This window comes from Bifidobacterium favimelis (assembly GCF_037963085.1).
Taxonomy (GTDB): Bacteria; Actinomycetota; Actinomycetes; order Actinomycetales; family Bifidobacteriaceae; genus Bombiscardovia; species Bombiscardovia favimelis.
Window position 1 is genome coordinate 591,431 of the sequence record NZ_JBANDZ010000001.1, and the last position, 44,390, is coordinate 635,820.

Annotated in this window: 37 protein-coding genes; 28 read left to right on the forward strand and 9 right to left on the reverse strand. The window is 64.2% G+C overall.

The features are described from left to right. Positions 1–123: 123 nt before the first annotated feature. Positions 124–993 carry an exodeoxyribonuclease III gene (locus tag V6584_RS02370; protein ID WP_340468826.1) on the reverse strand — a complete coding sequence of 290 codons (870 nt, stop codon included), beginning with the start codon at positions 991–993 and terminating at the stop codon, positions 124–126. Between the two features lie 319 nt (positions 994–1,312). On the opposite strand from V6584_RS02370, the gene V6584_RS02375 reads away from it, so the two are divergent. Continuing rightward, positions 1,313–1,879 (forward strand): single-stranded DNA-binding protein, encoded by a 567-nt coding sequence (locus V6584_RS02375; protein WP_340468827.1) that lies wholly within the window; start codon positions 1,313–1,315, stop codon positions 1,877–1,879. A gap of 89 nt (positions 1,880–1,968) precedes the next feature. On the opposite strand, the gene V6584_RS02380 is transcribed toward V6584_RS02375, so the two are convergent. Further along, positions 1,969–4,062, reverse strand: coding sequence for a M13 family metallopeptidase (locus V6584_RS02380; RefSeq protein WP_340468828.1), 2,094 nt, complete (start codon positions 4,060–4,062; stop codon positions 1,969–1,971). A 299-nt stretch (positions 4,063–4,361) separates the two neighbouring features. On the opposite strand from V6584_RS02380, the gene V6584_RS02385 reads away from it, so the two are divergent. The 14 genes from V6584_RS02385 to V6584_RS02450 all read left to right on the forward strand — a co-directional run bounded on the left by V6584_RS02385 (position 4,362) and on the right by V6584_RS02450 (position 20,926). Continuing rightward, the gene (locus V6584_RS02385; RefSeq protein WP_340468829.1) at positions 4,362–5,075 is read left to right on the forward strand and encodes an HdeD family acid-resistance protein; all 714 of its coding nucleotides are present in this window, start codon (positions 4,362–4,364) and stop codon (positions 5,073–5,075) included. Positions 5,076–5,257: 182 nt separating this feature from the next. Beyond that, complete coding sequence (gene map, locus V6584_RS02390; protein ID WP_340468830.1) at positions 5,258–6,037, forward strand: type I methionyl aminopeptidase; 780 nt, start codon at positions 5,258–5,260, stop codon at positions 6,035–6,037. A gap of 337 nt (positions 6,038–6,374) precedes the next feature. Continuing rightward, positions 6,375–6,506 carry a hypothetical protein gene (locus tag V6584_RS02395; RefSeq protein WP_340468831.1) on the forward strand — a complete coding sequence of 44 codons (132 nt, stop codon included), beginning with the start codon at positions 6,375–6,377 and terminating at the stop codon, positions 6,504–6,506. 231 nt (positions 6,507–6,737) lie between these two features. Further along, positions 6,738–7,877, forward strand: a complete 1,140-nt coding sequence (gene prfB, locus V6584_RS02400) for a peptide chain release factor 2 (RefSeq protein ID WP_340469702.1) — start codon at positions 6,738–6,740, stop codon at positions 7,875–7,877. A gap of 123 nt (positions 7,878–8,000) precedes the next feature. After that, a complete protein-coding gene (gene ftsE / locus V6584_RS02405; protein ID WP_340468832.1) occupies positions 8,001–9,569 on the forward strand; it encodes a cell division ATP-binding protein FtsE in 1,569 nt (522 codons plus the stop codon). After that, positions 9,566–10,489: a permease-like cell division protein FtsX gene (gene ftsX / locus V6584_RS02410; protein WP_340468833.1), complete on the forward strand. Its 924-nt coding sequence runs from the start codon at positions 9,566–9,568 to the stop codon at positions 10,487–10,489. Before ftsE ends, ftsX begins: the two co-directional genes overlap by 4 nt. A gap of 80 nt (positions 10,490–10,569) precedes the next feature. Then, entirely contained in the window at positions 10,570–12,003 is a 1,434-nt protein-coding gene (locus V6584_RS02415) for a CHAP domain-containing protein (protein ID WP_422678583.1), read from the forward strand. Between the two features lie 135 nt (positions 12,004–12,138). Then, positions 12,139–12,615 carry an SsrA-binding protein SmpB gene (smpB, locus tag V6584_RS02420; protein WP_340468834.1) on the forward strand — a complete coding sequence of 159 codons (477 nt, stop codon included), beginning with the start codon at positions 12,139–12,141 and terminating at the stop codon, positions 12,613–12,615. A 304-nt stretch (positions 12,616–12,919) separates the two neighbouring features. Continuing rightward, on the forward strand, positions 12,920–13,855 hold the full coding sequence (locus V6584_RS02425) for an ABC transporter substrate-binding protein (RefSeq protein WP_340469704.1): 936 nt from the start codon (positions 12,920–12,922) through the stop codon (positions 13,853–13,855). A gap of 6 nt (positions 13,856–13,861) precedes the next feature. After that, positions 13,862–14,839, forward strand: a complete 978-nt coding sequence (locus tag V6584_RS02430) for an amino acid ABC transporter permease (RefSeq protein WP_340468835.1) — start codon at positions 13,862–13,864, stop codon at positions 14,837–14,839. Positions 14,840–14,910: 71 nt separating this feature from the next. Further along, entirely contained in the window at positions 14,911–15,735 is an 825-nt protein-coding gene (locus V6584_RS02435) for an amino acid ABC transporter ATP-binding protein (RefSeq protein ID WP_340468836.1), read from the forward strand. 202 nt (positions 15,736–15,937) lie between these two features. Next, the gene (gene glmS / locus V6584_RS02440; RefSeq protein ID WP_340468837.1) at positions 15,938–17,830 is read left to right on the forward strand and encodes a glutamine--fructose-6-phosphate transaminase (isomerizing); all 1,893 of its coding nucleotides are present in this window, start codon (positions 15,938–15,940) and stop codon (positions 17,828–17,830) included. A 64-nt stretch (positions 17,831–17,894) separates the two neighbouring features. After that, positions 17,895–18,659: a pseudouridine synthase gene (locus tag V6584_RS02445; RefSeq protein WP_340469706.1), complete on the forward strand. Its 765-nt coding sequence runs from the start codon at positions 17,895–17,897 to the stop codon at positions 18,657–18,659. A gap of 122 nt (positions 18,660–18,781) precedes the next feature. Continuing rightward, on the forward strand, positions 18,782–20,926 hold the full coding sequence (locus V6584_RS02450) for a beta-galactosidase (RefSeq protein WP_340468838.1): 2,145 nt from the start codon (positions 18,782–18,784) through the stop codon (positions 20,924–20,926). Positions 20,927–20,933: 7 nt separating this feature from the next. Here the strand turns inward: V6584_RS02450 and V6584_RS02455 are convergent, their stop codons facing one another. Next, entirely contained in the window at positions 20,934–21,728 is a 795-nt protein-coding gene (locus tag V6584_RS02455; RefSeq protein WP_340468839.1) for a type III pantothenate kinase, read from the reverse strand. 321 nt (positions 21,729–22,049) lie between these two features. Between V6584_RS02455 and V6584_RS02460 the strand changes: the two genes are divergently transcribed. The 7 genes from V6584_RS02460 (at position 22,050) to V6584_RS02490 (ending at position 30,254) form a co-directional block, all read left to right on the forward strand. Continuing rightward, positions 22,050–23,663, forward strand: a complete 1,614-nt coding sequence (locus V6584_RS02460; protein WP_340468840.1) for an ABC transporter substrate-binding protein — start codon at positions 22,050–22,052, stop codon at positions 23,661–23,663. Positions 23,664–23,668: 5 nt separating this feature from the next. Next, positions 23,669–24,643 carry an ABC transporter permease gene (locus tag V6584_RS02465; RefSeq protein WP_340468841.1) on the forward strand — a complete coding sequence of 325 codons (975 nt, stop codon included), beginning with the start codon at positions 23,669–23,671 and terminating at the stop codon, positions 24,641–24,643. A 173-nt stretch (positions 24,644–24,816) separates the two neighbouring features. Next, positions 24,817–25,821 carry an ABC transporter permease gene (locus tag V6584_RS02470; RefSeq protein WP_340469707.1) on the forward strand — a complete coding sequence of 335 codons (1,005 nt, stop codon included), beginning with the start codon at positions 24,817–24,819 and terminating at the stop codon, positions 25,819–25,821. After that, entirely contained in the window at positions 25,821–26,606 is a 786-nt protein-coding gene (locus tag V6584_RS02475; protein WP_340468842.1) for an ABC transporter ATP-binding protein, read from the forward strand. The genes V6584_RS02470 and V6584_RS02475 overlap by 1 nt, the downstream gene beginning before the upstream one ends. 47 nt (positions 26,607–26,653) lie before the next feature. Then, positions 26,654–27,469, forward strand: coding sequence for an ABC transporter ATP-binding protein (locus V6584_RS02480; RefSeq protein WP_404802619.1), 816 nt, complete (start codon positions 26,654–26,656; stop codon positions 27,467–27,469). A gap of 70 nt (positions 27,470–27,539) precedes the next feature. Next, on the forward strand, positions 27,540–29,648 hold the full coding sequence (locus V6584_RS02485) for a RecQ family ATP-dependent DNA helicase (protein ID WP_340468843.1): 2,109 nt from the start codon (positions 27,540–27,542) through the stop codon (positions 29,646–29,648). A gap of 123 nt (positions 29,649–29,771) precedes the next feature. Further along, a complete protein-coding gene (locus V6584_RS02490) occupies positions 29,772–30,254 on the forward strand; it encodes an S-ribosylhomocysteine lyase (protein ID WP_340468844.1) in 483 nt (160 codons plus the stop codon). 126 nt (positions 30,255–30,380) lie between these two features. Here the strand turns inward: V6584_RS02490 and V6584_RS02495 are convergent, their stop codons facing one another. From V6584_RS02495 to V6584_RS02510, 4 genes are all read right to left on the reverse strand, one after another. Further along, entirely contained in the window at positions 30,381–31,277 is an 897-nt protein-coding gene (locus V6584_RS02495) for a dihydrodipicolinate synthase family protein (RefSeq protein WP_340468845.1), read from the reverse strand. Between the two features lie 188 nt (positions 31,278–31,465). Continuing rightward, entirely contained in the window at positions 31,466–32,239 is a 774-nt protein-coding gene (locus tag V6584_RS02500) for an amidohydrolase family protein (protein ID WP_340468846.1), read from the reverse strand. A 9-nt stretch (positions 32,240–32,248) separates the two neighbouring features. Further along, the gene (locus V6584_RS02505; RefSeq protein ID WP_340468847.1) at positions 32,249–33,040 is read right to left on the reverse strand and encodes an SDR family oxidoreductase; all 792 of its coding nucleotides are present in this window, start codon (positions 33,038–33,040) and stop codon (positions 32,249–32,251) included. Between the two features lie 104 nt (positions 33,041–33,144). Next, complete coding sequence (locus V6584_RS02510) at positions 33,145–34,428, reverse strand: enolase C-terminal domain-like protein (RefSeq protein ID WP_340468848.1); 1,284 nt, start codon at positions 34,426–34,428, stop codon at positions 33,145–33,147. 207 nt (positions 34,429–34,635) lie between these two features. Here V6584_RS02510 and V6584_RS02515 point away from each other — a divergent pair, with 207 nt between their 5' ends. The 4 genes from V6584_RS02515 (at position 34,636) to V6584_RS02530 (ending at position 38,955) form a co-directional block, all read left to right on the forward strand. Beyond that, a complete protein-coding gene (locus V6584_RS02515) occupies positions 34,636–35,295 on the forward strand; it encodes an N-acetyltransferase (RefSeq protein WP_340468849.1) in 660 nt (219 codons plus the stop codon). Positions 35,296–35,421: 126 nt separating this feature from the next. Further along, on the forward strand, positions 35,422–36,780 hold the full coding sequence (alr, locus tag V6584_RS02520; protein ID WP_340468850.1) for an alanine racemase: 1,359 nt from the start codon (positions 35,422–35,424) through the stop codon (positions 36,778–36,780). Between the two features lie 238 nt (positions 36,781–37,018). Beyond that, positions 37,019–37,477 carry an Ohr family peroxiredoxin gene (locus tag V6584_RS02525; RefSeq protein ID WP_340468851.1) on the forward strand — a complete coding sequence of 153 codons (459 nt, stop codon included), beginning with the start codon at positions 37,019–37,021 and terminating at the stop codon, positions 37,475–37,477. 197 nt (positions 37,478–37,674) lie between these two features. Beyond that, a complete protein-coding gene (locus tag V6584_RS02530) occupies positions 37,675–38,955 on the forward strand; it encodes a deoxyguanosinetriphosphate triphosphohydrolase (RefSeq protein WP_340468852.1) in 1,281 nt (426 codons plus the stop codon). 38 nt (positions 38,956–38,993) lie between these two features. On the opposite strand, the gene V6584_RS02535 is transcribed toward V6584_RS02530, so the two are convergent. Next, the gene (locus V6584_RS02535) at positions 38,994–40,502 is read right to left on the reverse strand and encodes an MDR family MFS transporter (protein ID WP_340468853.1); all 1,509 of its coding nucleotides are present in this window, start codon (positions 40,500–40,502) and stop codon (positions 38,994–38,996) included. A gap of 161 nt (positions 40,503–40,663) precedes the next feature. After that, positions 40,664–41,167: a MarR family winged helix-turn-helix transcriptional regulator gene (locus tag V6584_RS02540; protein WP_340486162.1), complete on the reverse strand. Its 504-nt coding sequence runs from the start codon at positions 41,165–41,167 to the stop codon at positions 40,664–40,666. Between the two features lie 201 nt (positions 41,168–41,368). Here V6584_RS02540 and dnaG point away from each other — a divergent pair, with 201 nt between their 5' ends. Together dnaG and V6584_RS02550 are read left to right on the forward strand one after the other, a co-directional pair. Further along, the gene (gene dnaG / locus V6584_RS02545) at positions 41,369–43,474 is read left to right on the forward strand and encodes a DNA primase (RefSeq protein WP_340468855.1); all 2,106 of its coding nucleotides are present in this window, start codon (positions 41,369–41,371) and stop codon (positions 43,472–43,474) included. 59 nt (positions 43,475–43,533) lie between these two features. After that, a complete protein-coding gene (locus V6584_RS02550) occupies positions 43,534–44,271 on the forward strand; it encodes an HAD family hydrolase (protein WP_340468856.1) in 738 nt (245 codons plus the stop codon). Positions 44,272–44,390: the final 119 nt, after the last annotated feature.

Consider the following 44,390-nt stretch of genomic DNA (forward strand, 5'->3'; position numbering starts at 1 on the left):
CGGCTTACCGGCTTACCGGCTTACCGGCTTACCGGCTTACCGGCTTACCGGCTTGTCGCCGGTAAATGAAACATGGTGTGAGAGCGGTTCCGGGGATCCGGTCGTGTCCCCTCCGGAGCCCAATCAGTCCCGGAGTCGCAGGAGGATGGGGAGATGGTCGCGGCGGGCGCCGGTGTCGATGGTGACTGATTCCGTGACCTTTTCCGCCAGACGGTTCGAGGCCAGCCAGTAGTCGATCCTCCAGCCCGAGTTGTTGGCCTTGCTGGTGGGGGCCCGCTGGGCGAACCAGGTGTAGATGCTCTTGCGCCCCTGTGGGCCCTCGTAGAATCCGGCCGCATCCCCGTGGAGGTGGCGGAAGGTGTCCGTGAACCCGGCCTGGAGGAGGAGGGTGAACTTCTCTCGCTCCTGGTCGGTGAAGCCGGCCGAGTGGTGGTTGCTCTGGGGGTTGGCTATGTCTATCTCCTCGTGGGCCACGTTGTAGTCACCGCAGGCCAGGACGGGCTTGCAGGCATCCAACCCCTTGAGGTAATCCCTGTACCTGTCGTCCCACTGGCCGCGCGCTTCCAACCGGTTCAGGCCGTCACCGGAGTTGGGGGTGTAGACGGTGGTGACGTAGCAGTCGGGGAATTCTAGGGTGATCAGGCGGCCCTCCTCGTCCATGGTGTCGGGCGCCCCCAGGTCGGGGTAGGTGACCTTTGGGGCAGGTAGGCTCCTGCGGTAGAGGATCATCGTACCGGCGTATCCACGGTGGGCCGGGGGCTCGGAGACCCGGTTGACCTGCTGGTGGTCCGGGAAGAAGGAGGCGAGGGCCTCGAGGATCTTGGCGTTCTTCTTGTCGTCATCGGAGAGTTTGGTCTCCTGAATGGCGAAGATGTCCGGATCGATGCCGGCTATGGTGCGGATGACCTCCCTGGACTGGGCCCCGCGGGCGCTGCCGCCCAGGAGGGCGGCGTTGAGCGAATCGATGTTCCAACTGACCAATGTGCGGACCATGCCCGACCATCCTTATCGACGACCATCTGTATGCTCCCGCCAGTCTAACCGCGCATTCCGATATGGCAGGCGATATGGGCCTGGCCTATCCACATCTTCGTGTCCTTCCCTGCATTCGACCACATGCCGGCAGGATCGAGCTTTTGCTGTCTGACAGAAGGAAGATGGACCTACCGCCCGGCAGGAAAGGCGGATGGCGGTGGGGCCGTCGACTTCCCCCGCTCACCGGTCTCCCGCAGAAGCCGGATCCTGCCGGGCGGTTTTTCTGAAAGGGCTGTTCCGTTTGATGGATATGCGGAATATGACGAAAGGAGACATCATGGCTGTCAATGAAACACGCGTGACCATGTTCGGATATGCCGGCAAGGACCCCGTTCCGATCGGCCTGTCGGGTAACACCCCGATCTGCAGTTTCCGTCTGGGTTCCACCCCGGCCTATTATGATCCCTCCAAGCAGGCATGGAAGAACAGGCACACCACCTGGGTGACGGTCAAGGCCTTCCGGGCGCTGGCTGAACACGTCCTGCGCTCCGTACATAAAGGTGACCCGGTCCTTGTCACCGGCCAGCTGATCACGGAGACTTGGATCAAGGACGGGGAGGAGCACTCCGCCCTGACACTGCAGGCCGACGGCGTTGGACATGACCTGAACCAGGGGGTTGATGTCTTCAGCAGGATCAGGAGGACCGGCGATAGGTCAGACCTGCATCCGGCCGTCGTCGGCGGGCCGGGACCGGATGCGGAAGGTGACCGGGACGCCCTCAGCCCGTGTCAGGGCGGCCCCCTCCTCCCTGTTGAAGGGGACGCCGGGGCTGCCGCAAGTGGTCAGGTCAGAGATGGCCCGGGAAAGGAGAACGCATCCGCGATGATGGCGGATGCGTTCTGAGGGCTGGGGGAGCGGGTGGATCCGCCCTTCCCCAGCCGATCACCATAAGGGTGCGGCCTGTACTTCCCTGGTCGGAAGTGGACTCCGCCTCACCAGATGTGGACCCTGTCCTCGGGCTCCATCCACATGTCGTCTTCGGGCTTCACGTCAAAGGCCTCGTAGAAGCGGTCGGAATTGCGGACGATCCCATTGGTGCGGAACTCCGCGGGCGAGTGGGGGTCGATCTGGAGGAGCTGTTCGGCAAGCTCATCACGCACCTTTTCCCTCCATATTGAGGCGTAGGAGAGGAAGAACCTCTGCAGGCCCGTGTACCCATCGATGCGGGGGGCCTGATTCAGGGCTCTGCCGATCCCGTCCGGTGTGGGGTCGATATCCTGGCCGGCAGCCTCCTGCATGGCGAAGGCATATGCCTTGAGCGAGATGTCGACTCCGCCCAAATCGCCGATGTTCTCTCCGATGGTCAAAGCTCCGTTGACATGGGGGGCCTTGGACGGGTCATCCGCGTACTTCTCCGACAGCTGTTGGGGCACGAACCGGTTATATTGGCTGATCAGGGCTGTCGTCCTGGCCTCGAAGTTGGTCCGGTCCTGTTCGGTCCACCAATCGGTCAACCGGCCGTCGCCGTCGAACTTGCTTCCCTGGTCGTCAAACCCGTGACCGATTTCATGTCCGATCACGGCGCCTATGCCGCCGTAGTTGACTGCATCGTCCGCTTCTGGGTCGAAGAAGGGGGGTTGGAGTATGGCCGCCGGGAAGACGATCACGTTCAGTGTCGGTTCGTAGTAGGCGTTGACCGTCTGGGGGTTCATCAACCATTCTTCCCTGTCCACGGGGTTGCCGGCCTTGGCCATGGAGAACCGGCTTTCGAACATGTTGGCTTCGCGCATGTTCTCCACCAGACCCTTGTCGCCCGATATGTAGAGGGTGCCGTAGTCGCGCCACTTGTTGGTATAACCGACCATGGGCTTGAACTTCGCCAGCTTGTCAAGGGCCTTCTTCTTGGTGTCCTCGCCCAGCCAGTCGCTGGAGGTGATTGAGGCCCTGTATGCGGCGATCAGGTTGGAGACCAGGGCTTCGACCTTGGCCTTGCTGGACTCGGGGAAGTGACGCTTGACATATTCACGGCCGATTTCTTCCCCGCTGACCCCGTTGACCAGGCTGACGGCCCTCTTCCACCGGTCCCTCATCTTGGTGGTCCCGGTCAGGGTCCTGCCATAGAAGTCGAACCTGGCCTGTTCGAAGTCGGCGGGCAGATAGGTGGACCAGTTGATCAGGAGGTGGACCCGTGCCCACAGCTTCAGGTCGTCAAGGTCGGCGCTCTGCCAGAAGGCATCCAACCCGGTGAAGAAGGAGGGCTCGCCCACGATCACGTGGGCGAAGGCGCGACGGATGTCGATGCGGTTCTCCGTCTGGGCGGGTGAGCGATCGAAGGCCTCCTGCATGGAGTCGAGCCAGGAACCGAAGTCGAAGTGTGACAAGGTGCCGGACAGCTGGTCCAGATCGGTCGGGTTGTAGGTCTTGTCGGCGTCACGGGTGGCCACGTTGTCCCAGTGGAAGGCGGCGATCCTGGTCTCGGTGTCCAAAAGTCGGAGGGCCTGGGCGTCGGCGTCCTCACGGTTGTCCGCATAGCCTGCCAGGTTCAGCAGGCGGGAGACCATGGAAAGGTAAGACTGACGGATCTGCTCATACCGTGGTTCACGGTAGTAGGCCTCATCCGGCAGGCCCAGGCCGCCCTGGCCGATGTGGATGATGTCGTTCTTCGGGTCTCCCTCGTCGCCGTAGATTTCGAACGCGAAGAGGTCGGGGCCTCCGGTGGGTTCCATCGACCCCAGTATCCGGGTCAGTCCTGCCTTGTCGTCGACCGCGTCGATGTCGGAGAGGTCTTGGCGGATGGGATCGAGACCGGCCTTTTCTATGGCTTCGGTATCGAGAAAGCTGCGGTAGATGACAGTGGACTTGCGGGCGGGATTGCCCTCCTCCTCGAGGATGTCCCTGACCTGGCTTTCGGCATTCTCCATCAGCTTGTCGAAGGAGCCGCTCCTCGGACGGTCTTCAGGCAGGGTGTATGTGTCGAGCCAGGGGCCGTTCACAAAACGGAAGAGGTTGTCCTGGGGCCTGATCACAGAGGAAAAGGATGCGATGTCCAAACCGGACTCGGATGATGTATTGGCTGTTTGTTCCATACTTTTCAACAATATGCCAAGCCATACCGGGAGACAAGCCGGACCGTCCGCCCAGTGATTATCCGGCCGGTATAGGCGGCATCCGCGGGGATTCCCCTCTCGCGGTATCGGTCCGTGGTTTTTCATGGTTCCTTGTGGTTCCTTGTCGCTCCTTGCGACCTCCCGGGACCCTCCCCGATCCCGGCCGGTGTGAGGAGACCTGTTCGGTTTCCCCTTCCGCCTTCCGTGCATGATGCCATGCCAGAGCCAATCCCTGCTTAAAATGGTCAGGAAGGTCAGCATCAGACGAAAGGGGAAACATGTCCGATCCAACGCAGGGCCAGGGTGGCGGAGACTACCGGGGCCAGGGAAACGGATACAACGGCGCACAGGGAAACGGCAATTCGAACGGCTACGGCTACGGGTATGGGTATGGCGGCCAGAACGGGGGTCCTGTACCCCCACTGGACCCATTCAGGCTGGTGGTCGAGAACCTGAGTCTGCGCACCCGCAACACCATAAGGATCGTCCTTGCCGTCATGGGGGTCATCGAGGCCATCCTGGGCCTGGCCCTCCTCCTGGTGCCGGGCAAGACCTTGATTCTGCTGACGGTCATCCTGGGCATCTACTTCATCATCTCCGGCGCCGTCCGCCTGGTCAGTTCCATCGTCTCCCAGGGCATGCCCGGCGGCTGGAGGGCCCTGGGTATCCTCTTCGGACTCCTCATCGCCATCGGCGGCATCGTCATCGTCAGGAACACGGCCCTTTCGGCCTCGGCCCTGACCATCCTGGTCACTGTCATCGTCGGCGTCTCCTGGATCATGGAGGGGGTCATGTCCCTGGTGGAATCCTGGGGGCTGCCGCACTCCGGCTGGGCCATCTTCAGCGGGGTCATCTCCATCCTGGCCGGGATCCTTGTCATGTTCAACCCCCTGGGATCCATGCTCTTCCTGGTGATCTTCAGCGGTTGCGCCCTTCTCATCCTCGGAATCGTCGCCATCATCCGTTCCTTCACCTTCGGCAAGGGGCGGTGACGGGGCGATGTGCATAAGGTCCCTCCCGTCCTGCCCGACCGCCTGGCCGGCCACGGGAGGGACCCGTGTCCACGAGAGGCTGTTATCTGGAAGGATCGTCCCCGCGGCGGGAAGGTCTGCCGGTGTGGCCCTGACCATGCATGCGGGGTCGTGCAAGGGCCGAATGAAAGGATGCTGAGACAGTGATCGAGCTGAAAACCAAGCAGGAGATAGAGGAAATGAAACCGGCCGGCCGTTTCGTCGGCAGCATCCTCAAGCAGTTGAAGGCCATGAGCAAGCCCGGGGTCAACCTGTTGGACCTTGACAATTATGTGAAGGAGCGGATCGAATCGCGCAAGGGGGCCACCTCCTGCTATGTCGATTACGCCCCGGACTTCGGCACCGGTCCCTTCGCCCATTACATCTGCCTGTCGGTCAACGACGCCGTCCTGCACGGCGTTCCCTACGATTACGACCTCAAGGAGGGGGACCTGCTCTCCTTGGACCTGGCCATCAATGTGGACGGGTGGGTCGGTGATTCCGCCATCAGCTTCGTCGTCGGCGACCATGCCGACCCCGAAGATCTGCGCCTGATCAAGGCCACAGAGGATGCCCTGGCCGCCGGAATCGCCCAGGCACGGTCCGGCAACCGTCTGGGTGACATCTCTGCCGCCATCGGCCAGGTGGCCCACGAGAACGGCTACAGCGTCAATCTTGAATTCGGCGGCCACGGCGTCGGCAGGATCATGCACGGGGACCCCCATGTGCCCAATGACGGCACCCCCCATCATGGCTACAAGCTCAGGCCCGGCCTGGTCATCGCCATCGAGCCCTGGTTCATGGCCACGACCGACGAAATCTATCAGGATCCCAAGGACGGTTGGACACTGCGCTCGCAGGACGGTTCCCGAGGGGCCCACAGTGAGCACACCATAGCCATCACGGAGGGGGATCCGATCATCCTGACCACACGGGACGAGTGAACCGTGTCGGTTTTCTTGTAGGGGGCTGGTCCAATTCGGGGCCGGCCTCCTTTCATGTGTGCCCTCTGTGGGATGGTCATCGATTCAGGCACAGGCATTGACATCGATGCGGAAGCCGGGATGGATGCACAAGGGCTTGTCGATATACGCCCGCTTCTTCCAATGCCGTCTGCATCCCATTGTCCGGCAACCCGCGCATTCGGTTCCTGTCATGCTCCCTTGCACCCTCTGCGATTCGCCGTATTCGTCGTTTGCGCAGTCCCGTCCCCCGGTGCGGCAGGTCTGAGCGTTCACGGCCGATAGGGATTGGGGTGAGCGTCGGGTAGGATTCATGGTTATGAGCAACTACAGCGATGAATGCGAGCGCAAGGAGCGCAGGCGCCGGATCACGGCGCGGACCGTATGCGTGGTCATCGCCGTGGCCTTCCTGGCTGCCCTGGTCATCCCGGCCGTCTTCAGCGGTCTTTGACCATGCGGGCCGGCCGGTGTCTGCAACCGCCTGACCGGTCCTTGTCCCAGCGGTGAACGGGGCATGGACGTGGGGGGCTTGCAGGCTCCGGCCGAAGGGCTGCGCCCTGCCGAGTGGCAGTGGGCAGGCGGGGAGAGGTTGAGAATGCGGATGTTGTTCCGGCCGATGGTCGTCAGACCTTGGACGGGCCGGGGAAGACCGCGAATGAATGATTGAAGCACGGTGATGATGATGGCGGATTTGGATTTTTCACAGAAGCTGGACCAGGCCAGGTCCAAGTATGAGATGATCGCGAAGGCCCTGGATCCGGAGGGCATGAAGACGAGGATAGCCGACCTGGAACGGGAGGCCAGCGCCCCCGACCTCTGGAACGATCAGGAGAACGCGCAGAAGGTGACCAGCAGGCTGTCGGTACTTCAATCCCAACTGAAGAAGCTGGAGGCGGCTTCCTCCCGCCTGGACGATGTCGAGGCCCTGGAGGATCTGGGGAGGGAAGAGGACGACCATGACACGATGGTCGAGGCCGAACGGGAGGTCGAAGCCCTCAATCAGGACCTGGCCGACATGGAGATCCAGACCCTCCTCGACGGCGAGTACGACGAGCGGGCTGCGGTCGTGACCATACGTTCCGGTGCGGGCGGAGTCGATGCCGCCGACTGGGCGCAGATGCTCATGCGCATGTATATGCGGTGGGCCGAGCGTCACGGATACAAGACCAAGGTGATGGACACCTCTTACGCGGAAGAGGCGGGGATCAAGTCGGCCACCTTCCAGGTGGATGCCGAATATGCCTATGGACGGCTCTCCGTGGAGGGCGGCACCCACCGCCTGGTGCGTATATCCCCCTTCGACAACCAGGGCCGTCGGCAGACCTCCTTCGCGGCCGTCGAAGTCATCCCCCTGGTCGAACCCACCGACCACATAGACATACCCGATTCGGACATCCGCGTGGACACCTACTGCTCCTCGGGCCCCGGCGGGCAGGGTGTGAACACGACCTACTCGGCCGTCCGCGTCACCCACCTGCCGACCAACATCGTGGTGACCATGCAGGACGAACGCAGCCAGATACAGAACCGGGCCGCGGCCATGGCGGTCCTTCAGTCCCGCCTCCTGGTCATGCGCCATGAGGAGGAGGCCAAGAAGAAGAAGGAACTGGCCGGCGACATCAAGGCCAGCTGGGGGGATCAGATGCGTTCCTATGTCCTCCACCCCTATCAGATGGTCAAGGACCTGCGCACAGGGTACGAGACCTCGGATACCCAGGGGGTCTTCGACGGCGATATCGACGCCTTCATCGATGCCGGCATCCGCTGGCGTCACCAGCAACGGCGTGAGGCCCGCGCCGCCGAAGCCGAGGCCGGAGAATGATTCCGGGCCGGCCCGGTCTGTCAGCCGGTGACCTGGCTTAATGCGGGCGCGTCGCCGTCGGCATGACTAGGGTCATACGTGAAGGTCTCCCGAGCAGTTGGGGGCCGGGAAAGGGGAATGATCATGGCTCTGATAACACTCAAGGACGTGACCAAAATCTACCCGAAAGGGTCCCGTCCCGCCCTGGATGGGATCAACCTGAACATCGAACGCGGTGATTTCGTCTTCCTGGTCGGTGCCTCAGGATCGGGCAAGACCACCCTCCTGCGTCTCCTCCTGCGTGAAGAGGAGGCCACTGAAGGGGAGATCCGCGTGGCCGGCAATGACCTGCGTCGTCTGCGTAACAGGCAGATTCCCGGCTATCGACGGTCGATCGGCTTCGTGTTCCAGGATTACAAGCTCTTGACCAACAAAACGGTCTGGCAGAACGTCGCCTTCACCCTTGAAGTCATAGGGGCCAGGCATTCGACCATCAAGACCCTGGTGCCCCAGGTCCTCAAGACCGTGGGGCTGACGGGCAAGGAGAACAATTACCCCCATGAGCTCTCCGGCGGCGAGGCCCAACGTGTGGCCCTGGCCCGGGCCTATGTGAACCATCCCCAGATCCTCCTGGCGGACGAGCCGACGGGCAACCTGGATCCGACCACCTCCCTGGGGATCATGGAGGTGCTTGACGCGATCAGCCATACCGGGACCACCATCGTCATGGCCACCCACAACGAGGAGATAGTCAATTCCATGCGCAAGCGGGTGGTGGAGCTTCACACCGGCAAGATCGTGCGTGACGAGGCCCATGGCTCCTACGATTCCTCCAGGTACTTCCCGGATGCCGACGTGGCCGCCAAGTCGCACCGGGCCATCAGCAACCCCGCCGACGGCGATGCCCTGGACCATGCGGCGCAGGCGGGTGTGGACACCGGCATCCCTGCCGTCGACCAGTCCAGGTTCCGGCCGCAGGCGGATGCCGCCTCCCCCGCTTCAGCGGAAAAGGACAAAGCAGAGACAGTTGCGCCCGGCGGCGGATCCAACCAGGTCATCCAGGCCGTCGAGGCCGTCTCCCAGGCGGTCAGTGATTCGCAGTACGGGGATGACGGCATAGCCCGTCTGGCCAGTTCGGTCCACTCCGGAAGGACCGGGCGGTATGGGGAGGTCTTCACGCCGGTGGAGACGACGTTGACATGGGGCAAGGGGATCAAGGCCTTGTCGCAGGAGGAGACGGATCGGAATACGACGGCGGAGGCCTCCGACGGGGAGGACCAGGCCGGGACGGTGCCCACCAAGGGAGAGCCCGCCAAGGAGGAGATTGGCGGAGGGGGGCCGACCCGGACCGGGGAGCAGGCAGAAAAAGCCGACGGCAATCCGCAGCCCGGCGGGCCCGTCTCCTCCCATGACGGGGCTGCTGCGGGCGGGCAGGCCGCAGGGCGACCCCTTCCGCAGACAAGCGTGCCCGGCGGACATACGTCAGGCGGGTCCGCGACCGGGCAGTTCGCTTCCCCAAGGTCTTCGGCTGGTCACCCGCAGGTCGGACAACCTGCATCACAGGGTTCTGCATCACAGGGGTCCGCAAGATTCAAATCGGCCCCGGTGGCCCCGGGGCCGGTTCCTCCGCCTCCGGAACCACCGGCCCCTCCTCGGTCCGGCCGGAAGGGGCGGACCGGGAATGACACCGACAGAGGGGGGAACGGGCGATGAGGTTCAGATTCATACTTTCCAGCACCTGGGACAACCTCAGGCGGAACGGGTCCATGATTCTGTCGGTCATGCTGGTCACCTTCATCTCCTTCCTCTTCATCGGCGTCTCCGGCCTGATGCAGATGCAGATCGTCAAGGCCAAGGGTGATTGGTACAGCCAGGTGGAGGTCGTCGTCTGGCTCTGTCCGGACGGGACCAGCCAGGCGGCCAACTGCTCATCTGGCAAGGCCCCCACCAAGGATGAGATAGTCAAGCTTGAGTCGACCATCCAGGAGGAGCTGCACGACTCGGTGGCCAACATCAGCTATGAGAGCAGGGATGACTTCTACAAGAACACCTTCCTCAAGCAGTACCCGGACGGGGTTTACAACGGTCGCACCCTGACCGCGGCCGACATGCAGGACTCCCTCCGGCTCAAGCTCAAAGACCCGACCAAGTACCAGGTGGTCTCGGAAGTCCTGGGCGGACGCGAAGGGGTGGAGGAGGTGTCCGACCAGCGCCAGATATTCGACCCTGTCTTCGCCATACTGAACCGGGCCACCGCAGTCACCATCGTCCTGGCCGCCGTCATGGTCCTCGTGGCCATCCTCCTGACGGGGACCACCATCAGGATGAGTGCGGCCTCCCGCAAGAACGAGACCGAAATCATGCGTCTGGTCGGCGCGTCGAATTGGACGATCAGACTCCCCTTCATACTGGAGGGGATGGTGGCCTCCTTCCTGGGATCGCTCCTGGCCGTAGGTGCCCTGAGCGCCATGGTCAAACTCTTCATCACCGACTGGCTGGCCAAGTCCGTGCAGTGGATGCCCTATGTCAACCAGTTCTCCGTCCTCCTTCTTGCACCGGCCCTGATCGTCGGAGCCATGCTCCTGTCGGCCTGCGCCTCCTCCATATCCCTCAGCCGTTATCTCAAGGCGTGAGGGTCCGGCAGATGACGCCGGGGGAGTGGAGACGGCGGGAGGATTGCCCCCGGGCCCTGCGCACGATTACAATGGAAAAAATGAGACGAAAGTTGGCGATCATGAAGCATAGGCAGTTGGCGAGCACCCTACTCGGCGCCATGCTGGCCGTGATGACCCTCACATCCATCTCACTGGTCGGTGCCGTCGGCGTGCCGAGGGCCGAAGCCGTACCCTCGATGAGCGATGTACGGCGGAAAATGCAGAACAACGAGAGGCTCAAGCAACAGCTGGCTGGGGTCAACAGCGACCTGGCCGACCAGATACTGGCCCTGAACGACCTGAACGACAATCAGATCCCCGCGGCCCAGAAATCCTATCAGGAAGCGCAGCAGAGCGCTGAGCAGGCCAGCAGTGTTGCCCAGTCCACGGCGGACCGGCTCGAGGCCGCCCGGAAGGACAAGGCCGAGCTGGAGGAAAAAATCAAACAGTCCGGTGAGGACTATGACGACGCCAAAGCCGGTGTGGCTGAGATGGCACGTAAGGGCTTCCACGGGTCAGATGCCTCAATGGTCATGGAGGTGGTGACCAAGTCCACCAGCACCAAGGATTTCGTGGACAAGATGCAGGCCGATGCCGCGGTCAGCCGCAGCGAGGCCAACGCCGCGAACGACGCGGCGGGTGACCTGAATTCATCCATGAACCGCAAGGAGCGACTGGCCGCCATAGAGGACCAGATCGACAGGCTCAAGACCCAGGCGGACCAGGATGCCGCCACGGCGCTCTCCGCCGCCAAGCAGGCCCAGGGGAAGCAGAAGAACCTGGAAGACCTGCGCGACAAGGGCACGGCCCAGCGCGCGAAACTCGAAAGGCAGAAGAACTCCCTGACCTCTCAGACAGCCAGGGAGGCCGCCGAGATCATCATCATGGAATCCCAGATCGATGCCCTCGCCCAGGAGCAGAAGGTCCAGCAGGCCGCCCACGCCAACCCCGTGACCGGCGACCGTCAGCAGATAGGGACCCCGACCCCGCCGCCGACCTCGGGCGGGGGCAACGGGGGGTCGGGCCCTGTTCCTCCTCCGAACGGCGGAAACGGGGTCTCCGGCATGAACTATGGGGTTCCCGGCAACTGCCCGGAAGGGTCGGGATACTGCTATGGGCACCCCACCGGCAATTCGGTCGGCGGATCGGCTTACCCCGCCAGGCAGTGCACACTCTGGGCCTACATACGACGTTCGCAGCTGAGCCTGCCTGTCGGTTCCTATATGGGCAATGGGGCTGACTGGGCAGGTACGGCGCGCAGCCTCGGCTATCTGGTCAACAACACCCCACATGTGGGGGCCGTCATGGTCTTCGCCCGCGGGCAGCGGGTCGGCTCTTGGAACGCCAGTCCCGCATACGGGCATGTCGCCGTAGTGGAAAGGGTCAACTCGGACGGGTCCGTCCTGATCTCCGAGGGGGGGACGGGCTTCGCCACCTTCCCGGCCTGGGAAACGGTCTACAACGCAGGGGCCTATCAGTATGTGCATTACTGACAGGTGAGCTGCAGGAGGACGTGACCCAACCTCTGTGGTCCCTCCTGTGCTATCCTCGATGGGCACGGCAGGAACCGGACCGGGGCAGGGGATTGCTGCAAGGGAACTTGTATCTGTGAATCAGGAGGATGTGACGTGGCCAAGGAAGTGGGGACCCAGTTGGTGGCCCAGAACCGCAGGGCCCGCCATGATTATGAAATCGAGGACAGGTATGAGGCCGGCATCGCCCTGACCGGCACCGAGGTCAAGTCCCTGCGGGAGGGCAGGGCCTCCCTGGTGGAGGCCTTCGTCAGCATCGACCGCAACCATGAGGTCTGGTTGGAGAACGCCAACATACCGGAGTACCTGAACGGTACCTGGAACAACCATGCCCCCAAACGCAAGCGCAAGCTCCTCCTTCATGCCCGCCAGATCGACAGGTTGGAACGGCAGATACAGGCCAAGGGCTACACCATCGTCCCCCTGAGCATCTATTTCAAGGACGGCAGGGTCAAGGTGGAGATCGCCCTGGCCAGGGGGAAGCGGGAGTACGACAAGCGGCAGTCCCTCCGCGAGGAGCAGGACAAGCGCGAGGCGCTGAGGGCCATGCGTTACAAGAACATGCACCGCTGAACCGCCCGTCTGCATGCCGGCGTCAAGGTCGATGTCGGCGGATTTCAATCGGCCCGTCAGCCAAAGAAAAGAATCAAGACACGCCGATGTGCATGAATATCCAGATGTGTCCAGAAGAGACATTTGACAACCCGGAGTAAGAGTTTCTCGTCATTTATACCAGCATTGCAGGAAGGAAACCCCCCGCCTGTTGTGCATAAACATGCAAAAGGGTGCATAATGGTGTATACGGATTTGCCGGTGGTTTTAAGCCGGCCCCGGGACGTAGCGACCACTTGCGGAAGAGGAGCGGGATATGACGAAGATGGGGAAGATCAAGACCCTGGCGGCTGCGGCCCTGAGCCTGGCACTCATGGCCACGGCAGGGGGCTGCGGGACGAGCGATGAGCCGCAGTCGGCCGGCAAGGGGGGACAGGCGGCAAGTTCACACCCCGCCCCCTTCAATGTGGACGGAATCAAGAAGGACGACGCCATCGCGGCCAAGGTCCCTTCGTCCGTTTCGTCCGACGGCAAGCTGAGCGTGGGGATGGAGACCACCTATGCGCCCGGCGAGTTCATGGATGAGGACGGCAAGACCCCGATCGGGTTCGATGTGGACCTCTCCCGCGCCATCGCCAAGGTGATGGGGCTTGAGGCCGAACCGGTAAGCGCCGCCTTCGACGCCATCATCCCCGCCATCGGGTCCAAGTACGACATCGGCCTTTCCAGCTTCACCATCACCAAGGACCGCGAGAAGAGCGTGGACTTCGTCACCACCTTCAAGGCCGGCACGGCCTATGCCGTCAAAAAGGGCAACGCCGGCAAGTTCAAGACCGACGACCTGTGCGGGACCAAGATAGGCGCACAGACGGGGACCATCGAGGAGCAGGAGGCCGACAAGATGGCTGCGGCCTGCAAGGCCAAGGGGGGCAAGGCCCTGGAGGTCCAGTCCTACAAGCTGCAGTCCGATGCCGCGACCGCCGTCATCACAGGGAAGATCGACATCTTCTACGCGGACTCCCAGGTGACCGGCTATGCCATCAAGCAGAGCGAGGGCAAGTTGGAACAGCTGGGCGAGGTCACCGACATGGTCCTGCAGGGGGCGGCCCTGAAGAAGGGGGATACGGCGATGACCGAGGCCACGCGCCAGGCCCTGCAGAAGCTGATCGACGATGGCACCTACATGAAGATCATGAAGCACTGGGGTGTCGAAAGCGGGGCCGTCGACAAGGCGGAGATCAACCCGGAAGTGGAGGACTGAGCCGGCATGGGGACGCGCAGCAGGGGGATGGAAACGGAGATCCCGGGGAGGATCAAGGCCCGGCCGGTCAGGAAGCCCGGTTCCCTGGTCGCGGGGGTCATCGTGGCCATCCTGGCCGCCATGCTGGTCCATGGTATGGTGACCAACCCGAATTACGACTGGCCGACCGTATGGAAATACCTCTTCAACGAGCATGTGCTGGACGGAATCAAGTGGACCCTCCTCCTGACCGTCTATTCCATGGTCCTGGCGACCATCCTGGCGGTCATCCTGGCTGTCATGCGCAAATCCGGCAACCCGGTCCTGCGGGGGGTTAGCTGGTTCTTCATCTGGTTCTTCCGGGGAACCCCCGTTTACACCCAGCTGGTCTTCTGGGGCCTGCTGGCCGTCCTCATACCGAAGGTGGCCATCGGAATCCCCTTCGGACCTGAGTTCTGGTCTTTCGACACCAAATCCATCCTCAACGCCACGGTGGCCACCGTGCTGGGCCTGGCCCTCAATGAGGCGGCCTACCTGTCCGAGATAGTCAGGGCCGGCATCGAGGCCGTCGACCCCGGGCAGGCCGAGGCGGCCAAGGCCTTGGGGATGAGGCCCTCCCTGGTCATGCGGCGGATCATCCTCCCCCAGGCAATGAGGATCATCGTCCCCCCGACCGGCAATGAGGCCATCGGCATGCTCAAAACCACATCCCTGGCCCTGGCGGTCCCCTTCACCATGGAGCTCCAGTTCGCCACCAACGCCATCGCCAACAGAATCTACAAGACGATCCCCCTCCTGATCGTGGCCTGCATCTGGTATCTGGTCATCACCTCCATTCTCATGGTGATACAGGCCCAGCTGGAGAGGCACTTCGGCAAGGGGTTCGACTCCCGCCGACCGGTTGCATCCGGAAGCGGGCAGGATGGGCAGGAGGCCGATGTCCCACCTGTCGATGATGAGGCCGACAGGCTGAACCGGGTCAAGATGGCCGGTCTGAACGCATGAGGATGGCCGGGTCCCGTGAAGGCCTGGCGGCCGGTCTCAGGGACGCAGGGACACACGAAGGAGTAATTGGCATGGACGAAGCACAGGGACAGGGCCTTTCAGCCGCCGGTCAGGCCGGTGGGGAGGACGGGCCGGCCATCATCATCAGGCAGGTCCACAAGGTCTTCGGTGACCTGCATGTCCTCAAGGGGGTCGACCTGGAGGTCATGCCCGGCACTGTGACGGCCATTCTGGGACCTTCCGGGTCGGGCAAGTCCACACTCCTGCGCCTGATCAACCAGCTGGAGACCAGGACGGCCGGTGAGATCTACGTGGATGGGGAGCTGACCGGCTACAAGTACGTGCAGACCAGGCGGGGACGGGTCCTGCAGACCCTGGATGAGAAGGCCATAGCCCGCCAGCGGTCAAAGATCGGCATGGTCTTCCAGCGGTTCAATCTCTTCCCCCACATGACGGCCCTCGAGAATGTCATGGAGGCTCCGGTCCACGTGGCCGCAGTGCCAAAGGCCCAGGCCCGTGAGGAGGCCCTGGCCCAGCTGGACAGGGTGGGTCTGGCCGACAGGGTGGACTACTACCCCTCCCAGCTGTCGGGCGGCCAACAGCAAAGGGTGGCCATCGCCCGGGCCCTGGCCATGCACCCTGACATCATGCTCTTCGATGAACCCACCAGCGCCTTGGACCCGGAGCTGGTCGGCGAGGTCCTGGGTGTCATGCGGCAGGTGGCAGGTGAGGGAATGACCATGGTCGTGGTCACCCACGAGATGGGATTTGCACGTGAGGTGGCCGAACAGGTGGTCTTCATGGACGGTGGCGTCGTGGTGGAGCAGGGGGGACCGGAAATCATCGACAACCCCGCCACCGGCCGCTTCAAGGGATTCCTGGCCACGGTCCTGTAGGGGAGGACCGGTTCTGATTGCGTGACGGGCCTGATAGAGATGGGTTTGATTGCGACGGGCCTGATCGAGAGCGAACAAGCCGGGACCTGTCAGTCCCCTGGCAGGGACGGGCAGGGCGGAGGGGCCTGTCGTATGTAGACATTCGGGCAAGAAGGGCCACAGGCTCCGGGAAGCGGCCGCGGGCCGCATAAACTGGAAAACCATGTGTGGAATCGTAGGATATGCAGGATCGCTCTCTGCCGTCTGCCACAGGCCCCTGGAGGTCTGCCTGCAGGGGTTGGGAAGGTTGGAATACCGCGGGTACGACTCTGCCGGTGTGGCCTTGGTGGCACCCGGAATGGAGCAGGTGGCAGTGCGCAAGAAGGCCGGCCGCCTGGACAACCTGATGGCGGAGATAGACGCCAGGCCCATGCCCGAGGCCACGGCCGGAATAGGCCATACCCGCTGGGCGACCAACGGGGAGCCCAGTGATGTCAATGCCCACCCTCACAGGAGCGGGGACGGGCGGATCGCCCTGATCCACAACGGCATCATCGAGAACGCATCCCGCCTCAAGTTCGACCTGGAGGCGGAGGGCTACGTCTTCGACTCCTCCACGGATTCCGAAGTGGCGGCCAAGCTCCTCGGGAAGATAGCCGACCAGGTGATCCGGGAGAACGGCGCCCCCGACCTCTTCCTGGCCGTGCGGCGCCTGGCCCTCATGTTGGAGGGTGCCTTCACGATACTGGCAGTGGACTGCCGACAGCCAGGCATCGTGGTGGGTGCCCGTCACGATTCCCCCCTGGTCGTTGGGCTCGGGGATGGCGAGAACTTCCTCGGGTCGGACGTGGCCGCCTTCGTGGCGCATACCAAGAGGGCCATGGAGCTGGGGCAGGACCAGGTGGTCTGCATCAGTGCCGGAGGGGTCGAGGTCACGGACTTCCACGGCAACCAGGTGCAGGCCAGGAACACCTTCACCGTTGACTGGGACGCTTCCCAGGCGGAGAAGGGAGGGTGGGACTCCTTCATGGACAAGGAGATCCACGAGGATCCCGCAGCCGTGGCCGACACCCTCCGGGGGCGTTACGACGTGAACGGCGACCTGGACCTGGACGAGGTCCACATCAGCCCCGATGTGTTCAGGCAGATAGACAAGATCATCGTGATCGCCTGCGGGACCGCCTCTTACGCCGGCCTGGTGGCCAAGTACGCCATCGAACACTGGGTGCGCATACCGGTGGAGGTGGAGCTTGCCCACGAGTTCCGCTACCGGGACCCCATTCTCACGCCAAGGACCCTGGTGGTGGCCATCTCTCAATCCGGGGAGACCATGGACACCCTCATGGCCCTCCGTCATGCCCGAGAGCAGGGGTCACGGGTCCTGGCCATCTGCAACACCAGGGGGTCCTCCATCCCCCGCGAGTCGGATGCCGTCCTATACACCCATGCCGGTCCGGAAATCGCCGTCGCTTCCACCAAGGCCTTCGTGGCCCAGATCGTGGCCACCTACCTGCTGGGACTCTACCTGGCCCAGGTGAAAGGGACCATGTACCGCGACGAGATCCACCAGATGGTCGACAGCCTCAAGGCCATGCCGCCCAAGATCCAGCAGGTCCTGGACACCCAGTCCGAGACGGTCAGGAGGACGGCGGCCAGGATGCTTGAGGCCAGGTCCTTCCTCTTCCTGGGCAGGCATGTGGGCTACCCCGTGGCCCTGGAGGGTGCGCTCAAGCTCAAGGAAATCGCCTACACCTTCACCGAGGGTTTCGCCGCCGGAGAGCTCAAGCACGGGCCGATCGCCCTGGTGGAGCCCGGGGAGCCGGTCGTGATCATCGTTCCCAGCTCCCGCGGCCGCGACATCCTGCACAACAAGGTGATTTCGGCAATCGAGGAGGTCAAGGCCAGGGGGGCTTACACCATAGCCGTGGCCGAGGAGGGCGATCCGGATGTGGGCAGGTATGCCGACGTCGTCTTCTGGCGTCCCCAGTGCCCCACCCTGCTCAGTCCCCTTGTGGATGTGGTCCCCCTCCAGCTCTTCGCCCTGGACATGGCCGAGCTCAAGGGGCTTGACGTGGACAAGCCGCGCAACCTGGCCAAGTCCGTCACCGTTGAATAGGACGGGCTCAGTGGGCGGGCGGCCGGGTGAGGCAGCCGGGCCCTTCCCCGTCCCGTCCGGCGGCCTGTCAGGTGGCACAGGTCCGGCCGGCCGGCACCGGTGGGTCCTCGACGAGCCGGAAATCCCCTTCGACCTGCCGGTGATATACGAGGACGAGCGGCTGATCGTCGTGGACAAGCCCCACTTCCTCGCCACCACACCCAGGGGGATGTGGTACCGGAGCACGGTCCTCATCCGGGTGAGGCAGGCCTTCGGGGATCCGGGCATCGTTCCCGCCCATCGGCTGGACCGGGCCACGGCCGGCATCCTGGTCCTGGTCCGTGACCCGTCGGCCAGAAGGGCCTACCAGACCCTCTTCCAGGAACGCCGCGTGCACAAGGTCTATGAGTGCCTGGCACCGGCCCGCCCCCTGGTCCGCCCGCGTACTGGGACCGTGACCGGCCTGGACCGGCCCGCCCCCTTCCCCCTGGTCAGGCGGTCCCGGATAGTCAAACGGAGGGGGGTGCTCCAGGCCTATGAGGAGACGGGCGAGGTCAATGCCGAGACCTTGATCTGCCTGCCGGGGGAGGACGGCCGGGTCAATCCAGGACCTGGCCTGCGTCGATATGTCCTCATCCCCCGCAACGGCAAGACCCATCAGTTGCGGGTCCACATGAACTCCCTGGGACTGCCCATCCTGGGCGACGACCTCTACCCGCAGGTGAAGGACCGTCCATACGACGACTTCAGCAGCCCCCTTCAGCTGGTGGCCAGGCTGCTGGAATTCACGGACCCCTATACCGGCGACAGGATGCGGTTCCTATCCCGGACACCCCTGGAAGGGGGCTGAGGGCAGCCGAGCCGATCCGGACCGGTTGGGAGGAAAGGTCGGCGACCCGCCTTCGGTCGGCTCGACGGACGATAATGGGTCTGGTGACCGGGTCGGACAGGAAACAAGGAGGTTCTCAGCTCATGAGCAAGTCAAAACGCAGACCCTACCGTTGGCCGCGCCCACTCAAGGGGGACAGGCCGGGGATCTGGTATGGATGCGACTACAACCCCGATCAGTGGCCCGAGGAGGTCTGGGATGAGGATGTCCGCCTGATGGGGCAGGCCGGGGTCAACGTGGTCACCCTGGGCGTCTTTTCCTGGTCGGCCATCGAGCCCCGCGAGGGCGAATACGACTTCGGCTGGCTGGATCGGATCATCGACAAGTTGGGCCGTGCCGGGATAGGTGTGGACCTGGCCTCCGCCAGCGCCTCCCCGCCCATGTGGCTGACCCAGGCCCACCCCGAGGTCCTCTGGAAGGACGAGCGGGGTGATGTCGTCTGGCCGGGCGCCCGCCAGCACTGGAGGCCCACCTCGCCCGTCTTCCGCAGGTACGCCCTCGACCTCTGCCGGGCCCTGGCCGGACATTACAAGGACAACCCCTACATCGTGGCCTGGCATGCGGGCAACGAGTACGGCTGCCACAACCGTTTCGACTATTCCGACGACGCCATGCGTTCCTTCCAGCAGTGGTGCAGGAAGAAGTACGGGACCATAGAAGCCGTCAACAGCGCCTGGGGGACCTCCTTCTGGTCCCAGCGGCTGAACGACTTCAGCCAGATCATCCCTCCCCGCTACATCGGCAGGGGGAACTTCCAGAACCCGGGCCGCCTGCTCGACTTCAAGCGCTTCAGTTCGGACGCCCTCAAGGCCTTCTACCAGGCGGAACGGGACGTCCTTTCCGAAATCACCCCGGACATCCCTGTGACCACCAACTTCATGGTCAGCGCCGGAGGGTCCAACCTGGATTATGACGACTGGGGGGAATCGGTGGACTTCGTCTCCAACGACCACTACTTCGAGCCCGGTCGCCGTCACCTGGACGAGCTGGCCTTCTCCTCCTCCCTGGTGGATGGCATATCCCGCCGGAGGCCCTGGTGGCTCATGGAGCATTCCACCTCGGCCGTCAACTGGAGGCCGGTCAACTTCCGCAAGGAGCCCGGTCAGCTGGTCAGGGATGCCCTGGCCCATCTGGCATTGGGCGCCGATGCCATCTGCTACTTCCAGTGGAGGCAGTCCCAGGCCGGGGCCGAGAAGTTCCATTCCGCCATGGTCCCCCATGCCGGGCAGGACACACAGATATTCAGGGACGTGTGCGAACTGGGCGCCGACCTGAAGGGTCTTTCCTCGCAGGGGCTGGCCGGGACCACCCTGGCCAGGTCACAGGTGGCGATAGTCTTCGACTATGAGAGCCAGTGGGCCACAGAACCCACGGCCACCCCCACCTGCAGGCTCAGCCATGCTGATGAAGCCATGCCCTGGTTCCAGGCCTTCCTGGACCGCGGAATAACCCCTGACCTGGTCCCCGTCCGTTCTGACTGGGATTCCTACCCCCTCGTGGTCCTGCCCTCCGTCTACCTCCTGGATGAGAAGGACTCCCGCAGGCTTCGGGACTACGTAAAGGGCGGCGGTCATCTGATCGTGACCTACGCCACCGGAATCAGCGACAGGAATGACCGGGTCTGGCTGGGGGGTTACCCAGGGTCGATAAGGGACGTGGTCGGCATAGGGGTGGAGGAGTTCTCCCCCATGGCCGAGGGCGACGGGACCCTGGACCATCTGGACCTGGACAACGGGGCCCTGGCCCACGACTGGGCGGATGTCATCACATCCCTGGACGAGGGGACCGAGGTCCTCGTTTCGTACAAGGCTCAGCCCTGGACGGGCATGGACGGGTCGCCGGCGGTGACCGTCCACGGCCTGGGCGGCGGCCGAGCGGCCTATGTGGGCTGTCGGCTGGGCCGTGACGGCATCGGACTGACCCTGCCGACGATCCTGGAAGGCCTGGGCGTGGAAGGCCTGGGCGCCGGAGGCCGGAACACCGCCGGGGCAGCCGAAGGGGACGGCTCGGTCGGAACTGCGGGGGAGTCCGGGAAGCCCGGTGACATCATGCGGGTGGAGCGGGTGACGGATGACGGGTCCCGCCGCTTCGTCTTCCTCTTCAACCGGACCCACCATGCGGTGGGCGCACAGCTGGAAGGTGACTGCCTGGCGGCTTCTCTGGCCAGGGTCGAAGAAGGAGGCCGCGGAATCGTGGAACCGAACGGGGTCCTGGTCCTGAGGGTCTGAGCCGTCCTCAGGCGGTCCGAAGACCGCCTGGACGGTCCTCCCGGTTGCGCTCGCGGATCAGGGCCATCCCCTTGAACATGAGGTCGGGGTCGTAGATGTCGATCCGGTCCGTTTCGTCCGAGAAGATGGACCCCAGGCCGCCGGTCGCCACGACCTTGAAGTCCCCGCCGATTTCCTTGCGGAACTGGTCCACGATCCGTTCCAGGCCGCCCAGGAAGTTGTAGTAGAGGCCGGCCTGCATGGCCGTTCTGGTCCCGGTGGCCAGGATGGTGCCCGGCTTGGTGATCTCAACCTGGGGGAGCTGGGCGGTCTTGCCCGCTAGAACGGCCGCCCCGGACCTGATTCCCACGGTGATCAGGCCTGAACGGATGCCGGCCTGCCCATCCACGTAATTGAAGGTGGTGGCGGTGCCGAAGTCGGCCACCAGGACCGGCCCTCCGTACACGAAGTATGCCCCCACGCAGTCACACAGGCAGTCGGCCCCCAAGGATCTGGGGTCGTCCAGGCGTATGTTCATGCCGGTCTTGATGCCGGGGCCTACGACCATGGGCTCGATGTCAAGGAAGCGGACCAGGCTGGCCCGGAAGGAGTGCATGACCTCGGGGACGACGGAGGCCACGACCACGTCCTCGACATCCTGCCTGCCATAACCGCTCAGGGAGAGGAGCTGGGTGATCAGGATGCCGTATTCATCGGCCGTCCTGTCCTGTTGGGTGGTCAGGCGGTAGGTCCCGGTGATATGGCCCCCCTCCAGGAAACCGATGGCGATGTTCGTGTTGCCGATATCGACGGCCATCAGCATGGCTGCCTCCCTTGCAGGAAAACGGGTTCATCCGCGTACGATTATGTCCGGTCCAATCCTAGCCCTGCGACGGGTCCGCCCCACACTGCCCGGCCTGGGCGGGGAGGCGGGGGAGGACAAAGGCCTGGTCTATGCTGGGAGACGGTGACCGACCCCAGTCGGCGGTCAACCGTTGAGTTCCTGCCCGGCAGGCATCTACAGAGGAATGACCAAATGAAGCGTAGGAATGACGGCGTGCATGTGTTTCACAGCGCGACCGGGGCGGATCCGGACAAGGCCCCGCATGGTGCAGGGGGCCGAGGCCAGGAGGGGACCTGGCCGATGGGTCCTGTGACGGCCCACGGCGCGGGCGACGTCCTGCCGGGTCCCGGCACGGACGAAGAGCTCAACGGGCGATACAGGCCCATGAGGTCCGGGGGAGGGGCCGGTCCCTGGAAGGTCCTCTCCCTGCTTCTGGCCCTGGCCCTCGTGGCGTCCTTGGCCACAGGCCACTGGTCCCGTCAGGGGGGAGGGGGCGACGGTCCGCTGGCCGACACGATCGGCATAGGGCTGAAACTGCCCCCGGCCAATCTGGACATCCGCAATCAGTCGGGCACGGCCCTGGATCAGCTCCTCATCGGCAACGTCTACCAGGGGCTGGTGGCCCGTGACCAGGCCAACCGCGTCATCCCCTCCCTGGCCACCTCCTGGGACCTGTCGGAGGAGGGGCGGGTGTATGTCTTCCACCTGGAGAGGGGGGTCAGATTCTCCAATGGGCATCCCCTGGAGGCCGACGACGTGGTCTGGTCCCTGAAGGACCTCATGGACAACCACTACCAGGGCAGCGACATGCTCAAGGGGTACCGGTCCGTCCAGGCCGTGGACCCACATACGGTCAGGCTCACCCTCGACAGGCCCTACCGCAACCTCCTCTGGGAGCTTTCCGGAAGAGCCGGTCTGGTCTTCGACCGCCAGGCCCACTATGACAGGAAGACCCAGGCGGTCGGCTCCGGCCCCTACCTGGTAGAGGGTTTCCGCCCCAACGACTCGGTCGTGCTCAAGGCGGACCCCCACTATTGGGGGAGGGAAAAGGCGCGGACGGCCACAATCCATATCAAGTACTTCGCAGACGACAACGCCGCCGTCAACGCCTTGCGCGGAGGGGACGTGCAGGTGCTGGCCCCCATCACCGAGAACCTTGCCGGGCCCTTCCGCTCGGACCCCGACTTCACCGTCAGGGCCGGGGAGGACACGGACAAGTACGTCCTGGCCTTCAACGGGAAGGGGAAGGCCACGTCCGACAGGCGGGTCAGGCAGGCTATCCGCCATGCCATCGACCACGATCAGCTCATAGCCTCCCGAGGTGGTTCCGACCGGGCCCTGGGCGGACCCATCCCGCCCCTGGACCCCGGCTACGAGGACCTGACCGGCCTCTACCCCCATGATCCCGCCAGGGCCCGGCGGCTCCTGGAGGAGGCCGGGTACGGGAGCGGGCATCCCCTCCGGCTCCGGCTGACCTATGCCAACACGTATGGGAGCGAGCTGGGGGACCAACTGCGTTCCCAGCTCAGGCAGGTGGGCATCCAGCTCGATGTGAGGGTGGTCGAATTCCCGGTCTGGCTCCAGGATGTCCACGCCAACAAACAGTATGACATTTCTTTGGTGGACCACGGCGAGAGCCACGATTTCTATCAGTGGGCCGACCCCGACTACTACTACAACTACGACAACGCAGAGGTCAGAAGCCTGTATGACCAGGCCATGCAGGCCCTGGATGATGGCCGTTCGGACCGCCTCCTGGCCAAGGCGGCCCGGAAGGTGAGCGAGGATGCCGCCGCCGACTGGCTCTTCAACTACCGGGTGACCACGGCCTGGAGGCGGGGGTTGGAAGGATTCCCCGTCAATTTGAACCAGAGCCTCCTGCCCCTGTGGTCCCTGACCTACCGGAGGGGTTGAGAGGCATGTTCAGGTTCCTCGTCAAGCGTCTGGCGCTTTTCGCCATCGCCCTGGCCGTCGTTTCCGTCGTCATCTTCGCGGCTCTGCGCATCCTGCCGGGGGACGTGGCCTCAGTCATGGCCGGTGTGAATGCGCCCCCCGGCCGTGTTCAGGAGCTGCGCTCACAACTCGGTCTGGACAGGAGCTACCCCCGGCAGTATCTGGACTGGGTGGGTGGCGTCGTGAAAGGGGACCTGGGCACATCCATCCTGACGGGCCGGTCCATCACCGATCTGGTCGGGCTCAGGGCCCAGGTCACCCTTCCCCTCATCCTGTGCGGCCTGGCCGTGGCCCTGGCCATCGGTCTTCCTCTGGGGTGCGCAGCCGCCCTGGCCGTCAGACCGGCCCTTCGCTCCCTGGCCCACATGGCGGCCATCGTCGCAGGGGCGGTCCCCGCCCTCTGGTCGGGCCTTCTTCTGATCCTCCTCTTTTCCAAAGGGCAGGGGCTGATAGGAATCCTCCCCTCCCAGGGGTTCCCCGTGGACGGGTGGGGCAGGCCGGGCCCCGCATTCGCCAGCCTGGTCCTGCCCGCCCTGTCCGTGGGGATCATCGTGGCGGCGGGAATCACGCGGTACACACGCTCCCTGCTGGATGATGTCCTTTCGTCGGGCAGGGTGGACCTGTCGATGGCCTCCGGAATGACCAGGACAAGGGCCGCCCTGACCACGGGCCTGCGGACCGTCAGTCCCCAGCTGGTCTCCGTGGTCGGCCTGACCCTGGCGGAGATGGTCACCGGGGTCATGGTCAGCGAGAACCTCTTTGGCCTGCCCGGCCTTGGGACCATGCTTGTGACCGATGTGGGCGACAGGGACCTGGTGGCCGTGCAGAGTGAACTCCTCCTCCTGGCGGCCTTCTTCCTCACCATCGGACTGATTGTGGATACCGTCCACAGACTCATCGACCCCCGCTTGCGGGACAGGTCGAGAGGAGAGGTGGCCTGATGATATTCCCTGATGATGAAACGACCCAAGGACCGAACGGCCCCGTGGGCCGCATCGGTGGCCGGCCCGGACCCCGCCGCCGGACCGGGGCGGATGGCCGACGGGGTGGCGGCCCGTCCCGCCCTCTTGACCCCTTGGGGTGGAAGGGGCGGTTCAGGGTGGTGCTGGGCAGCATGTGGCACACGGCCCAGGGGAGGTTCTCCCTGGTCGTCCTTGGTTTCTGGCTGGCCGTCTCCCTGGTATCCATCTTCTGGACCCCGGTCTCCCTATGGGAGACCGATGGTTACAGGATCTGGCGGGGGCCGAGCCGGTCTCACATCCTCGGCACGGACGGGACCGGGGCCGACATCCTCTCCTGGCTCATGGCCGGCAGCGGGACCAACCTGGTCATCAGCCTCCTGGCCGTGCTCTTTTCGGCCCTGCTCGGTCTGGTCCTGGTGGCGGGGATGATCTCCCCCCATCTGGCCGTTTCCCAGGGGGTTGTGGTTCTGGTGGACGCCCTCATATCCCTGCCCACGGTCCTATTGGCGCTCATACTGGCCGTCCCCCTGGGGCCGGGGATGGCCGTGGTCATCGTCGCCTGCGGTTTCGGTTACGGGCTCAACCTGGCCCGCATCGTCCGCCCCCAGGCCCTGCTGGCGGCAGGCTCTGATTATGTACGCTCGGCCCTGTCCGACGGGGTTGGCAGGGGGAGGATCTTCCTGACCCACATCCTGCCAAACCTGGCACCTGTCCTGAGCGTCCAACTCTCCATGTCGGCCGGGACCGCCGTACTGGCGGAGTCCGGCCTGACCTATCTGGGCATCGGGGTCCCCCCGGGCCTGCCCTCCTGGGGGCACTCTTTGACCACCTCGGTCAAGTTCATCAACATCTACCCTCTGACGGTCATCTGGCCCGGCCTGGTGGTCACCCTGGCGGTCGTGGCCCTCAATCTGTTCGGTGACAGCCTGAGGGATGCGGCCGACCCCGTCGCCAACCCGGCCTTGCGGGAGGCCGTGGCCAAGGCTGCGAGGGAGAGGGCTCAAGTGGCCAAGGGGAGGGCGGCCTGGGCCGCCTTGCCCGGGTCTGGTCTGCCCGGGTCTGGTCTGCCCCAGTCCGGTCTTGTCGCTCCCACTGAGACCGGGCCGGCTGAAATCCAGCCTGATGGTTCCGGTTCCAGGCGGAAGGAGGAGGGCTGATGTCGTTGGAGGTCACGAACCTGTCGATGGTCCTATCAGGCAGCACCATCCTGGACGGTGTCAGTCTCCGGGTCGGCGACGGTGAACGTGTGGGACTTATCGGGTCTTCAGGGTCGGGCAAGTCCATGCTGGCCAGGACGGTCATGGGTCTGCAGCCGATTTCGGCCCGCCTGACAGGGTCCATCCTGGTCGACGGCCTGGAGGTGGTCGGGTCCGACGACGCCTCCATGGCCGACCTGAGGGGGTCCCGCATGGCGATGATCTTCCAGGATCCCGCCAGGGCCCTGAGCCCCGTGGCCAGGGTGGGCCGCCAGGTCGAGCTCCCCCTGAAGCTCCACTACCGCCTGACGGCCCAGGAGCGTCGGCGGCGGGCCCTGGCCATGCTGGACAGGGTCGGTCTTGACCCCGCCCTGGCCAGGGCCTATCCCCACCAGCTCTCCGGCGGTCAGCAGCAGAGGGTGGCCATAGCCGCCGCCCTGGTCACCTCGCCCAGGCTGATCGTGGCGGACGAGCCGACCACGGCCCTGGACTCGATCACCCAGCGCCAGATCGTCGACCTCCTGGTCCGCCTGGTCGACGGGGCCGGCTCCTCCCTCCTCTTCATCACCCATGATTTCTCCGTCCTGGCCCGGGCCGCCGTACGCTCATACATACTGGACGGGGGGAGGGTGGTGGAGGCCGGGAGGACGGACGACATCCTCACGGCCCCGGCATCCCGACAGGGGCGCCGGCTCGCCGATGCCGCCCGGGAACTGAGCCTGCACGGGAGGGGGATGGAATCGTGAACGAAGGCGGTCAGTACGTGGTTGGCGTCTCCGGCACTGCGGGGCCAGTGGATGTCCCCCTGCTTGAAGGGGATCATCTGACCAAGTCCTTCCCGGCGAGGACGGCCTCGGGGGAGGATTTCAAGGCCGTCGACGATGTTTCCATAACCCTTGGGCCCGGCCAGTGCCTGGCTGTGATAGGGGAGTCGGGGTCGGGGAAGACGACCCTGACCGGGCTCCTCCTGGGGAGTCTGAGACCGGATGGGGGCAGGGTCGTCTACCGGGGGCAGGAGGTCGCCCCCGGCTCCGCCGGGCTTTCCCTCCTGCGGCGCGAATCCTCCGTGGTCTTCCAGAACCCTTTCGGTTCCCTGGACCCACGCTGGACCGTGGCTAGGTCCGTGTCCGAACCCCTGACTGCAAGGGCCGGTCGGAGGCGCGGCGGTGAAGACCTTGAGGGGGCCGTCCGGAGGATATTGGCCGAGGTCCGCCTGGATCCGGACGAATACATGTACAGGTACCCGGTCGACCTGTCGGGCGGGCAGGCCCAGAGGGTGGCCATAGCCCGGGCCCTGATCAGCCGGCCCCGGGTTCTCCTGGCCGACGAACCAATGAGCGCCATCGACGTGTCGGCCAGGGTGCAGATCCTGTCCACCCTCCGGTCCGTCATGGCCGGTGCCCGCCGGCAGGCCAGGCAGGAAGAGGGCCAGGCCATGGGGATGATCCTGGTCTCCCACGACCTGGGGGTGGTCCAGCACATCGCGGACAGGATCCTGGTCCTGCATTCGGGCCGGGTCGTGGAGACCGGTACGACCGGGCAGGTTTTGGACCACCCGCAGGAGGCCTATACCAGAAGGCTGATCGAGGCGGCCTCCCTGGACTGCTGACGGACGGAGGGGGTGCGCACATCGCGTACATGCGGTGCGGCGACCTGGAGCCGGCCATAGACTGGTTCATATGGTGAACTTGGACGATGCCCGGCAGGCCCTGCACAAGTACTTCGGCTACGAATCCTTCCGCCCGGGGCAGGAGGGGCTGGTCTCGGCGATCCTGGAAGGGAGGGACTGCCTGGGGGTCATGCCCACCGGGGCAGGCAAGTCCATCTGCTACCAGATCCCCGCCACCCTACTTCCCGGGCTGACCGTGGTCATATCCCCCCTCGTCTCCCTGATGAAGGACCAGGTGGATGCCCTGGAAGATGCCGGCATCCATGCGGACTTCATCAATTCCACCCAGACCCCCGAAGAACAGTCCCTGGCCCTGGCCCAGGCCGCCCAGGGCCGGTGTCATATGCTCTATGTGGCCCCCGAACGCCTGGATGCCCCCCGTTTCGTAGATTTTGCCAGCAGGGCGGGCATCGGTCTGGTGGCCGTCGACGAGGCCCACTGCGTGTCCCAGTGGGGGCAGGATTTCAGACCGGCCTACCTCGGCATAGGAGACTTCATCAAGGGGCTGCCCGACCGCCCGGTCGTGGCTGCCTTCACGGCCACCGCCACGCAGAAGGTCAGGCGGGACATCGTCGCCATGCTGGGGCTGAAGACCCCGTACGTCGCCGTTACCGGCTTTGACAGACCCAACCTGTTCTTCGACGTGCGCAAGCTGCAGACCAAGTACAAGAACGGGTGGATCACCCGCTACGCCCACGAGCACCCCGGAGACTCGGGCATCGTCTACTGCGCCACCCGCAAGGAGACCGAGGCCCTGGCCGATGACTTGAACAGGTCCGGAATCGGGGCCGCCGCCTACCATGCCGGCCTGAGCGCGGACGACCGGGAACGGGCCCAGAGGGACTTCGTCAACGACGAGATCCAGGTGGTCGTCGCCACCAACGCCTTCGGCATGGGGATAGACAAGTCCAACGTCCGTTACGTGATTCACCACAACATGCCCGAGAGCATCGAGGCCTATTATCAGGAGGCTGGCAGGGCCGGAAGGGATGGCGAGCCCGCCCGCTGCACCCTCCTGTGGAACGAGGGGGACATCGTCACCAGGCGGAGACTGCTCGACATGGACAGCGGGAACGACCGTCTGACCGGCGAACAGGCCGAGGCCGTCAGGGCCGAGCACCGCCGCCTTCTCAACGTCATGATCGGCTACTGCCGGACGACCGGCTGCCTGCACGAATACATGCTGCGCTACTTCGGCCAGGAGGTCGACCGTGCGGCGGCCGGCCTGGCCCCCACGGAGGCCGACCGGGGGGCCGTCGTCTGCGTGGGCCACCCCGATATGGAGAACGGGGAAGAGGAAGAGGACCAAGGGGAGGCTCCGGCACAAGCCGGGTCACAGGGCCGCAGCCGGAGCGGAAGATCTGCTGCGGGCTGCGGTCCGGAGGAACCGACGGCCGAGGGGAGGGGCTGCGGGAACTGCTCCAACTGCATGAGCACCTTCGAGACCCTGGATGTGAGCGATGTGGCAAGGGCCGTCAGCCGCTGCGTCCACGATGTCAACCAGGCCTTCGGGTCTGGAAAGATCGTGCAGATACTCAAGGGGTCCAGATCCCAGGACCTCCTCAGAAGGGGGCTGGACGGCTGCCCATCCTATGGCAGTCTTGCCCAGGTGCCCGAGGGCAGGATCAGGGACGTGCTCAATCAGATGGCCTCCGACGGCTACCTGACCATCACCGAGGGCCGTCTGCCCATGGTCCACTTCGGCCCGCTGGCAGGGCGCACCGTCACCCCGGATTTCCATTACGAGATCAAGCGGGTCCAGGGGACCGTCCTTTCGGGCGAAGGGGGCCGTCCGGCTGATGATGCTGGAGCGGTCTACGGCAGGACCACCGGCCCTGCCAGCCAGGCGGAGGGCAGGGACCGGGCGGGTGAGACCATGTCGGTTGAGGACCTTACCGGGGATCAGGCCGTTCTCTTCCAGGAGCTGAAGGATCTGCGCACCCGGATAGCCCGTGAGATAGGCAAGCCCCCCTACATCGTCTTCTCCGACAAGTCCCTGCGTGACATGTGCCGGCTGAAACCGACGGATGATGCGGCCTTCCTCGAGGTCAACGGGGTGGGCGAGCACAAGCTGGAGGTCTACGGCCCCCGTTTCATGGAGGTCATCAGGAAGTCGTGAGGCCATGCCGTGAGTCCCGGCTCAGGGAAGCCTTCCCACAACATGGCGTGAAAGGCCCCGCCAGATATGGGCTTGAGCCTACGATGGGGGTACGGGAACACTGTCAAATGAAAGGAACAAGACATGACGGACAAGCCTGTCGTCGAGAGCTTCCAGCTGGACCATACCAAGGTGAAGGCGCCTTACGTGCGTCTTATCGATGAGGAGAAGGGACCCAAGGGGGACATCATCTCCAACTACGACCTGCGTCTGGTCCAGCCCAATGAGAACGCCATCCCCACCGCCGGACTGCACACCATCGAGCACACCATCGCGGTCCTCCTGCGCGAGCGCATCCCCGGCTACATAGACTGCTCCCCCTTCGGGTGCAGGACCGGCTTCCACCTCCTGGCATGGGGGCGCCACTCCACCGAGGATGTGGCCAAGGCCCTGAAGGAGTCCTTGGAGTTCATCGCCAACGAAGCCACCTGGGACGATGTCCCCGGCACCGAAATCACCTCCTGCGGCAACTACAGGGACCACTCCCTCTTCTCCGCCAAGCAGTGGAGCCGTGACATCGTGGCCGCCGGCATCAGCTCCGACCCTTACGAGCGCAAGCTGGTCTGAGTCCCGTCCTCCAAGGGCATCAGGGTGGTCAAACATAAGGCAGGTCACCTGTTCCAGGCGTTGGGATCCGCGCATGGAACAGGTGACCTGCCTGTCGATTGATCGAGGGGGAACCAACCCAGGTGACTAGCCCAGGATGCTTCCTATGGCCTCCATCTGGGCGTCTGACAGCTGGACGGCGGGCTCCCTGATTCCCGTGTCGATGGGCAGACCCTTGAGTCTGACGGCACCCTTGATGGCGGAGATGAAGAGGTCGGCCGTGTCGTAGATGGCCATCAGGCGGTTGATCCGCTCGGCCTGCCTGATGGCTGTTGCGTAGTCGCCCGACTGGTAGGCCTTGTGCATGGACACGAAGGTCTCCGGTTCCACGTTGGTCAGTCCGCACAAGACCCCGTTGCCCCCGCAGACCCGGTTGACCAGGTAGTACTCGTCGAAGCCGGAGAAGACGGAGAAACGGGGGTTGACCTCCCGGACGGCGGCCACGACCTTGCGGGTATGGCTGATGTTGTCCACCGTGTCTTTGATCCCGACGATCCGCTCATGCCTGGCGGCCAGGTCGGCCACCAGTTCAGGGGAGAGGTCCGTGCCCGTGCGGGGAGGGAAGTTGTAGATGATGACCGGCAGGTCGCTGGCCTGGGCCACCAGGTCGAAGTACCGGGCGGCGGCCTGGGGGGAGGGTCCGAAGTAATAGGGGCTGACGGCGACCACGGCATCCGCCCCTGCCTGTCCGGCATGGTGGACAAGGTCCAGCACCCGGTCCATATCGGTGTCGCCCACGCCGACGAAGACCTTCATCCGGGAGCCTATGCGCTTGACGGCGAAGTCGACCACCTCCTTCTTGGTCTGCGGATCGATGGCGTAGAACTCCCCGATGCTGCCGAAGAGGAGGACGCCGTCGACCCCCGCCTGGGCCAGGTGATCCAGGTGCCTGCCCCAGAGGTCGTAGTCCACACTTCCGTCCTGCCTGGTGATGGTGATGGAGGGGCAGAAAATCCCTTCGAAGATGGCTGCTTGTTCCTTCATGTTTTCCCTTCCCTGTACTGGTACGTCCCTGTCTCGATCAATCGTTGTCATGATTTCTCCCCGTCGTGGCTCATCAACCCGCCGCCCGGTTCCATTCCCCCTGTGGCCTGCTTCCGTCCTGTCAGGTCCGCCATCCGTAGGAGGGACCTGCAATACATCCTGCCTCTGGAGGGCGGACCCCGGGTACTCTACGGGATTCCATAGGCCCTCTGGGCGTTGTCGCGGAAGAAGCCCTCGTCCGGGCCGAAGATGTCGAACACTCTGCGGAAGTGGGCGGCCAGGGAGGAACGGCGGTTGACCACGGGCCAGTTGGAGGCGTACAGGATGCGGTTCGGCGGGAAGGCGTCACGCACGAAGCGGACGATGCCGGGGTCCACCGGGTCGTCCCCCGACACCTTCACATAGCATTCCGGCAGACCGGCCAGGGCCTCCATGGCCTTGCGGCTTTCGGGGCTGAGATCGGGCATGTTGCCCAGGTGGTCAATGATCACACGTTCCTGGGGCACCTGGCCGAAGGCCCGGGCCATGTCGGTCAGCTCCCCGCCCCTGTTGCACAGTTCGAAGGGGATCCCCCGGTCGGCCATGGCCTCCAGCCCCTCGATGAAGGAGCGCTGGAGACAGCGGCCGCGCGGCTGGTCGGCCGTATGAAGGGGCTCGCGGATTCCTGTGGCGTTGATGGGGACCGGCATGTATGGGCTGACCCGGGACCGGAGCATCCTGGCCAGGATCCTCGGGTCCTTGTTCTCGCTGAGGAGGCGGGCCTCCTGACCGGGGTCGGCCGAATCCACCTCCACGTAGACCCCGCCCAGGAAGTCGACGCCCAGGGCCTCATACTCCGCAGCCAGGTCGTCCACGGTCCAGCGCCGTATGAGCGGCCCCATCCCCTTCAACCAGTCCAGGCGTTGGATTTGCGGGTCCCACATGTGGAAGTGGGTGTCGATGACCTGCAGCCCTTCTCCCATGATGCCCCCTCAGGCCAGGGCCCGGTCCAGGTGGACGTAGCCGCCGTCCACGAAGACCCACTGGCCTGTGGTGTGCGAAGCCCTGTCGGACAGGAGGAAGACCGTCGTGTCGGCGATCTCCTCGGGGGTGGTCATACGGTGGCCGAGGGGGATCCGGTCGGTTATCTGCGAGAGACGTTCCTTCTGTTCCTGTTCGCTGCCGAAGGTGGTGATCCACTTGGCATAAAGAGGGGTCCAGCACTCGGCGACGACGATGGCGTTGACCCTGACCTCGTCGGGGGCCAGGGCGGCGGCCCACTCACGGGTCAGTCCCAGGATGGCGCCCTTGGCGGCGGCATAGGCGCTGGTCTTCCCCTGCCCGGTGAGGGCGGTCTTGGAGGAGATGTTGACCACGGCCCCCCGGCTCTCCTTGAGGTGGGGGCAGGCCGCATGGACCAGTTCATAGTAATGGGTGAGATTGCCGTGCAGGGACTTCTCGAAGTCCCGCCAGTCCGTGGTCTCCAGGTCCTTGTTGTCGTTGACCCCGGCGTTGTTGACGATTCCGTCGACATGGCCGTATTTGGCGTAGACCTCCTCGACGACGGGGGCGATCCGGTCTGTCTCGTTCAGGTCCATCGTGTAGACCTCATAGTCGTCCGTATACTCTTCGATCGCCTTGTCGAAGGTGACGCGGGCATCGTCGTCACGGTTGATGACGACCGGGATGGCCCCCTCCCTGGCCAGTTCGAGGGAGATGGCCCGGCCGATCCCCTTGAACCCTCCTGTGACGATGACGACCTTGTCCTTCATGTGCAGATCCATGTTGTCTCCTGACTTGTCATATGTGTTGCTTGGTTTTCCGCGGTACGGACCGTTTCCACCGGCCGCGTCACTTCCGTCCGGCTTTCCCTCGGCCGGCACCGGTTTCAACCCTTGTAGAGGTACTTTCGGGCCGTTTCCACCGTCATCTGGGCCCCGTTGCCGGGGGCGACCGGGGCCTGATAGTCCCCGTGCTCGATCCGGACAGGATTGACGAAATATTCGTGCTGGTTGTCCACGTACTCGATCATCCGTCCCTCCTTGGTGCATGAGACGGCCGCATAGTCGAACATGGCGAAGTGGCATACCGCCTCGCACAGGCCCACCCCCCCTGCGTGCGGGCACACGGGCTTGTGGAACTTGCGGGCAAGAAGGTACTCCATGACGATTTCCTGGGGGCCCGCCACCCGGGTGGCGTCGATCTGCATGATGCCGAAGGCGTCGGCCTGGAGATACTGCTTGAACATGATCCTGTTCTGCATCTGCTCCCCGGTGGCCACGGGGATGGGGTTGATGGCCCGGGCTATGGTGGCGTGCCCGATCACGTCGTCGGGGCTGGTGGGCTCCTCCACCCAGGCCAGGTCGAAGTCGTGGAAGTGGTTGATCCAATCGATGGCCTGGGGCACGTCCCACACCTGGTTCGCATCAACGGCAAGGCGGACGTCCGGCCCGATGGTCCTGCGGGCCAGGTCCAGGCGGCGCAGGTCGTCATCCAGATTCTGCCCCACCTTGAGCTTTATCTGCCTGAACCCTTTGACCTCCGTCTCCTCCCTGGCGATCGCGGTCATCTTCTCGTCGCTGTAACCAAGCCATCCGGCGGCGGTGGAATAACCCGGATACCCATTGCGGCGGATGTCCTCGATCCTTTCCTCCTTGCCCTTCTGGCCCTCTTTGAGGATCTGCACGGCCTCGCCGGGAGTCAGTGCATCGGTCATGTAACGGAAGTCCAGGGTCGAAACCAGTTCCTCGGGCTCCATCCGGGCCAGGAGGAGCCACAGAGGCAGGCCCGCCCGCTTGGCCTTGATGTCCCACAGGGCACTCAGGAGGGCGCCGATGGCCATGTGCTCCACACCCTTCTCCGGTCCCAGCCAGCGCAGCTGGGAGTCGTGGACGAGAAGGTCCCAGGCGACTTTCATGTCATCCAGGAGACGTTCGACCTCCAGACCGACCAGGGTCCGGGACATGGACTCGATGGCCGCGCAGACCACGTCGTTGCCCCGGCCGATCGTGAATACGAATCCGCATCCCACGATACCGTCGTCGGCCGAGGTGGAGATCTCCACATAGGCGGCCGAATAATCAGGGTCCTTGTTCATGGCATCCGACCCCGAGAGGGTGTCGGAGGTGGGGAAGCGGAAATCGTAGGTTCGTATCCCCGTGATGGTGCTCATATGGGCTCCTTCGCCTCGTTTATGGTTCGGTTACATCTTAGACGGGGCGCTGACCTGTCGGTCAGGTTCCAAGGGGAAGCTGTCATGCAGTCGTTTTTTATTCCCGCCTTCGCTCTGTGCGTACGGGCCTCACTTCAACTGCCAAAACGTTACACTCTTGCTTCGGCAATCGCGGGGCAGGCCCCGCGGATCCGGCAAAGAAATGAGGTGTCCGAATTGCAGGAGTACGAAAAGGCCGCACGTTGGTTCCGTCACGCAACCGACGAGGACTACGACACCATCGCATCTGTTTACTCATACGCCCGTCTCAAGATGATCCAGGGGGGCAACCCACGCCAGTGGGGCACCAAGTATCCCCTGCCCGAGCGCATCCACGAGGACATCGACGGGAGGCACACCATCCTCCTCGTGGACGATGCCGCTGACATCCCCGCTCCGTCCCCGGACGTCCCCTACGACCCTCCGGTCCTCAGGGAACGCAGGGGGGAGCACGAGAGGGTGATCGGCATCTTCTCCGTCTTCCACGATCCCGATCCGGACTACAAGGTCATCGACGGCGACTGGCTTGACGACCTGCCTTACACCACGATCCACAGGGTGGCTTCCTCCGGCCTGGCCCGCCACGCCGCAGCCGACCTGCTCACCTGGAGCAAGAAGACCTTCGGCAATGTCCGCTGCGACACCGGGCTGAAGAACCACGCCATGCAGCACATCCTGGAATCCCAGGGATTCACCAGGTGCGGCAACATCATCATGCCCGAGAACGACGAAATCGAGAACGTCAGGGTGGCATACCAGTGGAACGGCCGGACCCTGGTGCCAAGCGCCCCTTCGCGCCTCGCCGAGCGTCGTCTGGTCCACGCCTGATGACGGCTGCGGATTCCCCCCACCAAGGTCTGCCGGCCGATGGGCCGGCAGACCGGAACGTGCCGATATCGTCAGGGTGAGGGCCGATGGCCCGGTCCGGACCGGACCGGGCCGCACAATGGAGGCATGAGTCTGAGTGCAGCCCCCCGGTGGGACTTTTCTTCCTCTGCAGGACGGGACAACTACCGTCGCGCCCTGGGCGCCTACCCGGGTCAGGTGATCGTCGACCTGGCCGCCTTGAAGGCCAACATGGAACACCTGGTCAAGAGGGTGGGCGGCCCCGGAGGGGGTACCGCCGTCATGGGGGTGGTGAAGGCGGATGCCTATGGGCACGGCCTCATACCCACAGCCCTGGCCGCCCTGGCCGGCGGGGCCACCTGGCTGGGCACGGCCCAGGCCCGTGAGGCCCTGGCCCTGCGCCGGGCCGGCATCGGACCGGACCGTTGCAGGGTGCTCACCTGGATGTACAACGCGGCGGCGGCCCCATTCGAAGACCTGATCGCCGACGACATCGATCTGGCCGTCGGGTCCTTGGACGGAATCGAGGCCATCGCCGCGGCCGCCAGGCGATTGGGTAGGCCGGCCAGGGTCCATGTGAAGGTGGACACGGGCTTCGGCCGCAACGGGTTCACCCCCCGGTCCTTTGACGGCGCCCTGGAGGCACTGGCCCGTCACGCCGCCGAAGGCTCGCTCAAGGTGATAGGCCTTTTCAGCCACCTGGCGGTGGCCGATATGCCCGACAACCAGGATTTTGTGGCCTCCACCGACGACCAGATCCGTTCCTTCGACGGCTTCGCCCGCCGTATGGCGGCCTGCGGGCTCAAGCCGGAAATCCGCCACCTGGCCAACACGGCCGCCACCCTCACACGCCCTCGAATACATTATGAACTGACCAGACCGGGCATCGGCCTGTATGGATACGAGCCCGATCCCTCCATGGGGGTTTCCTCGGACTACGGGCTCAAGCCCGCCATGACCCTTCAGGCACAGCTGGGCACGGTCAAGGACCTGGATGGCGGACACAGCGTTTCCTATGGGAGGACCTACTTCACCCAGGCTGCCACCAGCACGGCCATCCTCCCCCTGGGGTACGCGGACGGCATCCATCGGTCCGCCTCCGGTTTCGATCATGAGGGGTCCCTGGGCGTGGACCATCCGGGCGGTCCGGTCCGCCTGATGACAGTCCAGGGCCCCCGCCTGGTCAGGGTGTCCGGCAGGGTCTGCATGGACCAGTGCGTCCTGGATCTCAAGGGGAGGTCCGACGATCTGGGCGTCCACGAGGGCGACACGGTGGTCCTCTTCGGACCCGGTAGGGGGGAGGGATTCTGCGAGCCCACCGCCGATGACTGGGCCAAAGCCGCCGACACCATCAGTTATGAGGTCTTCACCTGCCTACGCAACAGGGTCACCCGCCTCTACCTGCATGCCCCGCAGGTCATCCGTCCCGAGGACATGCACCTGCTTGATCCGACCTCCATCCTGTGACTTGTGGCTTGTGACTTGTGACCTGTGGCTTGTGGCTTGTGACCTGTGACCGGCATAGGCGGCCGCCGGTATGAGACGGCAACCCCCTTATGGCGGATTTGCCTTATGGCGACGGCAGGGGCCGAATCCGGGGCAGCGGGTGGGTCGTAAAGGTGATGCCTGTCACATCCGGGCCATCCGGCGTGAAGATACCTCTTACATCCTTGCAGTTCCATCGGCCAAGTGATGAGATGAAGGCATGAGCACATATACAGGAAAAGAACCGTCATCCATCTCCTACACGGCTGTCGCCGACATAAAGGGCGGCCGCAATGGTCATGCCGACAGCCATGATCCGGACCTCTCCTTGGACCTGGACACCCCCAAGGCCATGGGCGGCAAGGGGGAGGGGACCAACCCCGAGCAGCTCTTCGCCATCGGCTGGGGGGCCTGCTTCCAGGGGGCCATGGGCCTGGCCGGCAAGGAGCTGCGTGTGGCCGCCACCAAGCTGTCCCAGAGCAGGGTCCGCACCCATATCTCCTTGGGCGACGAGGGCGAATCTTTCGGCATCAAGGCCAAGATCGAGGTCTGCCTGCCTGGCGTGGACCGCGACCTGGCCCAGCGCCTGGTCGACAGGACCCAGGAGCTCTGCCCCTACTCCAAGGCGACCGCCGGAAACGTTCCCACCGAAGTGGTCGTCGTGGACGACCTGGACTGACAGGTCCTCAAAGTCCCGGGTCCGTCGTGGCAGCGCCGCTGCCAGGCGGTCCCGCTGTTTGCGTGCCCGGCCAGAACAAGCATCGGCGGTTCCGGCGGGGCGGCTTTGTTCATGGGGGGGGTGCGCCCACTTGCGTCACGCCACCTTCCTGGCGACAATGATGGAGATGGGCCGTGAGACGGCGTGAGGAGGGGCTGATGGGTGCGGAAGCGGGCGACCGGATCTTGCGGGGTGAGGGATACACCCCAGAAGACGAGGAACGGTGGGCACCGGAGCCCCCCAAGACCAGCAGCAGAACCGCCTTCCAGCGCGACCGTGCCCGTCTGGTCCATTCCTCAGCCCTGCGCAGGCTGGGAGCCAAAACGCAGATCCTTGTGGCGGGTACCGACGACTTCGCCCGGACCCGTCTCACCCACACCCTGGAGGTGGCACAGATAGGCCGGCAGATCGGCACCATGCTGGGGTGTGATCCGGATGTGGTCGACTGCGCCTGTCTGGCCCACGACCTGGGCCACCCGCCCTTCGGACACAACGGCGAACGGGCCCTGGCTTCTCTGGCCTCCTCCATAGGGGGGTTCGAGGGGAATGCGCAGACCCTCCGCCTCCTCACACGGCTGGAACCCAAGGTCTTCCAACCAGACGGCCGCAGCGCAGGGGTCAACCTGACCAGGGCCGCCCTGGACGCCACCGTGAAATATCCTTGGACCCTGGCAGAGGCAGCCAGCCATCCCAAGGGGGAGAGGACGGCGAAGTTCTGCGTCTACCCGGATGACATGGAGGTATTCCGCTGGTTGAAGGAGGGGGCGCCCGCGGCGACCACCCCCATGGAGTGCCAGGTGATGGACCTGTCGGATGACATAGCATACAGTGTCCACGATGTGGAGGACGCCATCGTGGTGGGATCCTTCAACCCCCTGGCCCTGACCGATTCCCATGTTGTGGATGCCGTCGTCGCGTCGGCCCGGTCCTGGTACGGGGACAGGTGGGACCCGGATCTCCTCCTGGAAGCCCTAGGCAGGCTGAGATCCAAGCTTCCTGTCCACTTCAACGGATCGCGTCGCGCCCTGGCCCAGCTCAAGAACATGACCAGCTCCCTGATCGGCCGCTTCGCCGATTCCGTGGAGAGGGCCACACGGGAGCGTTACGGGCCCGGCCCGCTGACCAGATACTCGGCCTCGGTCGTCATCCCCAGGCAGACGGCTTATGAAATCGTCGCCCTGAAGGGGATTGCCGTCTATTTCGTCATGGCTCCCCGCGAGCACGAGCCCTTCCACGATGAACAGCTGAAGATAGTGACCGACCTGGTCGATGTGATGATGGCGGATTCCCCCTCACCCTCTGATGCCCTTGAGAACGTCTTCCTGGAGGACTGGCAGGAGGCCGCGAACGACGATGAGCGCCTCCGTGTGGCCATAGACCAGGTGGCCAGCCTGACCGATGGGTCTGCCCTGGCCCTCCATTCCGTCGTCTGCGGATGAACGGATCGGCGGGGGCGGACCCCATGCGCCGGCGGTGGTCAGCGGGACTGCGCCCCGGGGGTCCTCTCTTCGGTGGGAGCCGTCGCCTTTCTTGAAAGTGCAAACGAGGCGGCAAGACCGATAAGGGCGACGGCCACCATGAAGATGAAGGCCCAGCGGTACCCGTTCTCCATGGCCTGACCGCCCTTGTAGCCGGCGGATACTGCCTGGGACGTGCCCAGGGTCACGATCATCATTGCCGCGGCTGTGCCGAGTGAACCACCTATCTGACGGATGGTGGACGCGGCTGCGTTGCCGTGGGCCGTGTACCTGGTCGGCAGGGCATTGATTCCTTCGGTGAAGGTCGTCATCATGACGAAGGCGATTCCCACCATCCTCAGGGCGTAACAGGAGGCGATTTCGACCAGGCTGGTGTACTGGCCGAACCAGAGCATGGGAACGGTTCCAATCAGGAGCACTGTGTATCCGATCAGGGATATTTTCCTGACCCCGATCCTGTCATACAGGGCGCCGGAAAGTGGATTGCAGAGTCCCATGACGATTGCTCCGGGCAGCATGACCAGGCCTGAAGTCAGAGCACTGGACCCCCTGGTGTTCTGCAGGTAAAGGGGGAGGACCAGTTCGATGCCCACCATGGCGATGTTGCTCAGTGTGCTCAGAAGGGTGGTCAGGTTGAAGATGCCGTTGGAGAAGACGCGGAGATTGACCAAAGGATCGCTGAGGACGAACTGCCTGCGGCAGAAGAGTGCGATGGCCAGTATGCCCACTGCCAGGAGGAGGCCGTCCGTCACAGAGACCCTGCCTGAGTCGCCTATGGAAGAAAGCGAATACAGGAGCAGGCCAAAGCCCAGGCAGGAGCAGACGATGGACATGACGTCGATTTTGGTCCGCCTGGGTGTGTTGACCGTGTAGACAAAGCGGAATGATGCAATCAGTATGACCACTGCGACGGCGGCCAGGGTGATGAAGAGGGCCCTCCAGGACCAGTGCTCCAGGATGAAGCCCGACAGGGTGGGACCCACCGTCGGCCCCAGGGCCACGACCAGGCCGGTGACTCCCAGAGCCAGGCCCCTTTTATCCGGAGGGAAGAGGAGGAGCATGACGTTCTGTATGAAGGGCATCAGGGAACCTGCTGCCACGGCCTGGACGATCCTCCCGGTCAGCAGAAGGGGGAAATGTCCGGCGGAAAAGATGCAGATAAGGGACCCCGCGAGGAAGATGGCGATCATGGTCATGTAGATGGACTTGGACGTGAAGTTGGAGAAGACCCAGGCCGATACCGGAATCATGAGGCCGACAACCAGCAGATAGGCCGTGCTCAGCCATTGGGCCGTCGACTGCGAGACGTGGAAGTCCGCCATGATGGTCGGCAGGGCGTTGTTGAGGAAGGTTTCGGCCATCAGTGCCAGAAAGGCCCCCAGGAGGAGGGTGTCCATCATCAAGCCCCGATTGCGTCCCGATCCCGATTCCCCATCACTGTCATGGACGGACCCCTGCGTGACGGCCTTTTGAATGACTTCATTCCCCTCATCCGTATCTGTGACCATGGTTGTTCGCCTTTCCGCTTGTCTGTTCATCGCCGCCGCTCCGGTGCCGTCGGTCCGGGACCGCGTCGGCCCCTTCACGATTACCTGTGGTCCTCGAGGAGGGGCCTGTGGATGTCGGTCCGGTTGGTCTGCTGACTCCGGTCCCTGCCACGTGGGGCCCCTCATGTATCCGTTCCAGCGCGGTCGGCATGGCGCATGGTGTGGATGATTCTGTTGAGGAAACTGACCAAGAGGCTCTTTTCCTCAGGAGAGAACCCCTTGAGGGCCAGTGAGTTGGTCCCGTTCATGGCATCGGCGATCCGTCGGCCGTCGACTGACATCCTTCGGCGGCCCATGTCCGTGATGGACAGCCTGACCTGTCTTCTGTCCTCCGGCAGTGGGTGGGCGGCGACCCACCCGGAGGCCTCAAGCCGCTTCACTATGCTGCGCACGGTGGGGTGGCTCAGGCAGAAGCGGTCGGCAACATCCTTCTGTGTGACCCTGGTCCCCTCGGCCTCATAGAGGAAGTAGACGATGATGAACTGGGTGCCGGTCAGGTCGGGGAAGATCACCTTGACCTGGCTGGTCAGATGTTTCTCTATCAGTATGTTCGCCTTTTTGATCAAGGAGCCAGGATTCTCCTCCATCCTCGTCATCCCCTGCATGTGCCGCCTTCCCTTCTGCATCATAGAAAATGTAGCAAGCTACAGTATTTACTTTCTCTTGCCCCATGTCAACTCCAGCCGCATGAAATGGGATGCTACCCGGTCTGCACCCTCCCCGTTCTTCCCCCAGCAATGTGTGACAAGCCGGAGGGCTGTGCCCTCGGACCGGCAGGCGGTCGCCCTGACCGACGCTCTTCCCCCTGCCCAGGTAGTCTGGAGGGTATGCCAGGACTGATCAAGAAGGAAGACATAGAGCGTGTGCGTGCCACGGCCGACCTTTATGACATAGTGTCGGACACGGTCACCTTGAAACCTTCCGGTTCGGGCACTTACATGGGACTGTGCCCCTTCCATGACGAGAAGACTCCAAGTTTCTCCGTCCGGCCCTCCCTGGGCGTGTGGCACTGCTTCGGCTGCGGCCTGGGTGGTGACGTCTTCAACTATGTGGAGAAGGAGGAGAACGTCGACTTCGGCGATGCCGTGGAAATCCTCGCGGACCGCTACCACATAGAACTCCACTATGAGAACTCCGGACCCGATCGGCCGCAGGGGTCCAAGCGCTCACGCCTTCTGGAGGCCAACGAGGAGGCCCAACGTTACTTCGTCTCCCAACTGCTGACCAAGGAGGCTCTCGCCGCGAGGAAGCTCCTGGACGGCAGGACCTTTTCCCGGGACCAATGCGCCCACTTCGGCTGCGGATACGCCCCCCGGGGATGGGACAACCTGGTCCGCCACCTGGCGACCAAGGGATTCACCCGTCAGGAGATGCTGGATGCGGGCCTGGCCCGTCAGGGGCAGCGGGGCATCTATGACTACTTCCGCGGCCGGGCGACCTGGCCCATCCGAGATTCCACCGGCCGCACCCTGGGATTCGGTGCCAGGAAGCTGTATGACGACGACACCATCCAGGCCAAATACATCAACACCCCCGACACCCAGCTCTACCGGAAGACCCAGGTGCTCTACGGAATCGACCTGGCAAAGGACTCAATCGTCAAGAAGCGGCAGGTGGTCATCGTCGAGGGATACACGGACGTGATGGCCTGCCACCTGGCCGGGGTGACCACGGCGGTGGCGACCTGCGGCACGGCCTTCGGCCAGGAGCATGCCAAGATTGTCCGCCGGCTCATATCGGACGACGCCCTGGGGGGCATCCAGCTGGTGGGACCGGTCAAAGGGTCAAGGGTGGTCTTCACCTTCGATGGTGATGCGGCAGGTCAGAAGGCGGCCCTCCATGCCTTCGGCCTGGACGGCAGCTTCCTCACCCAGACCTTCGTGGCAGTGGCCCGGGAGAACCTGGATCCCTGCGACCTGCGGATCAAGTACGGCGACGAGGCGGTCCGGTCGCTGGTCGAGGGGGCCACCCCCCTCTACGACTTCGTGATCAAGTCGGCCGTGGACATGTTCGACACCCAGTACACCACAGGTCAGATGGGGGCGGTCAAGGCCGTGGCCCCGATCATCGCCCAGATCAGGGACCGTTCCCTGGTCGGCTTGTACGCAAGGAAGACGGCCAGACGGATCGGGGTGGATCTTGACGTCCTCGTCCCCGAGGTGAACCGGGCCCGCAGGCAGTTGAGGATCCATGACGAGGATGCCTACGCCCAACGTCAACGCCGCTATGGCGGCGACTCTTTCGGTCAGGCCGGGCAGGAGCGGTCTGTCGACCCCGCCCAGCGGCACAGGGTCGAACATCAGGATGCCATCCAACAGGGGTACTACAAAATCGACGATCCGGTCTTCATCTGTGAACAGCAGTTCATGGGGATCCTGATACAGATACCCAGAGCCGTCGGCCGGAGTGCTTATGACCAGCTGGATGACGACAGTTTCAGCGTCCCCGTCTTCCGCTCCCTCTTCCAGGCGGTGGAGGCCGCGGGCGGCCTGCCGGGGAACGACACCCCCCAGGGTCTGTGGATGCACAACCTGACCAAGGCCGCCGGTCCCATGTTGGAGTCGGCCATCAACGAGCTGGCCGTCATGCCCCTTCCCCTGCCGGAGGGTGATAAGGAACAGGGCGGGCAAAGCGGCCGGGTGCAGGCAGGGTCCGGCGGGTCCGCCGCGGATTCCCAGGGACTGGCGGGAGGGACACCCGTGAACGCCGCGGCGGTCCAACTGCGGCCGCCCACCGCAGAGGAGAGGCAGTATGCCTCCGAGCTTCTGGTCCGCCTCCTGGATGCCACCTTCATGCGTCAGATCGCCTCAGCCAAGCGGCAGATGAACCGCCTCCCCGATGGACAGGAGAAGTTCGACCTGCTGGGTCGGATCACCCAGCTGGAGACCCACCGCAAGGAACTGCGCAACCAGGTCTTCGGCAACGCCGACTGACACCGGGGGCCATCGTTGCAGCCGGGTCGCCGTGGGCCCGGGCGCATATAGTGGGACCCATGTGCACAGCGGGACTTGAGGAAAGGGCGGGGGAGGGTGGTCGCGCCCTCCTTCCCGGGGCGGTTTTCTGGGACATGGACGGAACCCTGATCGATTCGGAACCCTACTGGCACCAGGTCGAGATCGACCTGGCCCGCCGATATGGCGGCAGATGGGACGAAACCCTGGGATGGAGGATGAGCGGGACCCCTCTGCCTGTGGTCGCCCGGGTCATGCGGGAGCACGGCCTGCAACTGCCGGCAGAAGATGTCCCAGCCCTCCTCATCGAAGGGGTGGCCCGCATGGAGAAGGAGCATATGCCCTGGATCGAGGGCGCCCGAGATCTCTTGTCCTCTTTGGCCAGGGCGGGGGTCCCCTCCGTCCTGGTGACCACATCGCCCCGCCGCATGGCCCGGGCCCTCGTGGATCAGGCGCCGGACGGGGCCTTCGCCGCCTTCGTCTGCGGCGATGACGACCTGCCCAAGAAGCCGGATCCGGCTCCTTACCTTTACGCAGCCTCCCTGGTCGGCATAGAGAAGGGGGAGATGGCGCAGACCATCGCTTTGGAAGATTCAGAAACCGGCATCAGGTCCGCCGCGGCATCCGGAGCGACAACACTGGCGTTCACCGGTGCCACCCCTGGTGACAGGAGGCCCGGGCCGGAAGCGGCCTCCTTCGACACCTATGTGGGCATGACTGCCGGGAAACTGGGAGGGTTCCTTCCGGGTCGGTCCCCGCTCCCTCGAGCGACCCGGTAACCCCACCTGCGAGTTTCGTTGGCCTCTTGCCGTTTCTTATATGCTCTGTCAAACGGGGGGGGGGCGGGCCGCAAGATGTCACGGACGGAGTGTCGCTCTTGTCATCTTGTCCCATCAGA

Coding starts and splice junctions, on each gene's coding strand:
- V6584_RS02370 (WP_340468826.1), bottom strand. CDS start 993: ATGGTCCGCACATTGGTCAGTTGGAACATCGATTCGCTCAACGCCGCC.
- V6584_RS02375 (WP_340468827.1), top strand. CDS start 1,313: ATGGCTGTCAATGAAACACGCGTGACCATGTTCGGATATGCCGGCAAG.
- V6584_RS02380 (WP_340468828.1), bottom strand. CDS start 4,062: ATGGAACAAACAGCCAATACATCATCCGAGTCCGGTTTGGACATCGCA.
- V6584_RS02385 (WP_340468829.1), top strand. CDS start 4,362: ATGTCCGATCCAACGCAGGGCCAGGGTGGCGGAGACTACCGGGGCCAG.
- V6584_RS02395 (WP_340468831.1), top strand. CDS start 6,375: ATGAGCAACTACAGCGATGAATGCGAGCGCAAGGAGCGCAGGCGCCGG.
- prfB (WP_340469702.1), top strand. CDS start 6,738: ATGGCGGATTTGGATTTTTCACAGAAGCTGGACCAGGCCAGGTCCAAG.
- ftsE (WP_340468832.1), top strand. CDS start 8,001: ATGGCTCTGATAACACTCAAGGACGTGACCAAAATCTACCCGAAAGGG.
- ftsX (WP_340468833.1), top strand. CDS start 9,566: ATGAGGTTCAGATTCATACTTTCCAGCACCTGGGACAACCTCAGGCGG.
- V6584_RS02415 (WP_422678583.1), top strand. CDS start 10,570: ATGAGACGAAAGTTGGCGATCATGAAGCATAGGCAGTTGGCGAGCACC.
- V6584_RS02425 (WP_340469704.1), top strand. CDS start 12,920: ATGGGGAAGATCAAGACCCTGGCGGCTGCGGCCCTGAGCCTGGCACTC.
- V6584_RS02430 (WP_340468835.1), top strand. CDS start 13,862: ATGGGGACGCGCAGCAGGGGGATGGAAACGGAGATCCCGGGGAGGATC.
- V6584_RS02435 (WP_340468836.1), top strand. CDS start 14,911: ATGGACGAAGCACAGGGACAGGGCCTTTCAGCCGCCGGTCAGGCCGGT.
- glmS (WP_340468837.1), top strand. CDS start 15,938: ATGTGTGGAATCGTAGGATATGCAGGATCGCTCTCTGCCGTCTGCCAC.
- V6584_RS02450 (WP_340468838.1), top strand. CDS start 18,782: ATGAGCAAGTCAAAACGCAGACCCTACCGTTGGCCGCGCCCACTCAAG.
- V6584_RS02455 (WP_340468839.1), bottom strand. CDS start 21,728: ATGCTGATGGCCGTCGATATCGGCAACACGAACATCGCCATCGGTTTC.
- V6584_RS02460 (WP_340468840.1), top strand. CDS start 22,050: ATGGGTCCTGTGACGGCCCACGGCGCGGGCGACGTCCTGCCGGGTCCC.
- V6584_RS02465 (WP_340468841.1), top strand. CDS start 23,669: ATGTTCAGGTTCCTCGTCAAGCGTCTGGCGCTTTTCGCCATCGCCCTG.
- V6584_RS02470 (WP_340469707.1), top strand. CDS start 24,817: ATGTGGCACACGGCCCAGGGGAGGTTCTCCCTGGTCGTCCTTGGTTTC.
- V6584_RS02475 (WP_340468842.1), top strand. CDS start 25,821: ATGTCGTTGGAGGTCACGAACCTGTCGATGGTCCTATCAGGCAGCACC.
- V6584_RS02485 (WP_340468843.1), top strand. CDS start 27,540: ATGGTGAACTTGGACGATGCCCGGCAGGCCCTGCACAAGTACTTCGGC.
- V6584_RS02490 (WP_340468844.1), top strand. CDS start 29,772: ATGACGGACAAGCCTGTCGTCGAGAGCTTCCAGCTGGACCATACCAAG.
- V6584_RS02495 (WP_340468845.1), bottom strand. CDS start 31,277: ATGAAGGAACAAGCAGCCATCTTCGAAGGGATTTTCTGCCCCTCCATC.
- V6584_RS02500 (WP_340468846.1), bottom strand. CDS start 32,239: ATGGGAGAAGGGCTGCAGGTCATCGACACCCACTTCCACATGTGGGAC.
- V6584_RS02505 (WP_340468847.1), bottom strand. CDS start 33,040: ATGGATCTGCACATGAAGGACAAGGTCGTCATCGTCACAGGAGGGTTC.
- V6584_RS02510 (WP_340468848.1), bottom strand. CDS start 34,428: ATGAGCACCATCACGGGGATACGAACCTACGATTTCCGCTTCCCCACC.
- alr (WP_340468850.1), top strand. CDS start 35,422: ATGAGTCTGAGTGCAGCCCCCCGGTGGGACTTTTCTTCCTCTGCAGGA.
- V6584_RS02525 (WP_340468851.1), top strand. CDS start 37,019: ATGAGCACATATACAGGAAAAGAACCGTCATCCATCTCCTACACGGCT.
- V6584_RS02530 (WP_340468852.1), top strand. CDS start 37,675: ATGGGTGCGGAAGCGGGCGACCGGATCTTGCGGGGTGAGGGATACACC.
- V6584_RS02535 (WP_340468853.1), bottom strand. CDS start 40,502: ATGGTCACAGATACGGATGAGGGGAATGAAGTCATTCAAAAGGCCGTC.
- V6584_RS02540 (WP_340486162.1), bottom strand. CDS start 41,167: ATGCAGAAGGGAAGGCGGCACATGCAGGGGATGACGAGGATGGAGGAG.
- dnaG (WP_340468855.1), top strand. CDS start 41,369: ATGCCAGGACTGATCAAGAAGGAAGACATAGAGCGTGTGCGTGCCACG.
- V6584_RS02550 (WP_340468856.1), top strand. CDS start 43,534: ATGTGCACAGCGGGACTTGAGGAAAGGGCGGGGGAGGGTGGTCGCGCC.